Here is a 57,472-nt window from a genome sequence, read left to right on the forward strand (position 1 = left end):
GTGCCGGCGCCGACGTAGCCGACCTCCTTGAGGATGGCCTTCGAGGCCGAGTAGAGGGCGTCGATCTGTACCTGGCTGAGGAACGGTGCGGGCGCCTCCTCGACGAGCTTCTGGTGGCGGCGCTGCAGCGAGCAGTCGCGGGTCGAGACGACCACGACGTTGCCGTGCTGGTCGGCGAGGCACTGGGTCTCGACGTGGCGCGGCTTGTCGAGGTACTTCTCGACGAAGCACTCGCCGCGGCCGAAGGCGGCGACCGCCTCGCGGGTGGCCGAGTCGAAGAGCTCGGACACCTCTTCGCGGGTGCGGGCGACCTTGAGGCCGCGCCCGCCGCCGCCGAACGCCGCCTTGATGGCGACGGGCAGGCCGTGCTGGTCGACGAACTCGAGCACTTCCTCGGCGCCCGCGACCGGGTTCAGGGTGCCGGGGGCGAGCGGCGCGCCGACCTTCTCGGCCACGTGCCGCGCGGAGACCTTGTCGCCGAGGCGTTCGATGGCCTCGGGGGAGGGGCCGATCCAGACGAGGCCGGCGGCGATGACCGCGCGGGCGAAGTCGGGGTTCTCGGCGAGGAAGCCGTAGCCCGGGTGCACCGCGTCCGCACCGGAGCGGCGGGCCACGGAGAGCAGCTTGTCGATGACGAGGTAGGTGTCGGCGCTCGTGGCGCCGTCGAGGGCGTACGCCTCGTCGGCGAGCTTCACGTGGCGCGCGTCGCGGTCCTGGTCGGCGTAGACGGCGACCGAGCCGATTCCGGCGTCGCGAGCGGCCCGGATGACGCGGACGGCGATCTCGCCACGGTTGGCGATGAGGACCTTGGTGATGCGCGGCATAGTTCTCAACTCTATTGCTCGGGACCCCCTCGGCTTTGAAGGGCTCCCACAAAAAGACGCGGTTCCAGGCTGCGGCAGCTCACAACTGCGGCGTCAGTCCGCCGAAGTTGCCAATCGGATCGGCGATTTCGGGGTTCAGCGGATCCAGAGCCCGGTCCACGGCACGCCGAGCTCGCGCACCAGCTCGCGGAGCGTGGAGAGCGAGAGGCCCACCACGGTCGACGGGTCGCCCTCGACCGAGCGGATGAACGGACCGCCCAGGCTGTCGACGGTGAACGCCCCCGCCACGGCCAACGGCTCGCCCGTCGCGATGTACGCGTCGATCTCGGCTTCATCCAGGGTCGCGAAGCGCACGGTCGCGACATCCGCCCGCCCCACCGCCCGGTTCACCCGGCCGCCGCGGTGATCGATGAGCCAGTGCCCGGACCACAGCGCCCCGCTGCCGCCGTTCTGCGCGAGCCAGCGCTCCTTGGCGACCTCGGGCGTGTGCGGCTTGCCGTGGATGCGGCCGTCGACGAGGAACGCCGAGTCCCCACCGAAGATCAGCCCGTCGATCGGCTCGCCACCGGGGGTCGTGCCGAGCAGCGCCTCCGCCTTCGCCTGCGCGAGCAGCTGCACCATCCGCTCCACCGGCAGCGGTCCGTGCTGGCCCTCGTACGCCTCGACGACCGCGCGCTCGTCCACCCCCGGGGCGACCGCGATCGGCTCGATGCCCGCGGCCCGCAGCGTCTGCAGCCGGGCGGGGGAGGTGGAGGCGAGGTAGAGGCGCATGCGTCCATCTTGCCGCGCGGCGGCCGCCCTGCGCTGCTGTGGGATGCTCGATGCATGCTCGGATCCCTGCTCGACCTCCAGGTCGACCGCATCGCCCACGGCGGCGTCGCGGTCGCCCGCCACGACGGCCGCGTCGTCTTCGTCGCCGACGCCATCCCCGGCGAGCGGGTGCGGGCACGGGTGACGGATGCCTCGAAGGACCGCTTCTGGCGGGCCGACACCGTCGAGGTGCTCGACGCCTCGCCCGACCGCCGCGAGCACGTCTGGGCCGAGGCCTCCGTCGATCGCGACCCGGCCGAGCGCGCCGGCGGCGCCGAGTTCGGGCACATCCGCATCGAGCGCCAGCGCGCGCTGAAGGGCGAGGTCCTGGCCGATGCCCTCGCCCGCATGGGCGGCGTCGAGCTCGCCCCCGAGGTCGCGGCCGTGGCCGCAGTGCTCGCGCCGGGCGTCGACGCCGACGACGGCACCGGCTGGCGCACCCGGGTGCGCCTGCACGTCGACGCGGAGGGCCGGGTCGGGCCGTACGCCGCGCGCAGCCGCCGGGTCGTCCCGGTCGCCTCGCTCCCGCTCGCGGCCGCCGAGCTCACGGCCCTCGCCCCGCTCGACGCGCGGATGCCCGGTGTCGGGGCGATCGACCTCGTGCTGCCGAGCGCCGGCGAGGCCCAGCTCGTGACCGTCGAAGCCGACGCCGAGCCGCGCCAGCGCGGACCGCGCGCCCAGCGCGGCCGTCGCGGCGGGCCGCGCCGCTCGCAGGCCGCGCGCCCGGCCGTGCCCCGCGACACCGTCATCGTCGAGGAGCTCGTCGCCGGGCGCCGGTTCCAGGTCGACCGCGGGGGATTCTGGCAGGTGCACCGGGGCGCCGCCGCGACCCTGCACGCCGCCGTCCAGCGCGCGATCGACGCCGAGCGCTTCGACCCTCGCGCCGCGAACCTCGACCTCTATGGCGGCGTCGGCCTGCTCGCCGCCGCGGTCGGCGACCGCTTCGGCGACACGACCCGCATCACGACCGTCGAGGCCGATCCGCGCGCCACGCTGCACGCGGGGGAGAACCTCGCCGAGTGGGTCGGCGCGCAGGCCGTGACCGCCCGCGTCGACCGCTACCTCGCCGAGCTCGCGGCCGGTGCGGGCGCCGCCGAGCGCGCGGGCCTCGCGGGCGGCACCGTCGTGCTCGACCCGCCGCGCGCGGGCGCCGGCCGCGAGGTCGTCGACCGGATCGCCGGCCTCGGGCCCGCCCAGATCGTCTACGTCGCGTGCGATCCGGTGGCGCTCGCGCGCGACGTGGCCCTCTTCCGGGGGCACGGCTACGAGCTGGAGGCGGTCGAGGCCTTCGATCTGTTCCCGAACACGCACCACCTCGAAGCAGTGGCGCGTCTCGCCCGCTAGGGTGGCAGCTGAGGAAACGGGGGGTGCTGTGAGCGACGAGCGCGACAGCGACGCACGCCAGGCGACGGTCGCGATCGTCGACGATCACGAGGCGGTCCGGCTCGGGCTGCGCGCGGCCTGCCAGGACGCGGGCTACGACGTCATCGCCGACACGGCCGACGTGCCCCAGCTGCTCGCCGCGCTCGACGGCGGCAGCTGCGACGTCGTCGTGCTCGACCTCTCGCTCGGCGACGGCTCGAGCGTCACCGACAATGTGCGCCAGGTGCTCGCCACCGGCAGCCACGTGCTCGTGCACTCCATCGCCGACCGCGTCGCCGCGGTGCGCGAGGCGCTCGCCGCGGGTGCGGCGGGCGTCATCCCGAAGGCCTCGCCGATGGCCGCCGTGATCGGCGCCATCTCCACCGTCGCCCGCGGCGACGTGCTGAACAACGTCGAGTGGGCGAGCGCGATCGAGGCCGACCGCGACTTCGCCAGGGCTCAGCTCGGCCGCCGCGAGCGCGACGTGCTGCACCTCTACGCCTCCGGCCTGCCGCTGAAGCTCGTCGCCGCCCAGCTCGGCATCGCGCACTCGACCGCCCGCGAGTACCTCGACCGCATCCGCGCGAAGTACGTCGAGGTCGGCCGCCCCGCGCCGACCAAGGTCGACCTGCTGCGCCGCGCGGTCGAAGACGGCATCCTCCCGGGCCTCGACGGCGAAGCAGGCGATGCCCTCCGCTGAGTGGCGCGTCGCCCGACCCACCGCCCGGCGGAGGATGTCGGTCAGCCGGAGCCAGGTCGAGACAATCTCCGCTCGCGCCGTCGGGATCGCGGGCCTCGTCTTCGCCGCCCAGACGGTGCCCTCCGCCCTCGCCGAGGCCGCGGTCCTGCGCCCAGGCGCCGGAGCCGCGCTCATGGCCGTCGTGTACGGCGCGATCGTGGCGCTCGCCGTGGCCACGCTCTCGAAGGTCGCGATCCGCGCCGCGTGCCTCGCCTTCGCCATCCTCTACCTGCTCGCCCTGCTCTCGTGGCCCACCCTCGTCGAGGACTTCGGCGCGATGGCCGGGCAGGTGCCCTGGCTGTACTTCCTCTGCACCGTCGCGACGACCGCCGCGGTCGTCGCGCTGCCGAGCTGGTGGGCGGCGGCGTACACCGTCGTCGTGCCGATCGTCTACGGCATCGTCCGCGTCTCCCCGTCGGGCGGCTCGGCCGAGCCGCTGCTCGCCGTGCTCGACGCCACCTACGCGCTCATCCTTGGCATCGTGGTGCTCGTCATCATCACGATGCTCCGGCAGGCGGCGATCGGCGTCGACCAGGCCCAGGAGGCGGCCCTGCAGCGCTATGACCTCGCCGCCCGCCTGCACGCGAACGAGCTCGAGCGCGTCAAGGTCGACGCCCTCGTGCACGACAGCGTGCTGACGACGCTGCTCTCGGCCGCCGCGGCCACCCGGCCCGAGCAGCAGGCGCTCGCCGCACGCATGGCGAAGGACGCGATCGCGCGGCTCGACGAGGCCGGCGCGGCCGGCCCTCGCTCGCTCGACCGGGTGTCGCTCGGCGTGCTCGTGCGGCGGCTGCGCACCGCGATCGGCACGTTCAATGCGAGCTTCGCGGTGCGCGTCGTGAACGCGGGCGGCGTGGAGTTGCCCGTCGAAGCCGTCGAGGCGCTCTACTCGGCGGCGGTGCAGGCGATGGTGAACAGCCTCCAGCACGCCGACGAGCCGGGCCGGGTGACCCGGCGCGAGCTCCGCGTGCGCGGCGTGCGGGCCAACGGCTGCGTCATCGAGGTCGCCGACAACGGGGTGGGCTTCGACCCGATCACGGTGCCGCACGAGCGGCTCGGCGTACGCGTCTCCATCGAGGAGCGGATGACGAACGCGGGCGGCCTCGCGAAGATCGAGTCGCTCGCGGGGCACGGCACGACGGTCATCCTCGCCTGGCCTACCGGCGCGATCGGGGGCGACGCATGATCTCCGTCCCGCGGTGGCTGCTGCTCGTGCTCGCGGCGCTCTTCTCGACGTACCACGTCATCCTCGGCGTGTACTCGCTCGCCGTGCCCGCGAGCCCCTGGCCCGCGATCGTCGCCCTCGCCTGCTACGCCTTCGCGACGGTGCTGAGCCTCTGGCCCTCTTCCCGGGCGCGGATGCCCGACTGGCTCGCCGCCTTCGACCTCGCGGTCAGCATCGCGCTGCCGCTGCTCGCCACGAGCCAGCTCGACGCCTCGGGCGACAACGGCTACGCCACCTGGTACGTCGCGGCCGTGGGCACGCTGATGACGATCGCCGCGGCCCGCCGCCAGCTCGTCGTCGCCTGGCTCGGCGTGATCGCGCTCGCGGTGCAGACGATGGTGTGGGCGGGGCCGCTCGCACTCGGCTCGCTCGGCGTGATCGGCAGCGTCGTCTGGGTGGCCATCGCGCACGCGCTCACCTCCGCCCTCGCGAACTCGGCCCGGGAGACCCGGCGCTACGCGCAGGCGGAGCGCGAGGCGGCGGCGTGGCAGGCGGCGCAGGACGCGTACCTCTTCGAGGGGCGGATGCGCCTCGCGCACACGAACCGGGTCGCCGCACCCATGCTCCGCCGCATCATCGACCGCGAGGGCGTGCTCAGCGAGTCGCAGCGCGAGGAGTGCCGCCGGCTCGAGGCGGCCATCCGCGACGAGATCCGCGGCCGGATGCTGCTCACCGACGCCGTCCGCGTCGAGGTGCAGCGCGCCCGCGAACGCGGCATGACCGTGACGCTCCTCGACGAGGGCGGCATCGACGACCTCGACGAGGTGGCGCGGGACCGCGTGCTCTCGCAGCTCGCCGAGGCGATCGCGGGCTCGAACGCCGATCGCATCATCGCCAGGACCGCCGCGGAGGGCTCGGCCGCCGCCGTGACGGTCGTGGGCCTGCGCACCTCGGCGGTACCGGGCGACGACGGCGACGACGCCGAGGTGGAACTGTGGCTCGAGATCCCGCGAGCGCCGGAGGACGAGGCGGAGCGGGCCGCCGCGGCCGGCGAGACCGAGCCCGCCGAGGACTGAGCCGGGCGCACCGCGCCCGAGGAGCAGCTGCGCCGTCTGCGCTGCCTGACAGCACTGCCGGTGAAATGAGGAGGGGGCCGGTCGATGACCGGCCCCCTCACAGCCCGAGCCACGGCGACAACCCGAATATCGCCCTGGCTCGCCCCCAACAATCACCGGTTACCCGACCGGTGATGATGGCGACTCCTCTGGAGCCTGCACATCAATAGTGCAACAGGGGCAAGGTTCGCAATAGTCAGCATTTGTGAGGACAACGGGTCCTCATCGGGTCCCCCTAGCGGAGGGCCCGCTGCCAGCGCCCCTGACCGGTCTCGATCGGCCGGCGCAGCGCTGCGCCCGAGCGCACCCATTCGTCCCGTCCGGCGGGCGGAGCGGATGCCTCGGGGGTGTGCTCCTCGAGCACGGCGGTGACGACGGCGATGACGGCCGCCGTCTCGGCGGGCGTCATCGGCCAGCGGTCGACGAAGCGGAGGTCGACGACGGGCTGGGCGTCCTGATCGGTCACAGCGGCTCCTTACAGGGGGATGTTGCCGTGCTTCTTCGGCGGCAGGCTCGCGCGCTTCGTGCGCAGCGTGCGGAGCGCCTTGGCGATGGCGACCCGGGTGGCCGCGGGCTCGATGACGCCGTCGAGCTCGCCGCGCTCGGCGGCGAGGAACGGGGAGGCCACGTTGTAGGTGTACTCGTTCGCGAGCTGGGTGCGCACGGCGGCGACGTCCTCGCCGGCCTCCTCGGCGCGCTTGATCTCGGCGCGGTAGAGGATGTTGACGGCGCCCTGCCCGCCCATGACGGCGATCTCCGCGGTCGGCCAGGCGAGGTTGATGTCCGCGCCGAGCTGCTTCGAGCCCATCACGATGTACGCGCCGCCGTACGCCTTGCGCGTGATGACCGTGACGAGCGGCACCGTCGCCTCGGCGTAGGCGTAGAGCAGCTTCGCGCCGCGGCGGATGACGCCGGTCCACTCCTGGTCGGTGCCGGGCAGGTAGCCGGGCACGTCGACGAGGGTCAGGATCGGGATGGAGAAGGCGTCGCAGAAGCGCACGAAGCGGCTGGCCTTCTCGCCCGCGGCGATGTTCAGGGTGCCGGCCATCTGGCTCGGCTGGTTCGCGATGATGCCGACCGAGCGGCCCTCGATGCGCGCGAAGCCGATGACGATGTTCGGCGCGTAGAGCGGCTGCACCTCGAGGAAGTCCGCGTGGTCGACGAGCCCCTCGATGACCGTGCGCATGTCGTACGGCTGGTTGGGGGAGTCCGGGATGACGGAGTTCAGGCGCCGGTCCTCGTCGGTGATCTCGAGCTCGATCTCCGACTCGTAGACGACCGGGTCGGCCATGTTGTTGTCCGGCAGGAACGAGACGAGGGTGCGCGCGTAGTCGAGCGCGTCGTCCTCGTCGCTCGCGAGGTAGTGCGCCACGCCGGAGACGGTGTTGTGGGTGAGGGCGCCGCCGAGCTCCTCGAAGCCGACCTCCTCGCCCGTGACGGTCTTGATGACGTCGGGGCCCGTGACGAACATGTGGCTCGACTTGTCGACCATGATCACGAAGTCGGTGAGGGCGGGGGAGTAGACCGCGCCGCCCGCCGCCGGCCCCATGATGATGGAGATCTGCGGGATGACGCCCGAGGCCGCGGTGTTCCGGCGGAAGATCTCGCCGTACTTGCCGAGCGCGACGACGCCCTCCTGGATCCGCGCGCCGCCCGAGTCCAGGATGCCGATGATCGGCACGCCGATCTTCAGCGCGAGCTCCATCACCTTGATGATCTTCTCGCCGGCGACCTCGCCGAGCGAGCCGCCGAAGATCGTGAAGTCCTGCGAGTACACCGCGACCTGGCGGCCGTGGATGGTGCCGGTGCCGGTCACGACGGCGTCGCCGTAGGGGCGCTTGGACTCCATGCCGAAGGCGTGGGTGCGGTGCCGCACGAACTCGTCGAGCTCGACGAAGGAGCCCGGGTCGAGCAGGCCCTCGATGCGCTCGCGGGCGGTCATCTTGCCCTTGGCGTGCTGCTTCTCGATGGCGGCCTGCCCGGAGGCGGTCACCGCCTCGTGGTAGCGCGCCTTGAGGTCGGCGAGCTTGCCCGCGGTGGTCGAGAGGTCGGGGCCGTCGTTCGTCGCTTCGGTCACCGGATCACTCTACCGGTGAGCACTCCGGCCGGATCGTTGACGGAACCCTACAAATCTGGGGCGCTCCTTTCCCGCCTCCCGCCACCGCGGCGTCCCTCCGCCGCGACGGCCCTCGGTAGGGTGATGGCCATGGATTGGGAGCGCTCGCGGGCCGCCGTGCCCCGGTTCGAGTTCCTCGAACAGGCCGGATCGACGAACGACGAGCTGCGGATCGCGGCCACGGGGGCGGAGGCCTCGGCCTGGCCGCACGGCGCGGTCGTGGTCACGGACGAGCAGACCGCCGGGCGCGGCCGGCTCGGCCGGAGCTGGCTCGCCCCGAGCGGGAAGACGCTCGCGATCTCGATGCTGCTGCGCCCGGGCGACGGGCGCGGCCCCGCGCTCCCGCTCGAGGCCTACGGCTGGATCCCGCTCCTCGCGGGCGCCGCGATGACCGAGGCGGTGCGGCGGGAGCTCGAGCGCGCCCGGACCGCGCGCCTCGAGGACGCGCCGGACGGCGGCGACGCCGACGGCCCCGGGCTCCTGGACGTGGAGCTCAAGTGGCCGAACGACGTGCTCGTGTCGGGCTACAAGCTCTGCGGCATCCTCTCCGAACTGCTGCCGCCCGAACCCGGCGAGGCGGTGCCCGCCGGCGTCGTCGTGGGGGCCGGCTTGAACCTCACCCTCGACGAGCACGACCTGCCGACGCTCACCTCGACCTCGCTGCTGCTCGCGAGCGGGCGCCGCCCCGACGCCGACGCCGTGCTCGCCGACTACCTCGCGGGCTTCCTCGCGCTCTTCGACGCCTACCGGACGGCGGGCGGCGACGCGGTCGCGTCCGGCGTCGCCGAGCGCGTCGCGGCCCTCTGCGGGACGATCGGCGAGGAGGTGCGCGTCGAGCTGCCCGGCGGGCGGATGCTGCTCGGCACCGCCGAAGGTCTCGACCCCGACGGCCGCCTGCTGGTGCTCGACCGCGAGTCGGACGAATCGCAGGCGGTCGCCGCGGGCGATGTGACGCACCTGCGGTATGAATGACCGTATGAGGCCACCCGAGACCGAGCAGCGCCAGGCGACCCCCGAACGCGTGGTCGCGCGCCTCCGCCGGCACGGGAGACGGCTGATCCTGCCCGCGATCGTGCTGATCGGCGTCGCCGGCGGCGCGGCCTACGCGAGCGGCATCCTGCTCGAGGACTGGCAGCGCTGGGCGCTCCTCGGCGGCTCGGTCCTCCTCGTGCTGCTCGCCTGCCTGCTCCCGTTCCTGTCCTGGCTCGCCGGCCGGGTGACGATCACCGACCGCCGCGTCATCGTCACGAGCGGGGTGTTCGTCCGGGTCCGCCGCGAGCTCCCGCTGCGCCGCGGCTACGACGTCACCGTGCGGCGGACGCCCGGCCAGCGGATGGCCGGTTCGGGCGACGTGCGCATCGACGTCGGCCGCGAGCGGCCGTTCGTGCTGAAGGACCTCCCCGGACCCGAGCTCGCGCAGCAGGCGCTCCACGAGCTCATCGCGGGCGCGCCCTCGGTGACGCCGCTGCAGCCGAGCCAGTCGGACGCCGACACCGTCATGTGGGGCCAGCGCTGACGCAGCCCGCGACCTCGCCGCATCTGGCGACGGAGGCCTCCGCGCACGCGTAAAGTAGACGGGCGGTTCCCGCGCGCCCCCGGCGCGGGACGCAGAGGAAAGGTGCCTGTTGGCCGACGAATGCATCCACGGTTTCGACGACGGCCTCTGCGCCATCTGCTTCCCGCCGAAGGCCCCTGAGCCCGCGCCGCAGCCCGAACCGGCGGCTCGAGCGAGCCGGGTCCCCGGCCGGCGGCCGAGCGCCGCGTCGCTGCGCACGCCGGCCGCGAAGGCCCCCCGGGCGAAGGCCGGTGCCGGGGCGCTCAGCGCGCCGCCCATCGACGCCGGAGCGGTGCGCATCTACCACGTGACGCACCTCGACAACCTCGCGCGGATCCTCGGCGCCGGCGCCCTCGTGCCGGACGCGGCCGGGGCCGCGCCAGTGGTCGACCTGTCGGCCCCCGCGGTGCGCGAGTTCCGCCGGGCTCGGGCGGTCGAGGGCACCGATGCGGTCATCGCGGACTACGTGCCGTTCCTGCTCACCCCCGACGCGCTCGTCTGGAACGCGGTGCGCGAGGGCACCCCCGACCCGCGGCTCACCCCCGAGGCTGTCGAGCGCCCCGCGTCCGATCACGTCATGCTCGTGAGCTCGGTCGCCGCCGCGCGCGGCGCCGCCACGGCCGACGGCGCCGTCGTCGTGAGCGAGGTGGACACCGCCCTGCCCGGTGCGGAGCTCGCCGTCGCTTGGCCGGCGGTCGAGCGGATGCTCCGGCTGCTCGCGCACGAGCAGGAGACCGCGCGCCTGCGCACCGCCGAGTTCCTCGTGCGCGGGGAGGTGCCGCTCGAGCGGATCGCACTCATCGCCGTCGGCAACGAACGCGTCCGCGACCGCGTGCGCGCCGCGCTCTCCGCGGTGGGTGCGAAGACGCGGATCGCGGTCTACCCGCCCTGGTTCCTGCCCGCAGAGGACTGAGCCGGCTCCTCGAAGAGCGCGCGCTGGGCCTCCTCCGCGCGGGCGAGCTGCGACAGCCCGTCCGCGCGGTGATGCCCGTACACCCAGTAGCGGTAGAGCACGAAGCGGAACAGCGTGCCGAGGCCCAGACCGATCACGTTCGAGGCGAGGTTGTCGGCGACGAGGCTCGTGAGGCCGAGGGCGTGGTGGCTGATCCAGAGGCAGCCGAGCGCGATCGCCATCCCGCCGAGCGAGACGACGACGTACTCGGCGAACTCGCGCAGGTAGTTCTTCCTGCGGTGGCTGCGGAAGGTCCAGTAGCGGTTGCCCAGCCAGTTGAACACGATCGCGACGCTCGTCGAGATCGTCTTCGCGCCGAGGGCGGACTGCGCCCAGCCGTCCGCTCCGAACGCACCGAGCCGCAGCGCATTGAACAGTGCGACGTCGATCGCGAGGCCGATCAGGCCGACGACGCCGAACTTCAGCGCGTACGCCACCACGCCGCGCCACAGCCGGCGTGCGAGATCGCCGGCCCGGGAGCCGGTCGCCGCTCCCGTCGCGAGATCGCGCGTCGTCACCCGGCACATCTTAGCCACAGGCACCGCCCGTAGACTGGGGGAATCGGATCCGGCCGTTCGGCCGGGCGGCGACGTTCTCGGGCGTCGCGAGGCGGAGCAGAGGAAGAGGTCGGTCGGGTGCGGGTCGGAGTGATCGGTGGCGGGCAGCTCGCGAGGATGATGATCCCTGCGGCGATCGAGCTCGGCATCGAGCTCCGGGTGCTGGCCGAGGCCGAGGGGATGGCCGCCGAGCTCGCCGCGACCGCGGTGGGCGACTACCTCGACGCCGAGACCGTCCTGGCCTTCGCGCGCGACGTCGACGTCATCACTTTCGATCACGAGCACGTCCCGCAGGACGTGCTGCACGCCCTCGTCGACGCCGGCGTCCCCGTGCGCCCGGGGCCCGATGCGCTCCGCTTCGCTCAGGACAAGCTGCTCATGCGCGAGCGCCTCTCCGAGCTCGGCCTGCCGGTGCCCGACTGGGCGCGCGTCGAGACCGCCGAGGAGCTCGACCGCTTCATCGAGGCGCACGGCGGCGCGGCCGTCGTGAAGACCCCGCGCGGCGGCTACGACGGCAAGGGTGTCCGCGTCGTGCACGGCTCCGCGGAGGTCGCCGAGTGGTTCGCCGCGCTCGCCGAGGACGGCCGCCCCGGTGCCCTGCTCGTCGAGGAGCTCGTGGAGTTCCGCCGCGAGCTCGCGCAGCTCGTGGCCCGACGCCCCTCGGGGGAGCTCGCCGCGTGGCCGGTCGTCGAGACCGTCCAGGTCGGCGGCGTCTGCAGCGAGGTGATCGCGCCGGCCCCGCGCTCGGCGGGTCGCCTCGCCGACGTGGCGGCCGACGTGGCCATCGCGATCGCCGAGGGCCTCGGCGTGACGGGCGTGCTCGCGGTCGAGCTCTTCGAGACGCACGACGACCGGGTGCTCGTGAACGAGCTCGCCATGCGCCCGCACAACAGCGGCCACTGGTCGATGGACGGCGCCACGACCGGGCAGTTCGAGCAGCACCTCCGCGCCGTGCTCGACCTGCCGCTCGGTGGCACCGGCACGCACGACGACTGGTCCGTCATGGTGAATATCCTCGGCGGCCCTGCCGAGGGCTCGCTCGCCGACCGGTACCCCGAGGCGCTCGCCGGTCACCCCACGGTGAAGGTGCACAACTACGGCAAGGCCCCCAGGCCCGGGCGCAAGATCGGGCACGTGACCGCGGTGGGGGCCGATCTCGACGATGTGGTCTACCAGGCCCGAGCCGCCGCGGCGGTGTTCCAGGACTGATGTCCGGCGCGATGACCGCATCGCTGGATTCGACGGCGCTGTCGTCGGCCCGATCCGTCGCGCCCGCCGGCGGGGGAACCGCGACGGGGCGCGGCCGCTTCCTCGCGCTCGACGGGCTGCGGGGCCTCGCCGCGCTCGTCGTGCTCATCCACCACGCGCTGCTGCTGAACCCCTCGATCTCCTCCCTCTACGTCGAGGGCGGCTCCGCACCCGAACCCGGCACCGCCCTCTGGTGGCTGACGTACAGTCCCCTCAAGCTCACCAACGCCGGCCACGAGGCCGTGACCGTGTTCTTCGTGCTGAGCGGCTTCGTGCTCACGCTGCCGGTGCTGCGCGGCGGCTTCGACTGGGTCTCGTACTTCCCGCGGCGGGTCGTGCGCCTCGGGCTGCCCGTCGCGGGCGCCGTCGCCTTCTCCGCGTTCCTCATCGCCGTCGTCCCGCGGCCGTCGGTCGAGCGGTTCTCGCCGTGGGTCGAGGAGCGCACCGCGAAGGAGCTCGACTGGCACCTCGTGCTGAACGCGCTGAACCTCTTCAACGGCTCCTACGACCTGGACAACCCGCTGTGGTCGATCCAGTGGGAGATGATCTTCTCCGTCACGCTCCCGGTCTTCGTGGTGCTCGCGCTCGCGCTCGCGCTGCGGCGCTGGTGGCCGCTCGGGCTCCTCGCGGCTCTCGCGGGCGTCTGGATCGGCTCGGAGACCGGCACCGGCGCACTCGAGTACCTGCCGGTCTTCCTCGTCGGCGTGATCCTCGCGGCGAAGCTCGAGCTGCTCGAACGGGCGTCCGCGACGATCAATCGCTCCCGCTGGGCGCCGCTCGCCTGGACGGGCTTGTTCGTCCTCGGGCTCGTGCTCCTGGTGCTGCGATGGGAGCTCGGCGCCTTCGGCTCGATCGCGCCGATCGCGGCGCCGCTGAAGGTCGTCGTCGTGGTCGGCGCCGTCCTGCTCGTCTTCTGCTGCCTCGGCTCGCGCGGGGCGGCCCGACCGCTCGGCTCCCGCCCGGTGCAGTTCCTCGCCCGCATCTCGTTCAGCCTGTACCTCGTGCACGTCCCGGTGATCGTGGCGCTGCGCTTCGCGCTGCCGGAGCTGCCCGCGCACTGGATCATGGCGCTCGGCATCCCGCTCTCGTTGCTCGTCGGCACGGTCTTCTACCGGATCGTGGAGGCGCCGTCGCATCGGGCGTCCGGCTGGGTGGGCCGTCGCGCCTCGGCGCTGACCGCGAGCCTCGGCTCGCGTACCCGGGGCTGACGCGCGGCGTCGTTGCGGGCATCTCCCAGCCCTCGCCCCTACACTCGTTCGAGTGACTGAGACCTCCCCTGCTCCGCTCGTCGGCGTCGTCATGGGTTCCGACTCCGATTGGAACGTCATGCGCGAGGCGTCGGAGCTGCTCGACGAGTTCGGCATCCCGCACGAGGTCGAGGTCGTCTCGGCCCATCGCACGCCCGAGAAGATGATCGCCTACGGCAAGCAGGCCGCGGGCCGCGGGCTCAAGGTCATCATCGCCGGGGCCGGGGGAGCGGCGCATCTGCCCGGCATGCTCGCCTCCGTCACGACGCTGCCCGTCGTCGGCGTCCCGGTGCCCCTGTCCCGCCTCGACGGGCTCGACTCGCTGCTCTCCATCGTCCAGATGCCGGCCGGCGTGCCGGTCGCCACGGTCTCGATCGGCGGGGCGAAGAACGCCGGGCTCATCGCGGCCAAGATCCTCGCGACCGCCGACCCGACGCTGAGCGAGGCGCTCGGCGCCTACGCGACGGCGCTCGCCGAGCTCGTCGAGGAGAAGAACGAGCGGCTGAAGCAGTCCCGATGAGCCTCGCCGCCAGCCCGATCCGCTACCCGGACGTCGCGTCGCGCCCGTTGATGACGAAGCGCGGCTGGTGGCTCGTCGCGCTCAACTTCCTGATCCCCGGCTCGCCGCAGGTACTCGCCGGCAATCGGCGGCTCGGCCGCTTCGGGCTCGGCGCCACGCTCGTGCTGTGGCTGCTGCTGCTCGCGGCGATCGTGTCGTGGTTCCTCTGGCCGACCGCCGTCTTCAGCGCGGTCTCGATGTCGTGGTCGCTCTGGAGCATCGCGGCGGTGCTCGTCTTCTACGCGGTGCTCTGGGTCATCCTGACCTTCGACACGCTGCGCATCGTCCGGCTCGTGAAGACCGCGCCCTCGGCCCGCGCCTGGATCGCCGGCCTCACCACCGTGCTGATGGTCGTGCTCTCCGGCGGCGCCTCGTACGGCGCGTACCTCGCCTTCACCGCGAGCGGGTTCCTGAACTCCGTGTTCATCGCGGGCCCCACCGAGCCGCCGGACGAGAACGGCCGCTACAACATCCTGCTGCTCGGCGGCGACTCCGGCCCCGACCGCGAGGGCCTGCGCCCCGACAGCATGTCGGTCGTGTCGGTCGACGCCGACACCGGCCAGGCCGTGATCATCGGCCTGCCCCGAGATCTCGAGGACGTGCCCTTCCCAGAGGACTCGCCGCTCGCCCAGGTGTACCCCGACGGGTACGGGGCGATCGACGGCTGCGAGGTCGACGTCTGCCTGCTGAACTCGATCTACACCGAGGTCGAGCTGAAGAGCCCCGAGATGTACCCCGACGCGGTCTCGCGCGGCAGCGAGCCCGGCATCGAGGGCATGCGTGACGCGGCCGAGGGCGTGACGGGCCTCGACATCCAGTACTACGTGCTCATCGACATGCAGGGCTTCGAGCAGCTCATCAACGCGCTCGGCGGGGTCGACATCAACGTCGAGACCCGCATCCCCATCGGCGGCGACGAGGACAACGACGGCGTCGACGGCTGGATCGAGCCGGGCCAGCAGCACCTCGACGGGTATCACGCGCTCTGGTACGGGCGCGCGCGCTACGGCGTGGCCGGCGGCGACTACGAGCGGATGGCCCGGCAGCGCGTGCTGCAGGAGGCGATCCTGCACCAGTTCACCCCGGGCAACGTGCTCGCGAAGTTCCAGGACGTCGCCTCCGCCGGGGCCGACACGGTGAAGACCGACATCCCGCAGTCCATGCTCGGCTACTTCGCGAACCTCGCGATGAAGACGAAGGAGCTGCCGATCGGCCAGCTCGAACTGGTGCCGGACAACGGCGTCGACCCCATGGACCCCGACTTCGAGCAGATCCGCGCCATGATCGACGAGGCGCTGTTCCCGCCGAGCCCGGACCCGACGGCGGAACCGGCGGAGTAGCACCGCCCGCATCGCGGTCGTGGCGGTGGCGCCGGCGGGCCCGCGAGGGAGGCGTGCTCGTGCGGCCGGCTCAGAGGTCCGCGTGCAGCTGCCAGACCCGCTCGCCGGCGTCCTGCCAGCTGAACGCCCGCGCGCGGTCGGCCGCCGTGATGGCGAGGCGTGCGGCGAGTTCGCGGTCCTCGGCGACGCGCGTGATCGCCGCGGCGAGCCGATCGGCGAAGCCCTCCGAGCCGCCGACGCCGACGGCGACGGACAGTCCCGCCCCCGCGGCGATCTCCTGGTGCGCCGGGGCGTCGGAGTGGATGACCGGGACGCCGAGGCTGAACGCCTCGATCAGCCAGGTGCCGCTCGCCTCGTCGTGTGCGGGGGCGACGACGGCCGTGGCCCGGGCGATGACCACCGCGAGGTCGGCGGCTTCGAGCTCGTCGAGGCGGTGCAGTCGCCCGGCCGCGAGGCCGTGCTCCTCCGCGACGGTCACGAGGTGCTGGTCGCCCCAGCTCTCCGGCCCGAGCACGACGAGTGGGAGCTCGGGGACCCCGGTGCGGCCGAGCGCGGCGAGCACGTCGACGAGGCCCTTGCGGGGCTCGAGGGTGCCCTGTACGAGCAGGTACTCCGCGGGCAGCCCGAGCCGCTCGGCGCGCGCGTCGGCGTCGGGCCCCAGTACCAGGCCGGTGCGCGGCGCGGTGCCGATGACGCGCAGCCGATCGCCGAAGTCGACGATCATCGACAGCCGCTCGGCGAGCGCGTGCGTCGGCACGACGACCGCGTCGGCGTGCTTGCGCGCCCGCTTCAGCATGCCCTTCTGCCAGGCGACCGCGGTCGAGCTGAGCGCTTCGGGGTTCGTCCAGGCGAGCACGTCGTGGACGGTGACGACCGTCTGATCGCCCGTGCCGCGCTCGTGCTTGCGGAGCGGCGCGAACAGCCCGGGGGCGTGGATCATGCCGCCGCCCGGCGACGTCGTCAGTCCGAGCTGCCACGCGGCCGCGAGCTCGCGCCTCGCGAGGCTGGTCTTGTAGAGGTCCGCGAGCCCGGGCAGCGTCTCGAGCACGCGCGCGTAGTCGTCTTCTGGAGAGGAGGAGACGATGCCCTCCACTGCGCAGCCCTCCGGCGCGGTGCGGATGATCGCCCGGCTCAGCTCCTCCGTGTACCGCCCGAGCGCGCCCGGCACGGGAGCGACGAGCTGATCGACGACGACACGCAGCGTGATCGGCATCCGGCTTCCTCCTCGCGGCGCCCCCCTGGCGCTCGTACGAATCTACCGGTCCCAGACTGCGAATCCGGCGTGCGTCCGCCGGGGCGGGCGCGGCCCGTCGCGGGACGTCGGGCAGAATAGACAGGACCGAGAGCGAGACCCCGACACATGACCGTATCCAGTGCGCCGCCGCGCGTCGTCGCCGTCGTCGTCGCCTACAACCGCCGCGACCTGCTCGTCGAGGTGCTCGAGGCGCTGTCGGCCCAGGAGACCCCGCTCGCGAAGGTCGTCGTCGTCGACAACGCCTCCACCGACGACTCCGCGGCCGTGGCACTGGCGCACGGCGAGCTCGTCGATCTCGTGCGGCTCGAGCGCAACACCGGCGGCGCCGGCGGCTTCGCCGCGGGCATGGCCGTGGCGCTCGACGAGCACGCGCCCGACTGGCTCTGGCTCATGGACGACGACACGGTCCCGACGCCGAGCGCGCTCCGGGAGCTGCTCGGCGCGGTCGACGGCTCGGAGTACGTCGTCGCGGGCTCGCGCGTCGTCTGGACGGACGGCACCGACCACCCGATGAACACGCCGCGGCAGAACCCCTTCGCCGGCGGCGCCGAGCGCCGCGCCGCGGCGGAGCACGGCGGCCTCGCCATCCGCAGCACCTCCTTCGTCTCGATGCTCGTCCGCGCCGACGTCGTGCGGGCGATCGGTCTGCCCATCGCGGACTACTTCATCTGGAACGACGATTTCGAGTACTCGACGCGCGCCCTCCGCGGGCGGCGCGGCCTGCACGTGCCGGCCTCGGTGGTCGTGCACAAGACCAAGGTGCTCGGCGCCTCGGACGCCGATCCGGGCCCCCGCTTCTACTACGAGGTGCGCAACAAGCTGTGGATGCTGCGCCGCTCGGCCAGCCTCTCCCCGGTCGAGAAGGCCGTCTACGGGGCGTCGAGCGTGCGGCGGTGGCTCCGTACCTTCCTGCGCTCGGGCGACCGCGCCGTCCTCCGCGACGGCTGGCGGCGCGGCTACCGCGACGGCACGCGCACCCGGCCGCGCCCGAACCGCATGTCCCTCGCCGGGCTCGGCCGGGCGAGCGCGGCGATCGAGCGCCTGGAGCCGGACTCGTGAGCTCGCCCTTCTCGCTGCTGCTTCCGGTGTACCGGGGCGACGACGCCGCCCACTTCCTGAAGGCCGTCGCGTCGAGCACCGCCGAGCAGACCGTTCGCCCGGCGCAGCTCGTGCTGGTGCAGGACGGCCCGGTGGGCGAGGAGCTCGCCGCGGCGATCGAGCGGGCGGCGGCGCAGAGCCCGGTGCCCGTCACCAGGCACGTCTTCGACGAGAACGTCGGGCTCGCCACGGCCCTCGAGCACGGGCTCACCCTCTGTGCCCACGACATCGTGGCGCGGATGGACGCCGACGACATCTCCCTGCCCGAGCGCTTCGCCAAGCAGCTGCCCGTCATCGAGGCCGGGGCCGACCTCGTCGGCACCGGCATGTTCGAGTTCCTCGACGACGACGGCTCGATCGTCGCCCGGCGCACCCCGCGCACCGGGCACGAGGAGATCTCCCGCTACGCCCGGTTCCACGATCCGTTCAGCCACCCGACGGTGATGTACCGGCGCTCCGCGGTCGCGCGGGCGGGCGGCTACCGGCCGCTCGGGCTGATGGAGGACTACTGGCTGTTCGCGCGGATGATCCACGCGGGAGCCCGGGTGGAGAACCTCGTCGACCCCCTCGTCATGTACCGCGTCGGCGCCGGGGCGTACGCCCGGCGCGGCGGACGCGCGCAGTGGCGCAGCGAGCTCGCCCTGCAGCGCGCGCTCCGGTCGATCGGGTTCACGACGCGCTGGGAGTACCTGCGCAACGTCGCCGTGCGCGGCGCGTACCGCTTCGTCCCCGAGCCGGTGCGGAAGATCGCCTACCGGCGGCTCATCGCGAACGGGGGAGCGGCGGGCGCGTCGACGGGCTGACGGGATTCCTGCCTCCGCCTCGCGCCACACCGATGCGAAAGCATCGGTGACCCCCGTCCTTCCGTAGCATGAGGGGGCCGCGGTCCCCCCTACCCGCGGCGTTCGGGGGTTTTACCGTGAGACGACGACTTCGCCAGCTGACCGTGGGCCTGCTGGCCGCGATCATCGTGGCGTCGGGGCTGACGATCGCGCCGGCGACCGTCGCCCCCGATACCAGCGCGAGCGCCGCCGACGGTTCGAAGTTCGACCCCGGCATGATCATCAGCGACGCGGTCTTCTACGACAGCAAGACCATGACGGCCGCGCAGATCCAGAGCTTCCTGAACGCTCGGGTGCCGAATTGCCGCAGCGGCTACGTCTGCCTCAAGGACTACCGGCAGAACACGACGAACCAGCCGGCCCGCTCCGAGGGCTGCGCCGCCTACGCGGGCAGAGCGAACGAGACGGCGGCGCAGATCATCTCGAAGGTGGCCACCGCCTGCGGCATCAACCCGCGCGCGCTCATCGTGCTGCTCGAGAAGGAGCAGGGCCTCGTGAGCGACGAATGGCCCACCACCCGGCAGTACCGCTCGGCGACGGGCTACGGCTGCCCGGACACGGCGGACTGCGACGCGAACTACTACGGCTTCTTCAACCAGGTCTACCACGCCTCATGGCAGTTCAAGAAGTACCGGGCGAACCCCGGCATCCGGCAGTACCAGGCCGGGCGGAACAACACGATCCAATGGCACCCGAACGCGTCCTGCGGCTCCTCGACCGTCTACATCAAGAACCAGGCCACGGCCGGGCTGTACATCTACACCCCCTACCGCCCGAACGCCGCCGCGCTGCGGAACGTCTACGGCACCGGCGACGCCTGCTCGAGCTACGGCAACCGGAACTTCTGGCGGATGTTCACCGACTGGTTCGGCTCCACGAGCACGCCGGCCGAGGTCGACGTCGAGACGAACGAGATCCCGCTCGTCTACGGAGTCGATGCCGCGGGTGATCTGTGGATGTACCCGGGTTCGGGGGCCGGCGGCTGGCGGCAGAACACCAAGATCGGCAAGGGGTGGTCCTCCTTCAAGCACGTCATCGGCGCCGGGGACCTGAACGGCGACGGCAACCGTGACGTGCTCGCCGTGGACGCCGCCGGCACGCTCTGGATCTACCCGATGAACGGCAAGGGCAAGTTCCTGGATCGCATCAAGGTGGGCGACGGCTACGGCGACGTCACCGCGATCGTCGACGCCGGGGACTTCAACTCCGACGGCACGCCCGACTTCTTCAGCCGGCTGCCGAACGGCGAGCTGCGCTTGCATGCCGGGAACGGCCTCGGTCAGTTCGCCCCGCCGAAGCGCGTGGGAACCGGCTGGACCGGCATGACCGCGTTGATCGGCGGGATCGACTTCGACGGCGACGGCCGCACCGATCTCCTCGCGCGGACCGCCGGCGGAGAACTGCGGATCTACCCGGGCAACGGCCGCAGCGGCTGGGGCGCCCAGCGCGTGATCGGGCGCGGCTGGACCGGCATGACCGCGATGCTCACCCCAGGGGACTTCGACGGTGACGGGAACGCGGATGTGCTGGCCCGGGACGGGGGTGGCGCCCTGTGGCTCTATCCCGGGAACGGCGCCGGAGGCTGGAAAGCCGCCAAGAAGGTCGGCTCCGGCTGGAACGCGATGAAGATCATCGCCGGTCCCGGTGGTGAGGCGAGCGCGCGCTTCGTGCCGTTCGGCGGTATGGGCGACCTCTCGGGGGACGGTCCGGCCGACATCCTGGCGCGGCGGGCGAGCGACGGTCAGACGTTCGTCTACGGCGGGAACGGGCGAGGCGGATTCGTCACGAGTGCCGCCCTGCCCGTGAAGTGGGGCCGCGTCACCGCGCTCGTCGGTGCCGGGGATCTCGATCGAGACGGTCTTCGTGACTTGCTGCTCCGAGACGAGAACGGAGTGCTCTGGCGGTATCCGGCGAACGGCTCGGGCGGGTTCCGGGACCGCATCCAGATCGGCAGCGGCTGGAACGGCTTCACGGCGATCGTCGGCGGCTCCGACTTCTCCGGCGACGGCTACCTCGATCTCGTCGCACGGAACGCCGCCGGCGAGCTCTGGATCTACCGGGGCGACGGTCGCGGCAACTTCCCGTCGAAGGCGATGATCGGCAGCGGGTGGGGATCGATGTCCTGGATCATGGCGCCCGGCGATTTCGACGGCGATGGCAAACCCGACCTCCTGGCGGTCCTGCCGAGCGGTGAGCTGCGGCTCTACCGCGGCAATGGCGCCGGCGGGTTCTCGAGCGTGGCGGTCATCGGCAGCGGGTGGCAGTCGATGACCTGGGTCGCGACCCCGGGCGACTTCGACGGCGACGGCATCCCGGATGTCGTCGCGCGCAACGCCGCCGGCGAGCTGATCCTCTACCCGGGGAACGGGCGGGGCGGTTGGAAGTCCTCGAGCAAGATCGGTTCCGGCTGGAACGGGATGGATCTGATCGGATGACCACGTCTCGCGGGAGCCGCTCAGAAGGGGCGAAGTAAGCTGTCAGCCGTGTCCACCCTCATCACCGGCGGCGCCGGCTACATCGGCGCGCATGTGCTTCGACTTCTTCAGGAACGCGGCGACCGCGTGGTCGTCGTCGACGACCTCTCCAGCGGTGACGAATCCCGCGCGTCGGGAGCGACCGTCGTGCGCATCGATCTCGCCTCGGACGGCGCCCGGGGAGCCCTGTCCCGGGTGATGGCGGAGCACGGTGTGGACCGCATCGTGCATTTCGCCGCGCGGAAGCAGGTCGGTGAATCCGTGGCGCACCCCGAGGTGTACTACCGCGACAACATCGCGAGCCTGGCTGCGGTGCTCGGCGCTTCGGCGGACGTCGGCGTCCACCGGTTCGTCTTCTCCTCCTCCGCCGCGGTGTACGGCACGCCGGCCTCGTCACCGGTCTCGGAAGACGCCGCCACGAACCCCATCAACCCATATGGGGAGACGAAGCTCGCGGGTGAGTGGCTCGTGCGCGGCGCGGCAGCCGCACACGGCCTGGACGCCGTGAGCCTCAGGTACTTCAACGTGGCCGGCGCCGGGTGGGACGATCTCGGCGACCCGTCGCCGCTCAACCTGGTCACCATCGCGATCGACCGGATCCGGCGCGGGCTGCCGCCCATCATCCTGGGCGACGACTACGACACGGTCGACGGCACCGGCGTCCGCGACTACATCCACGTGCTCGACCTGGCCGAGGCGCACCTGGCCGCGCTCGACGGCCTCGGCACGAACCCCGGCAGGGCCCGCGTGTACAACGTCGGGACCGGCCGCGGAGCGAGCGTCCGCGAGGTCCTCGATCGGCTCGAACTCGCCGCCGGCAGCGGTCTGACTCCGCTCGTGGAGCCGCGCCGCGCGGGAGACCCGGCCGAGGTCGTGGCGAATCCGGCGCTGATCGAGGCTGAGCTGGGATGGCGAGCGTCTCGCGGCCTCGATGAAATGGTCGATTCGGCCTGGCGCGCGAGCGAGCATCGCGCCGCAGCCGCCCGATGAGCTGGGCGCAGTTCCTGCTGCCGTTGGCAGTCGCCGCGGCCGTCCTCTTCGTGCCGGGCCTGTTGGTCGCGGCGGCGGCGGGCGCGAGGCGGCTGCTGCTCTGGGCGATCGCACCGGCCATCTCGGTGGCGATGCTCTCGGTCATCGCCATCGTCTACGGGCGGGCGGGCATCCGTTGGAGCCCGCTCGCGGTCGCTGGGGGCGTCATTGCCGTCGCGGTGGTGGTCGGCGTCGCGCGGCTCCTCGCTCGTCGTCGATTCCCCCTTCGGGCCGAACAGCGGACGGGCACCACGTCCTGGTGGACGATCGGCGGACTCGCCATCGCCGCCGCGATCATCGGTACGCAGCTCGTCATCGGCATCCAAGCCCCCGACCGCATCTCGCAGACGTTCGACGCGTTCTTCCATCTGAACGGCATCCGGTACATCCTGGAGACCGGGAGCGCCTCCTCCTTCGATCTGCAGGGCCTCGTGCTTCCTGCTGGGCAGCACGCCTTCTACCCGGCCGGATGGCATGCCGCAGCCTCGCTCGTCGCCGCGGCGGGTGTAGACATCCCGGTCGCCGTGAACGCCGTGAGCTTCGTCATCGCGGCGCTCGTGTGGCCGGCCGGCGTGCTGTATCTCGTCCGTTCGCTGATGCCCGCGCGCCGCGGCGCGGCGCTCGTCGCCGGGGTGCTCGCCGCGGCCTTCCCCGCCTTCCCCTTGCTGATGCTGACCTTCGGCGTGCTCTACCCGTACTGTCTCGCACTCGCGATGCTGCCAGCGGCGCTGGGGCTCGGCTTCACCCTGGGGCAGGCGCCGGCGTGGCGGGGGAACGCCTTGGTGCTTCGGAGCGCGCTGCTCGCGCTCGCGCTCCTGGGCATCGCCTTCGCGCAGTCCTCGGTCGCGTTCGCGTGGGCCGCGCTCGTACTGCCGCTCGCGCTCTGGCGTGCGGTGCCGTTCGCGCGGCGACTCAGCGGCGCACGGCGTGCGCTCGCCTGGGCGGGCCTCGTCGTCGTGGTGCTCGCGTTCGGCGCGGCGTGGATCTGGTTCGGCCGCATCGGTGCGACGACGCCGTGGGTCGCCTACACGAACCTGCTGGGGGCGCTCGGCGAGGCGCTGTTCCACGGCTTCAAGTTCACGTTCCCCTCCATCGTCGCCACCGTGCTCGCGCTCATCGGCGTCATCGACCTCATCCGTCGACGCGAGAAGCTGTGGTTCGTCGTCTCCTGGGCGGTCACGATCGTGCTGTTCACGGTCGCCGCGGGCGGCCCCTCGTGGCGGCTCCGCGCGTGGTTCGCCGGGCTCTTCTACCGGGACCCGCCGCGCCTCAGCGCCCTCCTCGTCATGATCGCCGTGCCGATGGCGGTCTTCGGCGCGATGGCACTGTGGCGCCTCGTGCGACGGTTCCTCGACTCCCGGTCGGCCGCGCCGCGCCGCGCCGCGGTCGTCCTCGCAGCTGCGGCGCTCGCGGTGCTGACGGCGGCGACCCAGCTGAGTCCCGCGATGTGGTCGCAGCTCGCACTCACGGAGCGTGCGTACACCAACGCCGAGGACGCGCCGATCCTCTCCCAGAGCGAGCGCACCCTCATCGAACGGATGCCCGAGCATGTGCCCGCTGACGCGGTCGTCGCGGGCAACCCGTGGACCGGGGCGCCGTTCGCCTACGCGCTCACCGGCATCCACATGCTGAACCCGCACTTCAACTCCTACGTCTCCCCGCAGGCCCCGCTGATCAACGAGCACTTGAACGAGGCACTCGACGACCCGGCGGTCTGCGAGGCCGTTCGGGAGGCGGGCGTCTCATACGTGCTCGACTTCGGCGGCTACTTCAAGGACGCGGGCGAGACCGGTCTCGAGATCGACGGGACCACGCCGTTCCGGGGGCTGCGGGACCTCGCGGAGGCCGGCGTCGCCGAGGAGGTCGACCGGGAGGGCGACTCCGTGCTGTACCGGATCACGGCCTGCGGCTGATCATCGGGCCGCCCGCCGCGGTGCGGCGCGTGCGGCGTCCGGGTAGGCGGTGCGGCCCTAGAAGATGCGCCGCAGCAGCGGGACCTTCAGCGCGCCGATCGTGATCGCGAATGACGCCACGGTCACGATGACGAACAGCAGCACCGTCTGCCCGAGCGACGTGCCGCTCGTGAACGCCGGGAAGAGCGCGCGGAGGATCGCGAGCACGAGCAGGTGTACCAAGAAGACGCCGAATGCGGCGTTCGACAGCACGACGATGGCCCGGCGCGCCCGGTCGCCGAATCGCACGCGGTCGAGCGTTCCGATGACGAAGACGAAGACCGCGAGGCTCATGGCGGTCACGATCGGCGCGTAGTAGCTGACCGGTGAGAGCGCGTTGAGGACGCCGAACGACGCCGGCGAGGCGTACTGGAGCACCGTGTACGCGATGCTCCCGAGCGCGAGCACACCGGCGACCGCCACGAGCCAAGCGGGCAGCCGCCGCAGACTGAGCGCGTAGCCTGCGGCGAAGTAGCCGAGGTACGGCACCCAGAAGGTCAGCAGGGTCACGGCGAACGGCCGAGGCATCCCGGCGGCCGCCGTCAGCGGTGGGACCGCGAAGACGAGCACGCACCACGCGACGGCGATCGTCGCGAACACCGCCGGGCGGTGCGGTGAGCCTTGGTTGACGAAGCCGCTGATGATCGGGGCGACGAGGTACAGCCCGAGGATGATCCAGAAGAAGTAGAGCTGCGTGTAGACCTTGCCGTCGATGACGAGGAGCGCGAACTCTCGCAGGGACGGCCGCTCCGACTGGAGCCACAGTCGGACGACGAGGAAGTAGATCAGGTGCCAGGCGATCAGAGCCGGGACCAGCCGCAGCGCCCGTTTGCGGTAGAACGCGCCGAGGCCGTCGGCGAGCGCCGAGGGCAGGAGTACGAGGGCCCCCGACAGCATGACGAACACCGGCACCGCCCAGACGAAGCCGAGGTCGAGGACGATGGCCACGAACCGTTGCCAGGTGCCCGCGTTCTCGGGATTCGTCACCACCAGGCTGAACGTGTGGATGGCCACCACCCCGACGATCGAGACGACACGGAGCACGTCGAGGCTGAGCCTCCGGCCGGCGGTGGGGGCCGGGGGAGGCGGTGCTGCTGACTCAGCCGTCACTCGCCGGAGCCCGGCTGGGGGCCGGGGGCCTCGGCGTCCGCCTCGATGGCGTCCACGGCGTCCTCGGCCACGCTGCGGGCCCCCTCGGCTTCGCTGCGGGCATCCTCGGCCTCGGCGCGGGCGAGGGCGATCTGCCGGGCGAGCAGCGTGATCCGTCGGTTCATCTGCACGTTTCGCCGGTAGGTGGTCGCGACGAAGACGAGGAAGGCGAGGATGAGCGCGTACAGCATCAGATCGGCGCCGCGGCCGACGCCGATCAGATTCGCGATCCAGCTCAGCCACTGCGGGAACAGGATCGAGAGGATCGCCACGAGCACGAAGGCGGCCATGAAGAGTCGGCGGAGGGCGAGGTGGTTGTCACCGCCCGTGGGCCGGGCGAGGAAGAGGCCGATGAGGATGACCCCGACGACGAGGAGGATCTGGATCCACATGCCGCTCACCTCACCAGCAGATCGACGAGGATGTTGACCGAGTTCAAGAGGGACTGCCCCTTCGCCTTCGAGTAGTCCGTGTACAGCACCTCGACGGGGAACTCGCGCCACGGCAGCTTCGTGCGGCCGAGCTTCAGCACGATCTCGGAGGCGTGCGCCATCCGATCCTGTTCGAGGTGGATCTGCGCGGCGGCGTCGGTGCGGATGACGCGCAAGCCGTTGTGCGCGTCCGTGAGCTGGAGGCCCGTCGTTTTGTTCGTGACCCAGACCGCGGTCTTCAGCACGATGCGCTTCAGCACGCCGGGGTTGGTGCGGTCGTCGAGGAAGCGTGAGCCGAAGACGATCGCCACGTCGTCGTGCTTCGCGAGGTCGAGCATGAGCATCGCGTCCTCGATGCGGTGCTGCCCGTCGGCGTCGAAGGTCACGATGTAGCGTGCCCCCGGCTGATTCACGGCATATTCGAAGCCGGTCTGCAACGCGGCCCCCTGGCCGAGGTTCACGGGGTGCCGGATGATGCGGGCGCCGGCCGCCGAGGCCGCGGCGATCGAGGCATCCGTGCTGCCGTCGTCGACGCAGACGACGTGCTCGAAGTGGGCACGGAGTTCGTCGACGACCCGGCCGATGACGGTCTCCTCGTTGTAGAGGGGGATCACGATCCACGTGTCGTCGGAATGCCGCCGGGGGTCATCCAGGGCGGAACTGTCCATCAGGCCATTGTTGCAGAAGGCGCTAGGCTATCCGCGCAGCCGAGGCTGCTTCGATCGGCACGAGGAGCCCAGCATTGTCCACACCTTCGAGCGTCCGCATCGTCGACTCCGCAGACGTCTCGCCCGACGCCGCCATCGGTGACGGCAGCTCGGTCTGGCACCTCGCGCAGGTGCGCGAGCAGGCGGTGCTCGGCGAGAACTGCGTGATCGGCCGCGGCGCCTACATCGGCACCGGTGTCCGCCTCGGCGACAACTGCAAGGTGCAGAACTACGCGCTCGTCTACGAGCCCGCCGTTCTCGCGGACGGGGTCTTCATCGGGCCCGCGGTGGTGCTGACGAACGACACCTACCCGCGCGCGGTGAACCCCGACGGCTCGCTGAAGAGCGCCCACGATTGGGAGCCGGTCGGGGTGACCATCCGCGAGGGTGCGGCCGTCGGCGCCCGGGCGGTGTGCGTCGCTCCGGTTACCATCGGTGCATGGTCCACGATCGCCGCCGGCGCGGTCGTGACGAAGGACGTCCCCGACTTCGCGCTGATGGCGGGCGTGCCCGCTCGGCGCATCGGCTGGGTCGGCCGTGCCGGACACCGGCTCGTCGCGGATGGCGACGGCTGGCGCTGCCCGGAGACCGGCACCCGATACATCGAGACCGACGGAGTCTTGAGAGAGATGAGTGAGAACGTATGACTGAGTCGTTCATCCCGCCCGCGAAGCCGATCATCGGCGACGAGGAGCGTGCGGCCGTCGACCGCGTCCTGCAGTCCGGCATGGTCGCGCAGGGTCCCGAGGTCGCCGCCTTCGAGCGGGAGTTCGCCGAGGTGCTCGTCGACGGCCGCGAATCGGTCGCGGTGAACTCCGGCACCTCCGGCCTCCACCTCGGGCTGCTCGCCGCCGGGATCGGTCCGGGCGACGAGGTGATCGTCCCGTCGTTCACCTTCGCGGCGACCGCCAACTCGGTGGCGCTCACCGGGGCGACTCCCGTCTTCGCCGACATCGAGCCCGAGCAGTTCACCCTCGACCCGGCTTCGGTCGAGGCCGCAGTGACCGAGCGCACCGCGGCGATCATGCCCGTGCACCTCTACGGCCACCCGGCGCACATGACCGAGCTGCAGGCCGTGGCCGACCGGCACGGGCTCGCGCTCTTCGAAGACGCCGCACAGGCGCACGGCGCCTCGCTCGGCGGGCGCAAGGTCGGCACCTTCGGCCGCTTCGCCATGTTCAGCCTCTACCCGACGAAGAACATGACGAGCGGCGAGGGCGGGATGGTCACGTGTGAGACCGCCGAGCTCGTGCGCAACGTGAAGCTCCTGCGCAACCAGGGCATGGAGGCGCAGTACCAGAACGAGGTCGTCGGCTTCAACGCGCGCATGACGGACATCCACGCCGCCATCGGCCGGGTGCAGCTCACGAAGGTCGGCGCATGGACCGAGGCCCGACAGGCGAACGCGGCCATCCTCGACCGCGAGCTGCGCGGCGTGGTCGTCCCCCCGGTCGCCGACGGCGCGGTGCACGTCTACCACCAGTACACGGTGCGCGTGCCCGAGGACCGCGACGGCTTCGTCGCGGCCCTGAAGAACGAGCACCAGGTGGGCAGCGGCGTCTACTACCCCGTGCCGAATCACCGGCTGGCCTCCCTCACGAAGTACGCGCCCGGCCTGCACCTGGAGCAGACCGAGCGCGCCGCCGCCGAGGTCGTCTCGCTGCCCGTGCACCCCTCGCTCAGCGCCCGCGACCTCGAGCGCATCATCGAGGCCGTGAACGCCGTCGCCGGAGCCGGCGCCTGATGGCCGGCACCCTGCGGGCCGGCCTCATCGGCGTGGGCATGATGGGGCGCCACCACGCCCGAGTGCTCCGCGAGCTCCCCGGCGTCGAGCTCGTCGCCATCGCCGACCCCGGCGGCGACCCGCACGGCGTCGCGGGCGAGCTCGAAGTGCTGCCCGACGTGGAGTCGATGATCGCCGTCGGGCTCGACCTCGCCGTCGTCGCCATTCCGACCCGCTTCCACTACGACGCCGCCATGAAGCTCGCGGAAGCCGGCGTGCACACGCTCGTCGAGAAGCCGATCGCGCAGACCGTCGAGCAGGGCCGGGAGATGACCGCGGCCTTCGCCGAGCGCGGCCTCGTCGGCGCCGTCGGCCACATCGAGCGCTTCAACCCCGCCCTGCAGGAGATGCGCAAGCGCATCGCCGCCGGCGACCTCGGCGAGGTCTACCAGGTGGCCACCCGTCGCCAGGGCCCCTTCCCGGCGCGGATCGCGGACGTCGGCGTGGTGAAGGACCTCGGCTCGCACGACATCGATCTCACCGCCTGGGTGGCGCAGAGCGAGTACGCCTCCATCTCCGGCCGCACGCTGCACAAGAGCGGCCGCGAGTATGAGGACATGGTGCTGGCCACGGGCATGCTCCGCAGCGGTGTCCTCGTGAACCACATCGTAAACTGGCTGAGCCCCATGAAGGAGCGGGTCACCATCGTCACCGGCGAGCTCGGCGCCCTCGTCGCCGACACTTCGACCGGCGATCTCACCCTGTTCCGGAACGGCACCGTGCCCACCGAGTGGGAAGCGGTCTCCGCCTTCCGCGGGGTGAGCGAGGGCGACATGATCCGCTTCGCGTTCCCCAAGCGGGAGCCGCTGCGCGTCGAGCACGAGGCGTTCCGCGACGCAGTGCTCGGCGAGCGCCAGGAGGTCGTCACGATGGAAGAGGGCCTGCGCACGCTCGAAGTCGTCGAGGGCGTCATCGCCTCGGCCGCGACGGGCGCGGTCGTCGAGTTCTGAGTCCGGCGGTCCGCTGATGCGCGTCACGATCACCAGTCGGATCTTCGCCCCGGAACCGGCGGCGGCGGCGTATCGCCTCTCCGCCTTGGCGACCGCGCTCGCCGATGCCGGGCACGAGGTGACGGTGCTGACGACGCGGACGCCCGCGGCCCTCGGGCGAGCCGAGGCCGCCCGGGTGCGTGGATCCGGTCGCGTGCGCGTCCGCCGGGCGCCGGTGCTGCGCGACGCGGCAGGGCAGGTGCGCGGGTACGTGCCGTACCTCTCCTTCGATGTGCCCCTCTTCTTCCGGTTGCTGTTTGCCCCGCGGGCGGACCGGATCGTGACCGAGCCGCCGCCCACCACGGGCTTCGTCGTCCGGCTCGCCGCAGCGCTTCGGCGCACGCCGTACGTGTACTACGCGGCCGACGTCTGGTCGGACGCCGCGGAGTCGACCGGCGCGCCTCGACCCGTCGTGCGCTTCGTCCGCTGGCTCGAGCGTCGCGCCCTGCGAGGCGCAGCGGAGGTCATCGCCGTGACCGACGGGGTCGCGGAGCGGGTGCGCGAGCTGGGCGGGCACGACCGGGTGGCGCTCGTGCCGAACGGCGTCGACACCGAGATCTTCACCCCGGACGGGCCCCGGCTCTCCGGCCCGCCCACGGCGGTGTACGCCGGCACCACCTCCGAATGGCAGGGCGCCGATGTGTTCGTCCGGGCGATGCCGGCGGTGCTCGCCGCAATTCCGGACGCCCGACTCGTCTTCGTCGGGCAGGGCAGCGCGCGGGCCGAGCTCGAGCGGCTCGCGTCCGGCCTCGCTCGTGAGGCGATCGAGTTCCGCGACCCCGTGCCGGCGGCCGAGGCCGCGACCGCGCTGCGCTCGGCCCGGGTCGGGCTCGTCAGCCTGCAGCCGGGCATCGGCTACGACTTCGCCGTGCCGACGAAGCTCTTCGCGGCCGCCGCATGCGGGACGCCCGTGCTGTTCGCCGGGACGGGAGCCTCGGTGGCGGTCATCGAGTCGGGCGGGATCGGGCGCGCGGTCGACCACGACGTCGCCGACGTCGCGGGCGCGCTCATGGCGGCGCTCGCGAGCGAGCCCTCGCCGCTCGAGCGCCGGCGCACCGCGGAGTGGGTCCGCCAGCACGCTTCCATCGCCGCGACCGGCGCGAAGGCGGCGCTGATCGTCGAGCGCGCGCAATGATCGGCTCGCTCCGCGCGGCCGCGAACCGTCTGGCCGGCCGGCTGCCTCCGCTCGTCGCGGACCGGGTGCTGCCCGGGCGTCGCCGGCGCATCAAAGCCGAGGGGACGACGCAGGTCGCTCGAGCTCGTCACCGCCTGTTCATCGGCCCGGTCAACTCGGCGGGACAGGGCTACGCCTGGGCGCGCGCCGCCGAGCGTCTCCCGGACGTCGCGGCGGCCGACTTCATGTATCGCAATGCGCACGATCCCTTCGCATTCCCGGCCGACCACGCCGTCCCGACGACGTTCTTCGTCGCGAGCGCGGGGTGGCAGCGCGATCAGCGCCGCGCCGTGGCACGGCGCTTCAGCCACGTGCTGCTGGAGTCCGGACGTCATCTCTTCGGCACTGAGGGCGGCGTGCTCGAGCAGATCGAGTGGCTTCAGGACCGCGGGGTCCGCGTCGCGCTGCTCTGGCACGGCAGCGACATCCGGCTGCCGAGCGGGCACGCCCGTCTGGAGCCCGATTCGCCCTTCCACGGTGGCGCCTACCACGAGACCGAGCGACTGGAAGAGATCGCGACCAGGAACCGCCGGCTGGTCGCCGAGAGCGGGGTGCCCAGTTTCGTCTCCACGCCGGATCTGCTGGAGTTCGTCCCGGACGCCACGTGGCTGCCGGTCGTCGTCGAACTCGACCGGTGGCGTGCTGCCGCACCGGATGCGCCGCTCGCGCGGCGCCGTCCCGTCGTCGTCCACGCGCCGAGCAACGCCGGACTGAAGGGCAGCGAGCTCATCGCACCGACGCTCGCGCGCCTGCACGAGGAAGGCGTGGTGGACTACCGTCCCGTGTCCGGTGTGCCGTCCGCCGAGATGCCCGCGATCTTCGGGGCCGCCGACATCGTGCTCGATCAGTTCTCGCTCGGCATCTCCGGTGTCGCGACGTGCGAGGCGCTCGCCGCCGGGCGCGTGGTCGTGAGCCATGTGGGGGACGGCGCCCGCGCGCACATCCGTCGCGCGAGCGGACTCGAGCTGCCGGTCGTCGAAGCGAGGGCGCACGAGCTCGAGGCGACGCTGCGCGAGATCGTGCGGGAGCGCGAGCGGTTCGCGTCCATCGCGGCCGACGGGCCCGTCTTCGTCGAGGCGCTCCACGACGGCCGCCGCTCGGCGGCGGCCCTCGCCCCGTTCCTCGGCGTGAGCCCGTCGCCGGTCCGTTGAGCCGACCGCCAGCATCCGCATGGGAGACTACTGATCATGCCGATTGACCGTCCGAGTGGAGCATCCGACGCATGAAACTCGTGTGGCGCACGTTCCGTGATCTCCTGCCCTGGCTCCCGGGCAACGCCCAGTCCTACCTGTGGCGCTACGTCGTCATCTCCTGCCTGCTGGCCGTGCTCGACATCGCGGCGATCATGCTGCTCGCGCTGAGCCTCGCCCCGATGCTCTCCGGCGCGTCGATGACCTTCCCCGTGATCGGGACGATCGGTCCGGACCAGTACATCTGGATCGTGAGCGCGGTCGCCGGGCTGATCCTCGCCAAATCGATCCTCGCCATGGTGCAGCAGTGGTTCGCCACCCGCCGCTTCGCAGGCTTCGAGCTGGAGATCGGGCGACGGCTCTTCGACGCCTACATCAAGGCTCCGTGGACGCACCGGATCGCCCGCAACACCGCGGAGATCGTGCGCATCGCCGACGTCGGCATCGCGAACGCGACGAGCGGCTTCCTGCTGCCGATCATCCAGCTGCCTGCGCTCGTCGTGAGCTTCGTCACGATCCTGCTCATCATCGTCGTCGCCCAGCCGCTCATGGCGCTCATCACCGTGGTGTACCTCGGCGGCATCATGGCGCTCCTGTACTGGGTGGTCTCGGGCAAGTCGGTGCAGGCGGGACGCGTCTCCCGCGACTACTCGTTCCGCGTCGCCACCCTGATGACCGAGATGATGCAGGCGCTGAAGGAGATCACCCTCCGCGACAAGACGGGGGAGGTCGCCGACGTCGTGCAGCGCAACCGGGTCCACAGCACCCGCGCCCGGGCCAACATGAACTTCCTCAGCTCGCTCCCCGTGTTCGTGCTGAACGCGGCGCTCGTCGGCGGGTTCATCCTCGTCGGCGGCATCGGCTTCGCCACCGGCGGCCTGGAGGCGGCGCTCGCCTCGGTCGCGCTCTTCGCCGTCGCCGGCTTCCGTCTGATCCCGTCGCTGACCGGGTTCCAGGGCATCGTCACGACCACGACGGCGAACGTCCCCCACGTGCAGGCCGTCATCTTCGACATCAAGACCTCGCAGCTCTACATCGACGTCGCCGAGAAACTCGGCCGCGAGCCGATCGAGGGCACCCCGCGAATGCTCCGGCTCCAGGGGGTGAGCTACGGATACCCCGGGCACGAGGACACCCCGGCGGTGCACGACATCGACCTCGAGGTCCCGATGGGCAGCTCGCTCGCACTCGTCGGGACCTCCGGGGCGGGCAAGTCGACGATGATCGACATCCTGCTCGGTCTGCTCGTGCCGCAGGTCGGCTCGATCACACTCGACGGCGTCGAGCTCGAACGCGTCCTCGCCGCCTGGCGTTCACGTGTGGGCTACGTGCCGCAGGACGTCGCGCTGTTCGACGGCACGGTCGCGCAGAACGTCGCGCTCGCGTGGGACGATGACGAGATCGACTTCGACAAGGTGCGCGAATCGCTCGAGCGGGCGCAGCTCTGGCAGACGATTGAGGCGCGCACCGGCGGAATGCGTGGCAAGATCGGCGAGCGCGGCATGTCGCTCTCGGGCGGTCAGCGCCAGCGGCTCGGAATCGCCCGCGCGTTGTACAGCGATCCTCTCGTGCTCGTCCTCGACGAAGCGACGAGCGCCCTCGACACGAAGACCGAGTCGCTCGTCACTGCCGCGATCCGGGGGCTCAAGGGCGAAGTCACCATCGTCTCGGTCGCCCACCGCCTGTCGACCATCCGGGACAGCGATGTGATCTGCTTCATGCAGGACGGCACGATCGCCGCCCGCGGCACTTTCGAAGAACTCGTGGCGACGGTGCCGAACTTCGCCGAGCAGGCGCAGCTGTCGGGACTCGCATGAGCGGTCCGCTCGTCGAGCTGGTCATCGCCTGCCACGATGCGCGGCGACCGATCGAACGCGCCGTCGCCTCCGTGTTCCAGGACGCGGACGTCCGCGAGCTGGTGCGGGTCACCGTCGTCGCGCACGGCCTCGAAGCAGAACTGCTCACCGACCGACTCGCCGGGGTCGTCGGGGACTGGCGCGTCGTCCCGTTCGTCGACGGTGTCCGCAGCGCGGCCGGTCCGTACAATCACGGCCTCGCGCAGGTGACTGCCGATTACTGCGGCGTGATGGGCTCGGACGACTTCCTCGAACCCGGGGCGATGCGTTCCTGGATCGCGCACGTTCGCGAAGCGCGTCCGGCGGCCGCGATCGCGAGAATCCGGCTGCAGGGGCAGGGCGTCATGCCGAACCCGCTGGTGCGGCTCGGCCGCCGCGACCGGCTCGATGCGGCGAAGGACCGCCTGTTCTACCGCACGGCGCCGCTCGGTCTCGTCGAGACGGCGGAGATGCGCCGCCTCGGCCTGCACATGACCGAGGGGCTCCGCGTGGGCGAGGACTTCGAGTTCGGCATCCGACTGTGGGCCCTCGGGCGCCGCGTCGACTTCCTCGGCGGCTCGCCCTGCTACGTCATCGGCACGGATGCCGCCGAGCGCACCACCTACGGTGCGATGTCGCTGCGGGAGTGGATGGCTCCGGTGACGGGGTTGCTCGAGCGCGGTGTGCCCGCCGAACTCACCCCGGCGCACCGTCGCTCGCTCGCGATCAAACTCGTGCGGATCAGCGTGCTCGGCGGGGCGCAGGCGCGTCGGACGCCGGCCGATTGGCTGGAGGGTGACGACGACGTGCGCTTCCTCGCCGAGGTGCTGCGGGATCTTCTCGCGCTCGCCCCGCGAGTGCGCTCACCCTTCGACCGGCGGGATCGCCGGATCCTCGACGGCCTGCTGGCGGAGCCGACCACCGCACGGGTCACGGCGGATGTCGCGGCGTCGGCCGGGGCCGGCCGACGTGAGCGCTGGCTCACGAAGAACCCGCTGCTGAGCCTCGGTCGCGAAACCACCCTTCGGCGCTACCTGCTCTATTACCTCAAGCGCGAACGAAAGGCCCCGATCACATGACCGGCCGACCGACGATGCTCATCCTGTCCTACTCGCCGATCGCTCGCGACGCGCGGGTGCTGAAGCAGGTGGCTCGCTTCACCCAGGACTTCGACGTCACCACGTGCGGCTACGGCCCCGCTCCCGCCGGGGTCGTGGAGCACATCTCGATCCCCGACGATCAGCGCTACAACGACCTCGACGGCAAACTGATCACGCTGAAGCGCTACCGCAAGGCGTATTGGCGGTTGTCCGCCGTGCGCTGGTCACGCGAACACCTCCGCGGTCGCAGGTTCGACGTCGCGATCGCGAACGACGTCGAGGCGGTGCCGGTCGCGGTCAAGCTGAAGCCCAGGCACGGAGTGCTCGCGGACCTCCACGAGTACAGCCCTCGACTGCACGACGACCACCAGAAGTGGTTCGAACGAATCACCCCGTGGTTCGAGTGGGTCGTGCGCCGCTACGTCACCAAGGCGACCTCGTGGTCCACCGTCAGCCGCGGGATCGTCGAGGAGTACGAGCGCCAGTTCGGCTTCCACGCCGAACTCGTCACCAACGCCGCGCCGTACCACGAGCTCCAGCCCACCCCGGTCGGGCGACCCATCCGACTCGTCCACAGCGGCGCATGCCTTCGGAATCGCCAGCTGCATCTCATGGCGGAAGCCGTCGCCACCGCCCAGAACGACGTCACGCTCGATTTCTACCTGACGGCGAATCACCCGGACTACCTCGAGCAGTTGAAGGAGTTCGCAGCGACCACCGACCGCGTCCGGGTGCTCGATCCTGTGCCGTACTCGGAGCTCATCCGCACCCTCAACGACTACGACGTCGGCGTGTTCGTGCTGCCCCCGATCACCTTCAACTACCGCTACGCCCTGCCCAACAAGCTCTTCGATTTCATCCAGGCCAGGCTCGGCCTCGTCATCGGTCCGTCGGCGGAGATGCAGTACTACGTCGATCACTACGGGCTCGGGCTCGTCGCTGAGGACTTCACCGTCGAGGCCATGCGCGGGGCGATCGAACAACTGACCGTCGAGTCCGTCACGGCGTACAAGGCGAACGCGCACGCGCGCGCCGCGGAAGTCGACGGCGACCTCGAGGTGGACAAATGGGCGCGCCTGATCGACGAGCAGATGCGGGGCATCCGGCGGTGACGCGGGAACGGGTGCTGCTGATCTCCTTCTCGCCGATCGCCGCTGATGCGCGCGTGCTGAAGCAGGTGCGCCGGTTCGCCGACGAGTATGAGCTCTTCACCCTCGGCTACGGCCCGGCGCCCGACGGCGTGGCGGGGCACTTCCAGGTGCCCGACGAGTTCCCGGTCTGGCGTTACGACCGCCGGGCGGTCGCGCTCCGGCGGTACGAGCGCGCCTACTGGTCGAACGCAGCCATCGCCTGGTCGGTGCGGGCGCTGCAGGGCAGCCGGTGGGACGCGGTGCTCGCGAACGACGTCGACGCCGTCGGGCTCGCGCTCTCGCTCGACGTCCGCGCAGGCGTCCACGCGGACCTGCACGAGTACGCGCCGCGGCAGAAGGAGGATCTCCTGCGTTGGCGGCTCTTCGTCGGCCCCTTCATCAGCTGGATGTGCCGACGGTTCGTCACCCGGGCGGCCTCGGTCACGACGGTCGGGCAGGGAATCGCCGAGGAGTATGCGGCCAAGTACGGCATCACGGCGCGAGTCGTCACGAACGCCGCGCCCTACTCAGCACTCGTTCCCGGCGAGGTGCAGCGCCCGATCCGGCTGGTGCACTCCGGGGCCGCGCTGCGCGACCGCAACATCTCGGCGATCCTCGACGCCGTCGAGGCGACGAGCGCGCCGGTCGAGCTCGCGCTCTACCTCACCCCGAACGATCCCGGCTTCCTCGCGGAGCTCCGGTCGCGAGCGGAGCGCAGCGGCCGGATCACCCTGCACGACCCCGTCCCGTACGACGAGCTCTCCCGCACGCTGAACGCGCACGACGTCGGCATCCACATCCTGCCGCCGGTGAACTTCAACAATCGCTGGGCGCTGCCGAACAAGTTCTTCGACTACGTGCAGGCGCGCCTCGGGGTGATCATCGGGCCGTCTCCGGAGATGGCGCGAGTGCTCGAACAGCACGGCTTCGGCGCGGTCGCCGCAGGCTTCTCCGCCGGGGACCTGGCCGGCGTGCTCGATCGGCTGGATCCGGCGACCGTGACCGGATGGAAGCGCGCCGCCGACGCGGCGGCACCCGCGCTCTCGAGCGAGGCGCAGGTCGAGATCTGGGCGGACGCATTGTCGAGCCTGCTGGATGCGCCGCGATGAGCCGGCTGCTGCTCTTCACGAACGACTTCCCCTATCGCACGGGAGACGCGGTGTTCGTCGGCAAGGAGATCGACGCGCTCGCCGCAGCCTTCGACGACGTCGTGGTCTTCTGCCACGCCAGGGACACCTCGGCCGGGCTCGTCGAGCTCCCGGCGAACGTCCGGCTCGGCGGGAACCTGTTCGACCCGGCTCCCGAGGATCGACCACGTGCGCTGCTCAGCCCGCGGAACCTCGCCGATCTCGCGTCGGCGGCCTGGCGCGAACTCATGGCCGGCCGCCTCGTCCGGCACCTGCGTCTGTTCCTCATGGGTGCGCGCGTCGGGCTCACGCAGGCGAACCGGCGCGCGGTGCGTGAAGCCGTCTCGGGCGACCCCGACACCGTCGCCTACGCGTTCTGGGGCATGGGCGGCGGGCTCGGGCTCGCCTGGCTCCGCGGCGTGCGCGCCCGCGCGGTGCGGCTGCACCGCTACGACCTCTACGAGGAGCTCGCGCCGGGCGGCTATCTGCCGTTCCGACCGTGGCTGTTCCGTCGCGCCGACCGGGTGCTCGCGATCTCCGACGACGCCGCCGACTACCTGCACCGCCGGTACCGGAGCGGCCGGCTCGACGCGAAGACCGTCGTCAGCCGGCTCGGTGTGTTCGGCCCGGAGACGTTGGAGCGGCCGGCGCCAGGTCGGGAGCGGTTGCTCGTCTCCTGCTCCTCGGTCACGCCCGTGAAGCGGGTCGACCTGCTGCTCGAGGCGGTGCGCTCGCTCCCCGGCGTCAGCGAGGAGACCCCGCTGCGGTGGGTGCATTTCGGGGACGGCCCGCTCATGCCCGAGCTCCGAGCGGCGGCTGCGGCCTCCCGGCCGGGGCTGTCGATCGAGCTGCGCGGGCAGACGGCCAACGAGGAGCTCCTCGCGTTCTATCGGACGAACCGCGTCGACGCCTTCGTGAACGTGAGTTCGAGTGAGGGCATCCCGGTGAGCATCATGGAGGCCATCGCGCACGATATCCCGGTGGTCGCGACGGCGGTCGGCGGAACTCCGGAGATCGTCGGCAGTGCGCTCGGCACGGGCGAGCTGGTGGACGCGGATGCCTCGCCGGTGCGCATCGCCGAGGCGATCGAGACGGTCGTCGGCGCGCCCGCGGGCCGGTACGCGCCCCGAGCGCGGTGGCGCCGGGACTACGACGCCACGATCACCGGGGCGCGCGCCGCCGAACTCGTCCGGTCACTGCTCGACTGAGCCGCCAGCACGTCAGCGGCGCGCCGACTTCGCGAGTTCCGCGATGACGCGTTCCGCCGCGCGTCCGTCGCCGTAGGGCGCCGCGTCGGTGGCCTGGGGCGCCGGGCGCTGCACCGCGGCGGCGATCTCCTCGGCGGTGTTCGCGAGCACGTTCCAGCCGAGCTCCACCGTCTCCACCCACTCCGTCTCGGGGCGGACGGTGGTGCAGGGGACACCGAGCAGGAAGGCCTCCTTCTGCAGCCCGCCCGAATCGGTGACCACGCCGCGGCTCGCGAGCACGGCGGCGATCAGCTCAGGGTAGGCGAGGGGAGCGTGGGCGATCAGAGAACCCTGCGTGAGCTCGATCCCGTGCGCCGCCGCCTTCGCGACCACGCGGGGGTGCGCCAGCAGCACGACCGGGGCGTCGAGCGAGCCGAGCGCGCTCGCGATCTCCGCGAGGCGCGCGGGGTCGTCGGTGTTCTCCGCGCGGTGGATGGTGGCGACGAAGAAGCCACCCGGCTCGAGCCCGAGTTCCTCCGTGAGGCTCGAGGCCGATCCGGCCACGGCGTCCCGGACCTGGAACAGCACGTCGGTCATGACGTCGCCGACGAGCACCGAGCGCTCCGCGAGCCCCTCGTTCGCGAGGTGCCCCATGGCGACCTCGGTGGGCGCCAGGCAGAGGTCGGCGGCGTGATCGGTGAGGACGCGGTTGTGCTCCTCCGGCATCCGCCGGTTGAAGGAGCGCAGGCCCGCCTCGAGATGGGCGAGGGGATAGTGGAGCTTCACCGCGCTGACCGCGGCGGCGAGGGTCGAGTTCGTGTCGCCGTAGACGAGGACCCAGTCGGGGTCGTGCTCGTCGAACACGGCGTCCATCGCGCCCAGCATGGCCCCCGTCTGCACCCCGTGGCTGCCGGAGCCGACGCCGAGATGCACGTCAGGGGCGGGGATGCCGAGGTCCTCGAAGAAGACGTCCGAGAGCATCGGGTCGTAGTGCTGACCGGTGTGCACGATGACGTGCTCGACGCCGGCGGCGGCCGCGGCCTTCGCGATCGGCGCGAGCTTGACGAACTGCGGGCGCGCGCCCACGACGCTGATGACCTTCACGGGGCACGAGTCTAGGCGACGCGGCTGGGCCGCCGCGTGCGCGGCTGCTAGCGTCGAACGCGTGAGAGTGCTCGTGGTCACGACGTGGCTGCCGACGGAGTCGGCCCCCGAGAGCGGCATCTTCGTCCGTCGCGACATCGAGTTACTGGCGCGCGACCACGAGGTCGAGGTGGTGCACCTGTCCTCGACCGGGGGGACCCTGGCCTTCGACGGGCCCGTCGCCATCTCGACCGTCTCGATGAGCCCGTCCGATCCGAGGAGTGTCGCCGCCGCGCGTCGCGCGGTCGGCGAGCGGCTCGCCCACGTCGAGCTGGTGCACAGCATGGCCGCTTCCGCGCTGCTCCCGTTCCGAGGTCTCACGGTCCCGGCGCCGTGGGTGCACACCGAGCACTGGTCCGGCCTGGTCGCACCCCGCACCGTGCCTCTCGCCGCACGGCTCGTCCTGCCGCTCATCGATCGGCTCCTGGCCCGGCCCGACCTCGTCGTCGCGGTGGGCTCGCGGCTCGCCGCCCGCGTCCGGCGGGTGCGGCGCGGCCCGATCGTCGTGATCCCGAACGCCGTCACCATGGCCGCCGTGCCGCCGCCCCGTCGTCAGGGACGGGGCGTGCGACTGCTCGGCGTCGGCGGACTCCTCGGTGCGAAGGGGCCGGATCTCGCGGTCGGCGCCGTCGCCGAACTGCATGCGCGCGGCCACGACGTCAGGCTGGACTGGCTCGGCGAAGGGCCGATGCGGGCGGAGCTCGAGCGTCGGGCCACGCAACTCGGGGTCGCCGATCGCGTCGTGCTGCACGGTCGGGTCGAGCCCGAGCAGGTCGGTGCGGCACTCGCCGACGCCGATGTGTTCGTCCTCCCGACTCGGAGCGAGACCTTCGGCGTCGCGATCGCCGAGGCGCTCGCGGCCGGTCGCCCCGTCGTGGTCGGGGCCGAGGGGGAGCAGTCGAGTTTCGTCGCGCCGCCGGACGGCGTCCTCGTCGTCGAGCGCGATCCGGTCGCGTACGCGGACGGCGTGGAGGCCGTTCTCCTGGCCAACCGCGAGCGGAGTGCGGCGGAGATCGCCGCCGCCGCCCGCCGCCGGTTCACGGAGGATTCCCGCCGGGCCTCGTACGCGGATGCCTATTCCGAGGCGTCGGAGGCCCATCGTGCCGCTCGCTGAAGTCGATCTCGTCATCGCCGTCCACGACCCGCGCCGCGACATCCGGCGCGCCGTGGGCTCCGTGCTCAGCTCCCGCCGGGCGGTTCGCGCCGTCGTCGTCTGCCACAACACACCGGCCGAGGGCATCGCCGAGCGGCTCGGCGACCTCGCCGACGATCCTCGGGTGCGCCTGGAGCAGCTCGACGACGGCATCCCGAGTCCGGCCGGCCCGTTCAATCGCGGGCTCGACGAGGTGCGCGCACCGTACTTCGGCATCATGGGATCCGATGACGAGCTGGCTCCGGGGGCGATCGACCGCTGGCTCGAGCTCGCCGAACGCACGGGGGCCGATGTCGTGCTGCCCGTGCTGCGCTATGCGGGCGGCCGCCGGGTTCCGACGCCGCCGACTCGGCCGGGGCGCGCTGTCGGCCTCGATCCCGTGCGGGACCGTCTCGCCTACCGCACCGCTCCGCTCGGCCTCGTCTCGAGCGCGCGCTTCGGCGCCCTCCGCTTCACCGAGGGCCTCCCCACCGGGGAGGATCTGCGGTTCTCCAGCGAGCTCTGGTTTTCCGGGGCGAAGATCGCGCAGATGCGCCGCGGCGCCGAGTACCTCGTCCACGACGACGCGGTGCGGATCACCTTCGCCAAGCGAGCCGTCGCGGACGACCTCGCAGCGGTATCGCTGCTGACGCGGGACGCGTGGGCCCTCGGGCTCGACGAAGGGCAGCGCATCGCGCTCACGGCGAAGCTCTGGCGTCTCCCGGTGTTCGGCGCGGTCCATTACCGCACGGGCGCGTGGAGCGCCGCAGACCGCCTCGCCCTCCGTGACGTCGGCGTGCTCGTCGACGGCTTCGCGCCGGCGGCGCGCGGCATGCTGTCGCGCGCCGACGACGCGCTCATCGACGCCATCCTCGATCCCGCCGTGCCGGATGCGGAGCTCGACGCCAGGTCGCAGGCGCGGCGCAGATTCGCCACGCCCGCCGCACTGCTTCCGCGCCGGCTGCGTGCGATCGCGGCCCGCGAGGCACCGATCCGCTTCGCTGCGGCGAGCTGGTTCGCCGGTCGAGGCTGAGTCGGTCCGGCGTCCAGGATCCCCACGATAAACTCGACCCCATGCGTATCGCCGTCGTGGCCCTCGGAAAGATCGGCCTCCCTCTCGCTGTGCAGTTCGCCGACCAAGGCCACGAGGTCGTCGGCGTCGACGTGAACCAGGCGGTGGTCGACCTCGTCAACGCGGGCACCGAGCCGTTCCCCGGTGAGGCGCAGCTGCAGGAGAAGCTCTCCGAGCTCGTGCCGGCGGGCCGCCTCCGCGCCACGACCGACTACGCCGAGGCGATCCCCGGCGCCGACGCGGTCGTGCTCGTCGTCCCGCTCTTCGTGAACGACGAGAGCTGGGAGCCGGACTTCGGCTGGATGGATGCCGCGACGCGCTCGCTCGCCGAGCACCTCACCCCCGGCACCCTCGTCTCCTACGAGACGACGCTCCCCGTCGGCACGACGCGCGGCCGCTGGAAGCCGATGCTCGAAGAAGTCTCCGGCCTCACCGAGGGCACCGACTTCCACCTCGTCTTCTCGCCCGAGCGAGTGCTCACCGGTCGCGTCTTCGCCGACCTCAAGAAGTACCCCAAGCTCGTCGGTGCGATGAGCCCGGAGGGCACCCGGCGCGCGATCGAGTTCTACGAGGCGGTGCTCACCTTCGACGAGCGCCCCGACCTCGCCCGGCCCAACGGCGTGTGGGACATGGGCTCACCCGAGGCATCCGAGATGGCCAAGCTCGCCGAGACGACCTACCGCGACGTGAACATCGGCCTCGCGAACCAGTTCGCGCTGTACGCCGACGAGATCGGCGTCGACGTCTACCAGGTGATCGAGGCGTGCAACTCGCAGCCGTTCAGCCACATCCACCGGCCCGGCATCGCGGTCGGCGGCCACTGCATCCCCGTCTACCCGCGCCTGTACCTCTCGACCGACCGCGACGCGGAGATCGTGCGCACCGCGCGACTGCTGAACGCCTCGATGCCGGAGCGGCTCGTGGAGCAGGCCGCTGGCGTGCTCGGCGACCTCAGCGGCCTGACGGCGGTCGTGCTCGGGGCGGCCTATCGTGGCGGAGTGAAGGAGACGGCGTTCTCCGGCGTGTTCGCGACGGTCGACGCGCTTCGCGCCCGCGGCGCCGAGGTGCGCGTGCACGACCCGCTCTACGACGACGAGGAGCTCCGCCGCTACGGCTGGGAGCCGTACCACCTGGGCGAGCCGGCCGACCTCGTCGTCGTGCAGGCCGATCACGCCGACTACCGTTCGATCGGCGCGAGCGACCTCCCCGGCGTGCGCCTGCTCGTCGACGGCCGTAACGTCACCGCGGCCGAGCAGTGGGTCGGCACGCCCCGGCTCGTCATCGGCGCAGGGGGTGCGCGATGACCGACCTCGTCGTCGTCGGCTCGGGCTTCTTCGGGCTCACCATCGCCGAGCGCGCGGCCACGGAGCTCGGCCTCCGCGTCCAGGTCATCGACCGGCGCGACCACATCGGCGGCAACGCGTACAGCGAGGCCGACCCGGCCACCGGCATCGAGGTGCACCGCTACGGCGCGCACCTCTTCCACACCTCCAACGAGAAGGTGTGGGAGTACGTCAACCGGTTCACGGCCTTCACGAGCTACGTGCACAAGGTGTACACGAACCACCACGGCGTCGTGTACCCCCTGCCGGTGAACCTCGGCACCATCAACCAGTTCTTCGGGGCCGCCTACTCGCCGGCCGAGGCACGGGCGCTCATCTCCTCGCAGGCGGAGGAGTTCGACACGAAGTCCGCCGCGAACCTCGAGGAGAAGGCGATCTCGCTCATCGGACGCCCGCTCTACGAGGCGTTCATCCGCGACTACACCGCCAAGCAGTGGCAGACCGACCCCACGGAGCTCCCCGCCGAGGTGATCAGCCGTCTGCCGGTGCGGTACACCTACGACAACCGCTACTTCAACGACACCCACGAGGGGCTCCCGGTCGACGGGTACACAGCGTGGATCGAGCGGATGGCCGACCACCCGAACATCGACGTCAAGCTCAGCACCGACTTCTTCGATGCGAGCCAGCCGATCAACAAGGCCGCCGTGGTCGGCAACGTCCCGGTCGTGTACACGGGGCCGGTCGACCGCTACTTCGACTCCTCGGCCGGGCACCTGTCCTGGCGCACGCTCGACTTCGAGCGGGAGGTGCTGCCGGTCGGCGATTTCCAAGGCACCTCGGTGATGAACTACGCCGATGCCGACGTGCCCTACACGCGCATCCACGAGTTCCGCCACTTCCACCCCGAGCGCGAGTACCCGGGCGACCGCACGATCATCATGCGCGAGTTCTCCCGCTTCGCCGAGCAGGGCGACGAGCCGTACTACCCGGTGAACACCCCGGAGGACCGCGCCGCCCTGCTCGCGTACCGCGAGCTGCAGGACGGCGAGCCCGACGTCTACTTCGGCGGCCGCCTCGGCACCTACCAGTACCTCGACATGCACATGGCGATCGGCTCCGCGCTCAGCATGTACCAGAACCGGCTGCGCGAGCGCTTCGGCGCCGGCGACTGAGCGCCTTCGCATCCGAAACAGCGAACGGCCCGGCTCCGCGAGGAGCCGGGCCGTTGCGCGTCGTCGGTTACTCGCCGTCGAAGGTCTTCCGCCAGGCGGCGGGCGACGTGATCTCGGGCAGCGCGTCGCGGTACTGCTTGGACAGCTCGGGCCAGCGGCGGCGGAGTTCGCGGTGCAGCCGGCGGCTCTCGCGGATCATCCGGCGAAAGCGCGCCGGATCGCGGGTGTATCGCACCTTGCCGGTGCCGTCGGCCGTCGAGACGAGCGCGCTGTCGTAGTAGGGCAGCCGGAACCACGATCCGTCGCGCTTCGCGAGCTCCACCTGCGGCGCGGCGACGTTCCGCGCGGCCGGCTTCGTGAGTGCTTGTCGCAGCGACATGCGCGCCGTGAAGATCGCCAGCCGGATGCCGCGGGGGCCCTTCGCCGGCTTGCCGTCGAGCGGGAGCGGGAAGACCTTCTTGCCCTCGACGGTCGCCGGGATGTCCCCGTCGTGCAGGACCGTCTTCTCCGGGAACTCCTTCGCCATGGCGCGAAGCGAGCCGAGGATGGTCGGCAGCTCCTGCTGCAGGTGCGCCGGCCCGCGCAGGATGTCGCGGAGCGCCCGGTGCCGGAGCGTGATGGGGTAGTACTGCATCGCGAGGAGGTGGCGGACGTCCCAGCGGAAGCTGTCGTCGGTGATGCGCCCGCCGTCGGGGAACGGGGAGTGCAGCAGGGCGGCGACGAAGCGGTTGCGGGCGTGGAAGTAGGCCTGCCAGTCGATCGAGTCGTCCTTGTCGAGCCAGGACACGTGCCAGAGCGCCGCCCCGGGCAGGGTGACCGTGGGGAAGCCGTGCGCGCCGGCACGGAGGCAGTACTCGGCGTCGTCCCACTTGATGAAGGCCGGCAGGGAGAGTCCGACCTCGCGGATCGCCGCGACGGGGATGAGGCAGAACCACCAGCCGTTGTAGTCGGCGTCCATCCTGGCGTGCATCCACTTGGTCTGCCGCAGATTGCCGAAGCGGAAGTCGTGCGGCACCTCGTCGTGCGGCTGCGCGTGCCACATGAAGGGGGAGAGGTCGACGGTCTCCGCGAAGGCGTGCATCACCGGTCGGTTCAACAGGTCGAACATGTGCCCGCCCACGAGGACCGGCTTCTTGGCGAAGCGGGAGAAGCGGATGCTCCGGGCGATGCTCTCGGGCTCGATCGTCACGTCGTCGTCGAGCAGGATGAGGTACTCGGCGTCGCCGGCTTCGAGGGTCTCGTACATCGAGCGCGCGAAGCCGCCCGAGCCGCCGAGGTTCGCCTGCTGGATGAGCTGCAGGCGTTCGCCGAGACGAGCGGACACCTCGGGGTACTCGGGCTCGTCGGCGACGAGGCTCGTGCCCTGATCGACGACGTAGACGCGGCTGACGAGGTCATCGAGGTCCGCGTCGTCGGCGATGGCCTCGAGCGTGCGCGTGCAGTAGTCGGGCTTGTTCATCGTCGTGATGCCGATCGAGGCCGTGCCACGACTCACGGGTGCGACATCCGTCTCCCAGACCGCGTCCGACACGACGATGTCGTCGCGGCCGGCGACGACGTCGAACCAGTACCAGCCGCCGTCGCCGAAGGTGGTGACGGGCAGCTCGACCGTGGCCTCGGCTCCGGTCTCGAGCGCTTCAGTCGTCACCCGCTGCTGCACGCCCTGGGCGGTGGAGCGGTAGACGAGCAGCGTGCCGCTGCCGGTCGCCGACACCCGGAGCCGAATGCGGTCGACGACCGTCCAGTGCTGCCAGTACGAGGCGGGGAACGCGTTGAAGTACGCGGCGAACGAGGCGCGCTCGCCGGCGGCCACCCGGAAGGACCGGCGGCCGAGCACATCGTCGATGTGGGCCCGGTCGCTGACGCGCACCTCACGGCCGCCGAAGCGCGCCCACACGTCGGTGTCGACGTAGAGGGGCAGCACGTCGGGGTCGCCGTCCTGCGGGAAGACGACGCGCTGGAGTTCGGTCCATTCAGTTGCCACGGTGGTTCTCTCCGAGTGGTCGGTGCTCCCCGGGGTCGGCCGGGGCGCCTACGAGCCTAACCTGCGGAGCTGCGAAGCCGCGGTGCGAGCCGGAGGAGCTGGAGACCGAGCACGCAGAGCTCGGCGGCGGCGAGCCCCCAGGCGACCCCCGGAACGCCGAGGAGCAGCATGAGCGGGATCATGCACACGGTGCCGACGATGGCGCCGGCGACCGTGCTGCTCGCCAGCACGCGCTCGAGACCGAGCGCCGTGAGGCACGCGAAGCCGGTCAGCTGGGAGGCCAGGATGGCGAAGAGGTTGATGGCCATCGGGATGGCGAGGGCGCTCGTGATCTCGAGCGAGCCCCCCGAGAGCACGCTGCCGATCCACGGCCCCGCGAGGGCGTAGCAGAGACCGCCGAGCGCGCCGAGCGCGAGGGCGACGAGGGTCACCGTGCGGGCGCGCTGCGCCGTCCGCACCGGATCCCCGGTCGGCACCCAGCCCTGCGCGACCTGCACGATGGGCCGCGTCGCGTACAGGGCGAGTCGGACGATGCGCTCCGCGAGGGCGTAGACCGCCGTCGCCTGGGGGATGAAGAGCTCCACCAGCACGATCGGCACGTTCAGGTAGACCGAGGAGGTCGCCGACATGGTCACGGGCGCGGCCTGGCCGGCGAGGTTGCGGACGGCCCGAGCCGGCGAGAGGGTGAACGGCCCGGCGGGATAGCGCCGCATGATGTTCCAGCTGCTCGCGATCGCCGCGATGACGACGCCGACGAGCTGGAGGCCGGCGAACCAGATGGCGTTGCCGGTGAAGCCGAGCACGACCGCCCCGGCGATGGTGCCGAGCAGCCGCGGCATCGTGTCGAGGAGGAGGAAGCGGAGCGGGCTCGCCTCGCCGACGAAGAACCACCCCGCGCCGAGCCCGACGAGCGTGCCCGCGGCGACCGTCAGCGCCGCCAGGAGCTGAGCGTCGGGAACGAGGACCACGGCGATCACCACCGCGGCCGGCACGATCACCGCTGCGAGCCACAGCCGGCTCAGCAGGGAGTCGGCGAAGTACGTGCCGCGACCCGCCCGGTCGAGTTCGGCGACCCTGGTCGGCCCGACCACGCCCCAGCCGTACACCGCGAACACCGCGGCGAAGCCGGCGACGGCCTGCGCGACCGCGATCGCCGCCCACGCGGCGTCGCCGGCCGCGATGATGACGGTCGGGATCACCGCCAGGCTCACGATCCCGCTCAGCACGACGGACAGGCCGTAGCCCCCGGCGAACCGCGCTGCGGTGCTCTTCTTCATCCGGCGGGGGCTCCTCGGGCAGGGTCGCTGCCCGGGGGGAGGGGCAGTCGATCCATTCTGCCCCACCGGGGAGCCCGCATCCGGGAGGCGGCGCGAATGCTTGTGCATAGACTGGGGGTGCGGGAGACGGCGAACGGCCGACGGGGGCATGGAGGTGCGATGTCTACTCAGCCGATGCCCCGCGCGCTCCCGCGCCCGCTGACTGCGAGGCGTCGCTGGATCGAGTGGCCCGCTGAGGCCGGGGAGCGCGAGCTCGACGTCGACGTCGAGATCGGCGGCATCCGGCTCTGGTCGGGCAAGACCGAGCGGCCCGGGCCACGCACGCATCGGATCCCGTGGCCGCGCGCCCTGCACCCCTATCTGAGCGGCAGCGGTGTCGTCGCGGTGCGCTCGGCCCAGGGGGCGGTGCTCGCCACCGGGCGCTACTCGCTCGGCGAGCCGCGACTCGGTCGCGATCTCCGCTCGCTGGGGCAGGCGGGGCTCGTCGTCGACAAGTGGGGCAAACTCGCGAGCGCGCCGAGCCGGGACCTGCACGCGCTGCTCATCGACGGCCTCGAACAGGTCGTCGAGGTGCTGGAGCGCGGCGGGTACACGGTCAGCATCACCGGCGGGACCCTGCTCGGCGCCATCCGCTCAGGTGAGATCATCGAGCGCGACGACGACGTCGACGTCTTCGTCTATCTCGGCGAGCTCGGGCCGACCGACGTGTCGCTCGCCTCCTACCGCATCCAGCGCACACTCGAGTCCGCGTCGCACCGGGTCGTGCGCCACAGCGATGCGCACCTGCAGGTGATCATCACGGGGGAGCGGGGCACCGCCCACGTCGACGTGTTCCTCGGCTTTCACCACGACGGCACGTACCATCAGCCGATCGCCGTGCGCGGCGAGCTGCCGGTCGAGGCGATCCTCCCGCTCGGCACCGTCCGGCTCGCCGGGCGGGAGTTCCCGGCCGTCGCCGATCCCGAACGCTGGCTCGCCCTCTGCTACGGGCCCGGCTGGCGCACTCCCGACCCCTCGTTCCGATTCCGCACGCCGTCGTCGACGCGGCGCCGCTTCGAGAACTGGTTCGGCGTCTACGACCTCAATCGTCACTTCTGGGAGGACTGGATCGGCCGGGCCGCGGCCGGCTGGTACGCCGATGCGGAGCAGCTCGACCGGCTGGTGCCCCGGGGTGCCCGGATCATCGACCTCGGCAGCGGGATCGGCGAGAACTCCCGGCTGCTCGCCGAGCGCGGGCACCGGGTGCTGGCCGCCGACTACGCGCTCGGCGCCGTGACGGCCGCCGAACAGCTCTCCGGCGGTCGCTTCGAAGTCCGTCGGGTGAACGCCGCCGACCGGCGCGAGCTCCTCGCGCTGGCTGCCGAGGAGCTCGAGTCGGGGGCGGCGCCGAACGTGCTGCTGAGCGACGTCCTCGCCTACCTCACCCGCCAGACGCGGGCGAACGTATTCCGGTTCCTGCAGCTCGTGCTGGGCGCATCGGGGCGTGCCGTGGCGTCCTTCCCGGTGAACCCCTCGCTGCACTACGAGCACGTGCGGCCCGACACCTGGCATCTGCCCCTGGAGTGGCTCGCCCAGGAGATCGCCCCGTTCGGACTGTCGTTCCGCGTCCTCGGTACGGGGTATCGTCGGACGAGCGCCGGCATGCGGCGGTTCACCACGGTCGAGCTCGGAGCGGCAGCTTCGTCGAGCGAGGGCACGAGGCCCCGGAAGGAAGTGCGATGAGCAGGATCCGTCGAGCGATGTCCAGGCTCGCAGGGCGACCGCGTCAGACCCGGCCGACGTCGTCGCCCGAGGTCGCGCGACTCGAGGGCGAGATCGCCGAGCTGCGGCGCGAACTCGACGAACTCCGCTCGGAGGCGCGGCGGGCGGCCGAGCTGTACGACCTCGTGTTCGAGGGGCTTCGGCGGGAGGACGCCGCGCGCTGAGCCGCGCTCGGCGCTCACTCCGTCAGCGCTTGGACGCCTTGAGCGTCTCGATCGCCGTGGCGATCTCGCCGTCGAAGACCATCCGGCCCCGCCGCAGCACGATGCCCCGGCTGCACAGGTCGGAGACCATGCCGAGATCGTGGCTCACGATGAAGAGCGTCTTCTCGGCCGCGACGAGCTCGCGGATCTTCGCCTTGCACTTCTCTCGGAACGGCGCATCGCCGACCGCGAGCACCTCGTCGACGAGCAGGATGTCGAGCGAGGTGTGGATGGCCACCGAGAAGGCGAGCCGCACGAACATGCCCGAGGAGTAGTGCTTCACCTCGGTGTCGATGAACTCCCCGATCTCGGAGAACTCGACGATCTCGTCGAACTTCGCGTCGATCTCGTCCTTCGACATGCCGAGGATCGCCGCGTTCAGGTAGACGTTCTCACGCCCGCTGAGGTCGGGGTGGAAGCCGGCGCCGACCTCGATGAGCCCGGCGACGCGACCCCGGGTGAGAACACGGCCGGCATCGGGCCGCAGCACGCCAGAGACGAGCTTCAGGAGCGTGGACTTGCCGGAGCCGTTGTAGCCGAGCAGCGCGATGGATTCGCCCTCGCCGACCGTGATGTCGATCTCGTCGAGCGCCTCGAAGCTCGTCGAGATCCGCTTGCGCTGAATCCAGGCGACGAAGGTCTCCTTGAAGGACTGCGTGTGCTGCAGGCGGTACGTCTTGCGCACGCCCTCGATGATGATGCGGGGCCGGGGGTCAGAGGTCCTGGGCAAAACGCCCCTCCAGCTTCCGGAACGTGAGCTGCCCGAGGAGCAGCAGCACCAGGGCGATGACGACCGCGGTGCCGGCGAAGAGCCACAGGTGCTCTGGCCGCTCGGCGAGCTCGGAGGTCGTCGGGTACCAGAACGCCGAGTGGAACAGCTCGACCGCGGCGGTCAGCGGGTTGGCCATGTAGAGGTCGAACAGCCAGCCGGGCGCCTTGTCGCGCACCATGGTGAACGAGTAGAGCACGGGCGAGGTCCAGGTCGCGAAGAGCAGGATGAGCTCGACGAGGTTCTGGGCGTCGCGGTACGAGACGTTGACGGCGCCGAAGATCATGCCGAGCCCGGTCGCGAGCAGCAGCACGATGAGGATCGCGAGCAGCGCTCCGGCGAGCTGGACGACCGTCGGCACCCAGCCCGCGAAGAGGCAGACGACGAGAAGGATGCTCAGCTGCGGCAGGAAGTGCACGAAGGCGATGAAGACGTCGGCGATCGGGAAGAGCTCACGCGGGAGGTAGATCTTCTTCACGAGCGCCTTGTTGTTCACGACCGACTTCGTCGCGTTGCCGAACGCCTCGTTGAAGAGGTTCACGACCACGATGCCCGAGAACAGGTAGATGGGGAACGCCTCGATGCCCCGGTTGAGGTTGAGGAAGACGCCCATGACGACGTAGTAAATGAAGAACTGGGCGGTCGGCTTCACGTACGACCAGGCCCAACCGAGGACCGAGCCGTGGTAGCGCGTCAGCACGCCCTTGCGGACCAGGAGCCGCAGCAGATAGCGGTAGCGGAACACGTCCGCGATGCCGCGACTGGTGCCGGGGACGACGAAGCCCGACAGGTCGGCGGGGGACTGCGGTGCGGACATCCCGATGATTCTAGTCCGCTGCGCTCAACGTGCGCTCACGGCGAGCGCGTCCCGCCAGCTCATGTCCCTGGCGGCCTTCACCGCGCAGACGACGAGCAGCATCCAGCCGCCCTCGAGCAGTGCGAAGCTCTCGGCGAAGCTCGTGACCGCGATCACCACGAGCATCATGGCGGGCCAGGCGTAGACGACGCTGCGGCGGTTCGAGGCGAGCAGCCAGGCGCGCACCAGGGCGACGCCGACGAGCGCGACGAGCAGCAGCGCGCCGATGACGCCCACCTGGAAGTAGGCGTCCATATACGCGTTCAGGGCGGACTCGTGCGGGCGGCCGGTGGCCACCTCGATCCACGTGTACGGGATGCGGTCGGGCCACGGCCCGACGAACCCCCAGCCCTGCAACGGGTTCGTGTTGAGGTACCGGGAGAGCTCTCGCCAGACGTCGAGCCGTACGTCGAACTCTCCGCGGGCGTCGAGTGCCTCGATGATCTGCACCCGGAACGCCCAGCCGAGCACCACGGCGACGATGCCGGTGCTGATCAGGGCGAGCTGCCAGTTCCGGCGCGTCGCCGGCCGGGCCCGGCGCAGGCCGTAGAGCGCGAGGGTCGCGACGAGCGCTGCGCCGAGGGCGATCCAGGTGGTGGGGGAGCCGGAGAGGACGAGGCATCCGGCCGCCAGGACGAACGAGGCGATCGCGCGACCGCGCAGCACGCTCTTGGTGCGCCACTCGATGACGAAGGTCAGCAGCGCGATGAGGGCCACGAAGCCGAGCAGATTGCGGGAGCCGAAGAGCCCCTGGATGGGGCCGAGGGAGGCGAGGTCGCCCTTGATGCCGAGGAAGACGATCGGCAGGTCGAGCAGCAGACCGGACAGCACCTCGAGCACCAGCGAGACCGACAGCAGCAGCCGCAGCACGTCGCCGAAGGCCCGGACGATCTGGATCGTGTCGCGCATGAGCGCGACGTAGACGCCGAGCACGGTGAAGGCGACGAGGTACGCCACCCCCGCGGCGCTCCGTGCGGGGGTGGCGCTCCAGATGACCGAGGCCGCGCACCAGCCGACGAAGACGAGGATGGTGAGCGGGAGGATGCCGTACCACTCGACCGCGCGCCACCTGGCGACGAGTGAGACGCCGCAGAGGGCGATGAGGGCCGTCAGCGCGGCGAGCAGTCCCGGCCAGCCGATGAGGCTCCGGATCGCGTGCGTCGAGAACGCGAGCCCGATCGCGATCAGCGTGAGGGCCTGGGCGAAGCGCGCGGACCCGGCGAACTCGCGCAGGGCCGCGACGGCCGTGCGTTCGGTCATCGGCGAACGCTCCGGATCATGCGTCCGCCTGCGGCGGCAGCCGGTGGGCTGGGACGGGCGGCGCCTCTGCGGGCATCGGCTCCGGCTGCCACTGGCCGCGCTTCGTCGACCAGGCGATGACGACGAGGAGCGCGAGGCCGCCCTCGACGAGCAGCCGGCTCTCGGCGAAGCTCTGGCCGATCAAGGCGACGAGCAGCAGGAGCGGCGCGAGCGAGGCGGCGGTGTGCCGGAGCCGGCCGCCCATCGCATCCATCGGCGGGTCGACCGCGAGGAACCAGCTGCGCCAGAGCGCGCCGATCACGATGGCGGCGAAGGCGAGCAGGCCGAGCACGCCAAGCTGCATCCACACATCGAGCCAGGCGTCGTGCGCCTGCAGATAGGTGACCCCCTTCCGCACGGCGAGATCCTCGAACTCGGGCACCCAGGGGGCCCAGTAGCCGATCCAGCCCCAGCCGGACCACGGCCGCTCGAGCGCCATGCCGAGGACGGCGTTCCAGATGTCGAGGCGCCCGGTGAGGTCCTCGCCCTTGCCGAAGAGGCGCAGCAGGACGTCCCAGCCGGCGATCAGGGCGGTCGCGCCGGCGACGAGCGCCGCGAGCGCCGTCGCGTAGACTCGTCGGCGCCGCTCCGGCCCGACCCGGCGGGCCCACAGCGCGAAGCCGAGGGCGACGGCGACGAGGGCGCCCGCGAGGATCACCGTCGCCGAGCGGGTCAGCGCGAGGGTGAGCAGGGCGACGACGAGCCAGGCGATGCCGGGGCCGCGGCGCACGCTGCCGGCCGCGAGCATCGTGGCGAACAGGATGACGGCGAGCAGCGCGACCATCGCGAGCAGGTTGCGGCTCGCGACGATGCCCTCGATCGGGCCGCCGCCGAGCAGGAGCCCACGCGACCAATAGAACGCCATCGGCAGCTTCTCGCCCGTCACCTCGAAATCGGGGAAGTTCGGCAGCAGCGGCGCTCGCACGAAGACCGCCACCCACAGCTCGAAGAGGAGGGAGAGGGCGAGGATCCACTTCAGGGCGCCGGCGAGGGCGCGAGCGAGGCGGTTCCAGCTCAGCGAGACGGCGAGGGCCACGCCGACGAAGATCGTGACGAGGGCGAGCGCGACCCCGAGTACCGAGGAGGCCGGGTAGGCCGACCAGGCGATCGACGCCGTCGCGATGAGCGCGAAGACCAGGGTCGACTTCGGCACGCGCCGCCAGCTCCAGGCGGGGCGCACCGTGAGGACGAGCCACACACCGCCGGCGATCACGAGGAGCGCGACGGCCCCGAAGCCCCACCAGCCGAGCAGATTCCGCCAGAACTGGCCGGCGAACAGCGTGAAGAAGGCGAAGGTCGCGTACGCGCCCACGAGCGTGTCGCGCCGGGCCGGGGTCATGCGGTCAAGCGTAGCGCGGCGGCTCAGCTCCCCGTGGTGCGGCGCACGGGCGGCGTGGCCGGCTGCACGCGCACGTCGACCACCTGACCGGTGAGCCCGGAGTCGAGCACGGCCAGCGAGACCCGGGCCACCTCGTCGGGGTCGAGCAGGGTCGCGGGCGGCTCCTCCCCGAACGCCTGCACCCGCATCGGGGTGCGGGTGCGCTGCGGATTGATGCAATTGACCGCGACCCCGGCATCGGCCCACTCGTCGGCGAGGGCCTGCGTGAGGTTGACCACGCCGGCCTTGGTCGCCGAGTACATGCTGTAGCCGGCGCGGCCCCGCGTGTAGGAGCTGGACGTGAAGAGCAGCAGCTGCCCGCCGGAGGCCTCGAGGTAGGGGTAGGCCTCTTGGGCGACCTTGGCCGGCCCGACGAGGTTGGTCTCCACCGTCCGCCGCAGGCGCTTCTTCGACGTGCGGGTGAGCTCGGACATCGTGAGCACGCCCGCCGTGACGACGACGTAGTCGATCGGGCCCGACTCGGCGGCTGCGGCGAGCGCCCGCCGCACGGCCTTGCGCGAGCTGATGTCGGTGCCCGTGATGCTGCGGCTGAAGGCGTGCACGGTCGCCCCGGCGGTGCGGGCCTGCTCGGCGATCGCGGCGCCGATGCCGTAGCTGCCGCCGAACACGACGACGGAGCGCCCCTCGAGGCTCGGCAGCTCGGCGTCGCTCGCCTGCGCGGCGAAGGAGGCGGACTGCAGCTGGAAGATCTTGTCCGCGATGTGCAGGTCGAGCGGCTCGGTGACCTTCATGTTCTCGGCCGTGCCCTCGATCACCTTGATGCGCACCTCGGGCAGATACGTGAACACGACACCGCAGTCGTCGGTCGCCGCGAAGGCGGGATCGTCGGCCGCGAGCTCGTAGGCGCGGCGGATGACCGGGAGGCGGAAGCCCTGCGGCGTCTGTCCCCGACGCAGGGCCGCCCGCTTCGGGATGCCGGCGATCACGGAGTGCTCGTCGACCTCGATGATCGTGTCGGCGGAGGGGATCGCGGTGTCGACCGCGTCGTACTCGTCGAGCGCGGCGACGCAGTCGTCGATGATGCGGTCGTCGAGGAACGGCCGGACCGCGTCGTGGAAGAGCACCTTGCCCTCGGCGGGGAGCACGGCGAGGGCGGCCTTCGTGCTGTCGTTGCGGGTCTCGCCGCCGGGGATGATGTCGACGAGCTTCGTGAACCGCGCGTCGTCGCGCAGATGGTCGAGCTCGTGGATCGCGCTGGCGTTCATCACGACGAGCACCGCGTCGATGGCCGGGTTCGCATCGAGCCGCTCCAGCGTGTGCTCGACGATCGCCTTGCCGGCGATGCGGATCAGCTGTTTCGGCATGCCGAGGCCGACACGGGTGCCGACCCCTCCGGCCAGGACGACGGCGGTCGTTTTCAGTGGGACTCACTCCTTCGGGCATGCGGCGTCAGGCGCGGGTTTCGGCCTGCATGAACACACGTGCGGGTTGGCGCAGCGCATGCTCCTTCGATGGTAGCGGGCATCGATGGTGGAGCCTAATCTCCGAATGTGATTTGGGATACTAGGATCTGTTTCCGGCCGCAGTGCGGCTCGTCCGGCGGGATGCGCCCGGGCGGTGGGGCACGCGGCGGGTCGCTGCGGTGAGTGGAAGGCGCGGAATCGCGTGGGAGATGCGGTACGGGACAGGCAAATCTGGCTCTTCAATGCGGCGGACTTCTCGGGGAACCCGAAGTGGCTGTTCCACTTCGTGAGCCGCTTCCGCGATGACCTCGACGCGTACTGGATCGCCGATTCGCCCGCGGTCGTCCGCCGCATCCGGTCGCTGGGCTACCAGGCGATCCCGTTCACCGGTGCCGGGAGCCTCCGGATCCAGCGCGCGGCCGGGGTCTTCGTCGTCAATCAGGTGAAGGAGCGGATCCCCGCGGCCATGCGCGGGATCGTGCTGCTGAACCTCTGGCACGGCGTCGGCGTCAAGCGCGTCGAGCGGGCGATGACGACCGGCATGCTTCTGCCGCGGATCGCGGCGAAGTACATCCGCAACAACAAGGCCTACCGCGATACGCAGCTGTTCCTCGTGACCTCGCCGATGATGGAGACGCACTTCCGCGAGCAGATCGGCTTCGACGAGTCGCAGGTGATCCGCGCCGGGTATCCGCAGAACACCCTGCCTCGGACCCGCATCCCGATGACGACGTTCGAGCACGAACTCCGAACGGGCAGGGGGCTGTCAGCGCAGACGAACGTGGTGCTGTACGCGCCGACCTATCGCTTGAGCGGCAACGCCGGCTTCCTGACCCGAGCGCTGCCCGATTTCGACGCGCTCGTCCGGGTGCTCGAGGAGAACGATCAGCTCCTGATCCTGAAGATGCACCCGCAACTCGTTGGCGACCGCGCGTATCGCGAGCTCGAGCGGCGCTACGGGCAGCACCCGCGGCTGCTGTTCTGGGACAACGCCCACGACGTCTACGAGGTGTTCGACCAGATCGACACGGCGATCGTCGACTACTCCTCGATCCACTACGACCTCATCGCCGCCGGGGTGACCTCGTTCATCCGCTACGTGTACGACCTCGACGCACCGACGGCGCTGGAGCCGGGTCTCGACTACCTCGAGCTCTCCCGCGGCACCATCGCGACGGATTTCCCGGCGCTCCTGACCGCGCTGAGCGGCGACAACCGCGTGGCCGAGCCGGAGCTCGACGAGTTGCGCGAACGATTCTGGTCCTATGACGACGACGCCTCCATCGAGCGCATCATCGAGCATGCGCTGCAGTACGTGGTGCGCGATGTCGAACTGCCGACGCTGTACAGCTTCGACGTCTTCGACACGGTCATGCACCGCCGCGCCGTGCGGCCGGTCTCGATCTTCCTCGCGGTCCGTCGCGAGATCGCCCGAGCCGGCGACGAGTTCCCCCAGTTCCTCGCGCAGCGGTTCGTCGAGGTGCGCCAGCAGAGCGAGGCCGCCGTCCGCGAAGGACTGCGGAAGGACCCGCGCCGCGCAGCCGGGGCCGAGTTCGAGATCACTTTCGACTCGATCTACGAGCGGATCGGGCGGCTCTTCGATCTCGATCGGACCCAGCTCGACCGGATCAAGGCGTGGGAGGTCGAGTACGAACTCCGCGACGTGGTGCCGGATGCCGAGATCGTCGCCAGGGTGCGTGAACTGCACGAGGCGGGGGAGCGGGTCATCCTGATCAGCGACATGTACCTCCCTCGTCCGGTCATCGCGCGCATGCTGGAGCGCGCCGATCCGCTGCTCGCGGAGCTGCCGCTCTACCTGTCGAGCGAGCTCGGCGTGCAGAAGTCGACGAAGCAGCTCTACCTCCGGGCGTTCGTGGACGTCGGCTACGACTTCGAGCGATGGGTGCACACGGGCGACAACGCGCACGCCGACATCCGGATGGCCGCAGAACTCGGCATCACGACCGTGAAGCTCGCGACGCCGGTGTTCGACGCCTACGAGCAGGCGATGGCGAACACCATCGGCTCGTACGACGGGTACCTGCTCGCGGGCATGCTCCGCGAGCAGCGCTTCGGCGAGCTGTCGCAGGAGGAGCTCTTCGCCTACCGCACTGCCGCGCTCTACCTCGTCCCCTACGTGCTCTGGGCGGTCCAGGACGCCGTCGGCCGCGGATACGAGACGCTCTACTTCATCTCCCGAGACGGACACCTGCTCCATCGCATCGCGGAGCGCTGCATCGAGGAGCTGGGACTTCCGCTGAAGACCCGCTACATCTACGGATCGAGGCGGGCGTGGCGGCTGGCGTCGCAGCTCGACGGGATCGACGACGACACCTTCGCCCCGCACGGGAGCTTCGGCGGCATCCGCAGCTTCGCCGGCCTCGTCGAGGCCTCCCGGCTCGACGAGCGCGAACTGCTCGCGCTCTTCCCCGAGTTCGCGAAGTTCCGCGCCGCGGGCAGCTTCAACGCGCACGAGGCCGCCGGCATCGTCGAGACGATGCGGGCCTCGCACGCGTACCGCGGCCGGCTCGCCGAGATCGCGAACGCCGATCGAGCGCTGACGACGGCCTACCTGGCTCAGGAGATCGACTTCGGCGAGCGGTTCGCCTTCGTCGAGTACTGGGGCCGCGGTTACACCCAGGACTGCCTGGTCCGGCTCTTCGAGTCGATGGGGA

At 71.5% G+C, this 57,472-nt stretch carries 50 protein-coding genes (2 of these 50 running past the window's edge); 33 read left to right on the forward strand and 17 right to left on the reverse strand.

The window, feature by feature from the left end; translation table 11 throughout:
• Together ACFWE1_RS09325 and ACFWE1_RS09330 are read right to left on the reverse strand one after the other, a co-directional pair.
• Positions 1-824 carry the beginning of an acetyl/propionyl/methylcrotonyl-CoA carboxylase subunit alpha gene (locus ACFWE1_RS09325; protein ID WP_376933198.1) on the reverse strand. Its footprint begins 955 nt before the window's first position, so only the first 824 of its 1,779 coding nucleotides appear in the window; its start codon is at positions 822-824; the stop codon falls past the left edge of the window.
• Positions 825-959: 135 nt separating this feature from the next.
• The gene (locus ACFWE1_RS09330) at positions 960-1,595 is read right to left on the reverse strand and encodes a Maf family protein (protein ID WP_376933199.1); all 636 of its coding nucleotides are present in this window, start codon (positions 1,593-1,595) and stop codon (positions 960-962) included.
• Positions 1,596-1,649: 54 nt separating this feature from the next.
• Between ACFWE1_RS09330 and ACFWE1_RS09335 the strand changes: the two genes are divergently transcribed.
• Genes ACFWE1_RS09335 through ACFWE1_RS09350 form a run of 4 tightly spaced genes read left to right on the forward strand, consistent with a single transcriptional unit; the run spans position 1,650 to position 5,976 of the window.
• Complete coding sequence (locus ACFWE1_RS09335; protein ID WP_376933200.1) at positions 1,650-2,978, forward strand: class I SAM-dependent RNA methyltransferase; 1,329 nt, start codon at positions 1,650-1,652, stop codon at positions 2,976-2,978.
• A gap of 28 nt (positions 2,979-3,006) precedes the next feature.
• A complete protein-coding gene (locus ACFWE1_RS09340) occupies positions 3,007-3,696 on the forward strand; it encodes a response regulator (protein ID WP_376933201.1) in 690 nt (229 codons plus the stop codon).
• A complete protein-coding gene (locus tag ACFWE1_RS09345; protein ID WP_376933202.1) occupies positions 3,683-4,921 on the forward strand; it encodes a sensor histidine kinase in 1,239 nt (412 codons plus the stop codon). The genes ACFWE1_RS09340 and ACFWE1_RS09345 overlap by 14 nt, the downstream gene beginning before the upstream one ends.
• A complete protein-coding gene (locus tag ACFWE1_RS09350) occupies positions 4,918-5,976 on the forward strand; it encodes a hypothetical protein (RefSeq protein WP_376933203.1) in 1,059 nt (352 codons plus the stop codon). Before ACFWE1_RS09345 ends, ACFWE1_RS09350 begins: the two co-directional genes overlap by 4 nt.
• 274 nt (positions 5,977-6,250) lie before the next feature.
• Here the strand turns inward: ACFWE1_RS09350 and ACFWE1_RS09355 are convergent, their stop codons facing one another.
• On the reverse strand, positions 6,251-6,481 hold the full coding sequence (locus ACFWE1_RS09355; RefSeq protein WP_376933204.1) for an acyl-CoA carboxylase epsilon subunit: 231 nt from the start codon (positions 6,479-6,481) through the stop codon (positions 6,251-6,253).
• 9 nt (positions 6,482-6,490) lie between these two features.
• Positions 6,491-8,092: an acyl-CoA carboxylase subunit beta gene (locus ACFWE1_RS09360; RefSeq protein ID WP_243568897.1), complete on the reverse strand. Its 1,602-nt coding sequence runs from the start codon at positions 8,090-8,092 to the stop codon at positions 6,491-6,493.
• Between the two features lie 129 nt (positions 8,093-8,221).
• Between ACFWE1_RS09360 and ACFWE1_RS09365 the strand changes: the two genes are divergently transcribed.
• The 3 genes from ACFWE1_RS09365 to ACFWE1_RS09375 all read left to right on the forward strand — a co-directional run bounded on the left by ACFWE1_RS09365 (position 8,222) and on the right by ACFWE1_RS09375 (position 10,599).
• On the forward strand, positions 8,222-9,103 hold the full coding sequence (locus tag ACFWE1_RS09365; RefSeq protein ID WP_376933205.1) for a biotin--[acetyl-CoA-carboxylase] ligase: 882 nt from the start codon (positions 8,222-8,224) through the stop codon (positions 9,101-9,103).
• A 4-nt stretch (positions 9,104-9,107) separates the two neighbouring features.
• The gene (locus ACFWE1_RS09370) at positions 9,108-9,647 is read left to right on the forward strand and encodes a PH domain-containing protein (RefSeq protein ID WP_376933206.1); all 540 of its coding nucleotides are present in this window, start codon (positions 9,108-9,110) and stop codon (positions 9,645-9,647) included.
• Between the two features lie 109 nt (positions 9,648-9,756).
• Positions 9,757-10,599 carry a DarT ssDNA thymidine ADP-ribosyltransferase family protein gene (locus ACFWE1_RS09375; protein ID WP_376933207.1) on the forward strand — a complete coding sequence of 281 codons (843 nt, stop codon included), beginning with the start codon at positions 9,757-9,759 and terminating at the stop codon, positions 10,597-10,599.
• Here the strand turns inward: ACFWE1_RS09375 and ACFWE1_RS09380 are convergent.
• Positions 10,566-11,156: a GtrA family protein gene (locus tag ACFWE1_RS09380; protein WP_376933208.1), complete on the reverse strand. Its 591-nt coding sequence runs from the start codon at positions 11,154-11,156 to the stop codon at positions 10,566-10,568. The two genes, ACFWE1_RS09375 and ACFWE1_RS09380, sit on opposite strands and share 34 nt — an antisense overlap.
• 42 nt (positions 11,157-11,198) lie before the next feature.
• On the opposite strand from ACFWE1_RS09380, the gene ACFWE1_RS09385 reads away from it, so the two are divergent.
• The 4 genes from ACFWE1_RS09385 (at position 11,199) to ACFWE1_RS09400 (ending at position 15,589) form a co-directional block, all read left to right on the forward strand.
• A complete protein-coding gene (locus ACFWE1_RS09385) occupies positions 11,199-12,404 on the forward strand; it encodes a 5-(carboxyamino)imidazole ribonucleotide synthase (protein WP_376933497.1) in 1,206 nt (401 codons plus the stop codon).
• Between the two features lie 11 nt (positions 12,405-12,415).
• Complete coding sequence (locus tag ACFWE1_RS09390) at positions 12,416-13,651, forward strand: acyltransferase family protein (protein ID WP_376933209.1); 1,236 nt, start codon at positions 12,416-12,418, stop codon at positions 13,649-13,651.
• 91 nt (positions 13,652-13,742) lie between these two features.
• Positions 13,743-14,210, forward strand: a complete 468-nt coding sequence (gene purE / locus ACFWE1_RS09395) for a 5-(carboxyamino)imidazole ribonucleotide mutase (RefSeq protein ID WP_376933498.1) — start codon at positions 13,743-13,745, stop codon at positions 14,208-14,210.
• Positions 14,207-15,589, forward strand: coding sequence for an LCP family protein (locus ACFWE1_RS09400; protein ID WP_376933210.1), 1,383 nt, complete (start codon positions 14,207-14,209; stop codon positions 15,587-15,589). The genes purE and ACFWE1_RS09400 overlap by 4 nt, the downstream gene beginning before the upstream one ends.
• 70 nt (positions 15,590-15,659) lie before the next feature.
• Here the strand turns inward: ACFWE1_RS09400 and ACFWE1_RS09405 are convergent, their stop codons facing one another.
• Entirely contained in the window at positions 15,660-16,802 is a 1,143-nt protein-coding gene (locus ACFWE1_RS09405) for a glycosyltransferase (RefSeq protein ID WP_376933211.1), read from the reverse strand.
• A gap of 147 nt (positions 16,803-16,949) precedes the next feature.
• Between ACFWE1_RS09405 and ACFWE1_RS09410 the strand changes: the two genes are divergently transcribed.
• From ACFWE1_RS09410 to ACFWE1_RS09430, 5 genes are all read left to right on the forward strand, one after another.
• Positions 16,950-17,903 carry a glycosyltransferase gene (locus ACFWE1_RS09410; RefSeq protein ID WP_376933212.1) on the forward strand — a complete coding sequence of 318 codons (954 nt, stop codon included), beginning with the start codon at positions 16,950-16,952 and terminating at the stop codon, positions 17,901-17,903.
• A complete protein-coding gene (locus ACFWE1_RS09415) occupies positions 17,900-18,745 on the forward strand; it encodes a glycosyltransferase (RefSeq protein ID WP_376933213.1) in 846 nt (281 codons plus the stop codon). The genes ACFWE1_RS09410 and ACFWE1_RS09415 overlap by 4 nt, the downstream gene beginning before the upstream one ends.
• A 116-nt stretch (positions 18,746-18,861) precedes the next feature.
• Entirely contained in the window at positions 18,862-21,219 is a 2,358-nt protein-coding gene (locus tag ACFWE1_RS09420; protein ID WP_376933214.1) for an FG-GAP repeat domain-containing protein, read from the forward strand.
• A gap of 48 nt (positions 21,220-21,267) precedes the next feature.
• Complete coding sequence (gene galE / locus ACFWE1_RS09425) at positions 21,268-22,248, forward strand: UDP-glucose 4-epimerase GalE (RefSeq protein ID WP_376933215.1); 981 nt, start codon at positions 21,268-21,270, stop codon at positions 22,246-22,248.
• Positions 22,245-24,200: a DUF6541 family protein gene (locus tag ACFWE1_RS09430; protein WP_376933216.1), complete on the forward strand. Its 1,956-nt coding sequence runs from the start codon at positions 22,245-22,247 to the stop codon at positions 24,198-24,200. Before galE ends, ACFWE1_RS09430 begins: the two co-directional genes overlap by 4 nt.
• A 57-nt stretch (positions 24,201-24,257) precedes the next feature.
• Here the strand turns inward: ACFWE1_RS09430 and ACFWE1_RS09435 are convergent, their stop codons facing one another.
• The 3 genes from ACFWE1_RS09435 to ACFWE1_RS09445 form a co-directional block, all read right to left on the reverse strand.
• Positions 24,258-25,283 carry an acyltransferase gene (locus ACFWE1_RS09435; protein ID WP_376933217.1) on the reverse strand — a complete coding sequence of 342 codons (1,026 nt, stop codon included), beginning with the start codon at positions 25,281-25,283 and terminating at the stop codon, positions 24,258-24,260.
• A gap of 62 nt (positions 25,284-25,345) precedes the next feature.
• Positions 25,346-25,780 carry a DUF2304 domain-containing protein gene (locus tag ACFWE1_RS09440; protein ID WP_376933499.1) on the reverse strand — a complete coding sequence of 145 codons (435 nt, stop codon included), beginning with the start codon at positions 25,778-25,780 and terminating at the stop codon, positions 25,346-25,348.
• Between the two features lie 5 nt (positions 25,781-25,785).
• On the reverse strand, positions 25,786-26,487 hold the full coding sequence (locus ACFWE1_RS09445; RefSeq protein WP_376933218.1) for a glycosyltransferase family 2 protein: 702 nt from the start codon (positions 26,485-26,487) through the stop codon (positions 25,786-25,788).
• Between the two features lie 74 nt (positions 26,488-26,561).
• Here ACFWE1_RS09445 and ACFWE1_RS09450 point away from each other — a divergent pair, with 74 nt between their 5' ends.
• The 10 genes from ACFWE1_RS09450 (at position 26,562) to ACFWE1_RS09495 (ending at position 38,062) form a co-directional block, all read left to right on the forward strand.
• Complete coding sequence (locus tag ACFWE1_RS09450; RefSeq protein ID WP_376933219.1) at positions 26,562-27,173, forward strand: acyltransferase; 612 nt, start codon at positions 26,562-26,564, stop codon at positions 27,171-27,173.
• Positions 27,170-28,270, forward strand: coding sequence for a DegT/DnrJ/EryC1/StrS family aminotransferase (locus ACFWE1_RS09455; protein WP_376933220.1), 1,101 nt, complete (start codon positions 27,170-27,172; stop codon positions 28,268-28,270). The genes ACFWE1_RS09450 and ACFWE1_RS09455 overlap by 4 nt, the downstream gene beginning before the upstream one ends.
• Positions 28,270-29,259: a Gfo/Idh/MocA family oxidoreductase gene (locus ACFWE1_RS09460; RefSeq protein WP_376933221.1), complete on the forward strand. Its 990-nt coding sequence runs from the start codon at positions 28,270-28,272 to the stop codon at positions 29,257-29,259. The genes ACFWE1_RS09455 and ACFWE1_RS09460 overlap by 1 nt, the downstream gene beginning before the upstream one ends.
• 16 nt (positions 29,260-29,275) lie before the next feature.
• Positions 29,276-30,433 carry a glycosyltransferase family 4 protein gene (locus ACFWE1_RS09465; protein WP_376933222.1) on the forward strand — a complete coding sequence of 386 codons (1,158 nt, stop codon included), beginning with the start codon at positions 29,276-29,278 and terminating at the stop codon, positions 30,431-30,433.
• Entirely contained in the window at positions 30,430-31,623 is a 1,194-nt protein-coding gene (locus ACFWE1_RS09470; RefSeq protein ID WP_376933223.1) for a hypothetical protein, read from the forward strand. Before ACFWE1_RS09465 ends, ACFWE1_RS09470 begins: the two co-directional genes overlap by 4 nt.
• A 71-nt stretch (positions 31,624-31,694) precedes the next feature.
• Positions 31,695-33,479: an ABC transporter ATP-binding protein gene (locus ACFWE1_RS09475; RefSeq protein WP_376933224.1), complete on the forward strand. Its 1,785-nt coding sequence runs from the start codon at positions 31,695-31,697 to the stop codon at positions 33,477-33,479.
• A complete protein-coding gene (locus ACFWE1_RS09480; RefSeq protein WP_376933225.1) occupies positions 33,476-34,576 on the forward strand; it encodes a hypothetical protein in 1,101 nt (366 codons plus the stop codon). The genes ACFWE1_RS09475 and ACFWE1_RS09480 overlap by 4 nt, the downstream gene beginning before the upstream one ends.
• A complete protein-coding gene (locus tag ACFWE1_RS09485; RefSeq protein WP_376933226.1) occupies positions 34,573-35,709 on the forward strand; it encodes a glycosyltransferase family 1 protein in 1,137 nt (378 codons plus the stop codon). Before ACFWE1_RS09480 ends, ACFWE1_RS09485 begins: the two co-directional genes overlap by 4 nt.
• Entirely contained in the window at positions 35,706-36,836 is a 1,131-nt protein-coding gene (locus ACFWE1_RS09490) for a glycosyltransferase family 1 protein (RefSeq protein ID WP_376933227.1), read from the forward strand. Before ACFWE1_RS09485 ends, ACFWE1_RS09490 begins: the two co-directional genes overlap by 4 nt.
• Complete coding sequence (locus tag ACFWE1_RS09495) at positions 36,833-38,062, forward strand: glycosyltransferase (RefSeq protein WP_376933228.1); 1,230 nt, start codon at positions 36,833-36,835, stop codon at positions 38,060-38,062. The genes ACFWE1_RS09490 and ACFWE1_RS09495 overlap by 4 nt, the downstream gene beginning before the upstream one ends.
• Before the next feature lie 12 nt (positions 38,063-38,074).
• Here ACFWE1_RS09495 and wecB read toward each other — a convergent pair whose 3' ends face one another.
• Positions 38,075-39,145, reverse strand: coding sequence for a non-hydrolyzing UDP-N-acetylglucosamine 2-epimerase (wecB, locus tag ACFWE1_RS09500; protein ID WP_376933229.1), 1,071 nt, complete (start codon positions 39,143-39,145; stop codon positions 38,075-38,077).
• A 61-nt stretch (positions 39,146-39,206) separates the two neighbouring features.
• Between wecB and ACFWE1_RS09505 the strand changes: the two genes are divergently transcribed.
• From ACFWE1_RS09505 to glf, 4 genes are read left to right on the forward strand one after another with little or no spacing between them, the layout of a single operon-like run.
• Positions 39,207-40,298, forward strand: a complete 1,092-nt coding sequence (locus tag ACFWE1_RS09505; protein ID WP_376933230.1) for a glycosyltransferase family 4 protein — start codon at positions 39,207-39,209, stop codon at positions 40,296-40,298.
• The gene (locus tag ACFWE1_RS09510; RefSeq protein WP_376933231.1) at positions 40,285-41,349 is read left to right on the forward strand and encodes a glycosyltransferase; all 1,065 of its coding nucleotides are present in this window, start codon (positions 40,285-40,287) and stop codon (positions 41,347-41,349) included. Before ACFWE1_RS09505 ends, ACFWE1_RS09510 begins: the two co-directional genes overlap by 14 nt.
• Positions 41,350-41,390: 41 nt before the next feature.
• Positions 41,391-42,692, forward strand: a complete 1,302-nt coding sequence (locus ACFWE1_RS09515) for a nucleotide sugar dehydrogenase (protein ID WP_376933232.1) — start codon at positions 41,391-41,393, stop codon at positions 42,690-42,692.
• Positions 42,689-43,846: a UDP-galactopyranose mutase gene (gene glf / locus ACFWE1_RS09520; RefSeq protein ID WP_376933233.1), complete on the forward strand. Its 1,158-nt coding sequence runs from the start codon at positions 42,689-42,691 to the stop codon at positions 43,844-43,846. The genes ACFWE1_RS09515 and glf overlap by 4 nt, the downstream gene beginning before the upstream one ends.
• Before the next feature lie 67 nt (positions 43,847-43,913).
• Here glf and ACFWE1_RS09525 read toward each other — a convergent pair whose 3' ends face one another.
• Together ACFWE1_RS09525 and ACFWE1_RS09530 are read right to left on the reverse strand one after the other, a co-directional pair.
• Positions 43,914-45,830 (reverse strand): glycosyltransferase, encoded by a 1,917-nt coding sequence (locus tag ACFWE1_RS09525; protein ID WP_376933234.1) that lies wholly within the window; start codon positions 45,828-45,830, stop codon positions 43,914-43,916.
• Between the two features lie 56 nt (positions 45,831-45,886).
• The gene (locus tag ACFWE1_RS09530) at positions 45,887-47,107 is read right to left on the reverse strand and encodes a hypothetical protein (RefSeq protein WP_376933235.1); all 1,221 of its coding nucleotides are present in this window, start codon (positions 47,105-47,107) and stop codon (positions 45,887-45,889) included.
• Positions 47,108-47,281: 174 nt separating this feature from the next.
• Between ACFWE1_RS09530 and ACFWE1_RS09535 the strand changes: the two genes are divergently transcribed.
• Together ACFWE1_RS09535 and ACFWE1_RS09540 are read left to right on the forward strand one after the other, a co-directional pair.
• On the forward strand, positions 47,282-48,829 hold the full coding sequence (locus ACFWE1_RS09535; RefSeq protein WP_376933236.1) for a hypothetical protein: 1,548 nt from the start codon (positions 47,282-47,284) through the stop codon (positions 48,827-48,829).
• 17 nt (positions 48,830-48,846) lie between these two features.
• Entirely contained in the window at positions 48,847-49,032 is a 186-nt protein-coding gene (locus ACFWE1_RS09540; protein WP_376933237.1) for a hypothetical protein, read from the forward strand.
• Positions 49,033-49,054: 22 nt separating this feature from the next.
• On the opposite strand, the gene ACFWE1_RS09545 is transcribed toward ACFWE1_RS09540, so the two are convergent.
• The 5 genes from ACFWE1_RS09545 to ACFWE1_RS09565 are packed head-to-tail and all read right to left on the reverse strand — an operon-like array spanning position 49,055 to position 54,755.
• Positions 49,055-49,801: an ABC transporter ATP-binding protein gene (locus tag ACFWE1_RS09545; protein WP_376933238.1), complete on the reverse strand. Its 747-nt coding sequence runs from the start codon at positions 49,799-49,801 to the stop codon at positions 49,055-49,057.
• Positions 49,785-50,657, reverse strand: coding sequence for an ABC transporter permease (locus tag ACFWE1_RS09550; protein ID WP_376933239.1), 873 nt, complete (start codon positions 50,655-50,657; stop codon positions 49,785-49,787). Before ACFWE1_RS09550 ends, ACFWE1_RS09545 begins: the two co-directional genes overlap by 17 nt.
• Positions 50,658-50,681: 24 nt before the next feature.
• The gene (locus ACFWE1_RS09555; RefSeq protein WP_376933240.1) at positions 50,682-51,956 is read right to left on the reverse strand and encodes an O-antigen ligase family protein; all 1,275 of its coding nucleotides are present in this window, start codon (positions 51,954-51,956) and stop codon (positions 50,682-50,684) included.
• A 16-nt stretch (positions 51,957-51,972) separates the two neighbouring features.
• Positions 51,973-53,334 carry an O-antigen ligase family protein gene (locus tag ACFWE1_RS09560; protein WP_376933241.1) on the reverse strand — a complete coding sequence of 454 codons (1,362 nt, stop codon included), beginning with the start codon at positions 53,332-53,334 and terminating at the stop codon, positions 51,973-51,975.
• A gap of 23 nt (positions 53,335-53,357) precedes the next feature.
• Positions 53,358-54,755, reverse strand: a complete 1,398-nt coding sequence (locus ACFWE1_RS09565) for an SDR family NAD(P)-dependent oxidoreductase (RefSeq protein WP_376933500.1) — start codon at positions 54,753-54,755, stop codon at positions 53,358-53,360.
• 244 nt (positions 54,756-54,999) lie between these two features.
• Between ACFWE1_RS09565 and ACFWE1_RS09570 the strand changes: the two genes are divergently transcribed.
• Positions 55,000-57,472: the 5' portion of a CDP-glycerol glycerophosphotransferase family protein gene (locus ACFWE1_RS09570; protein WP_376933242.1), read on the forward strand. 677 nt of this gene lie beyond the right edge of the window; only the first 2,473 of its 3,150 coding nucleotides appear in the window; it begins with the start codon at positions 55,000-55,002; its stop codon lies beyond the right edge, outside the window.

It is taken from the genome of Agromyces sp. NPDC060279 (assembly GCF_042726785.1).
Classification (GTDB): domain Bacteria; phylum Actinomycetota; class Actinomycetes; order Actinomycetales; family Microbacteriaceae; genus Agromyces.

Bases quoted from the DNA above. Each gene is read 5' to 3' on its own strand.
- ACFWE1_RS09330 (WP_376933199.1), bottom strand. From the start codon at position 1,595: ATGCGCCTCTACCTCGCCTCCACCTCCCCCGCCCGGCTGCAGACGCTG.
- ACFWE1_RS09335 (WP_376933200.1), top strand. From the start codon at position 1,650: ATGCTCGGATCCCTGCTCGACCTCCAGGTCGACCGCATCGCCCACGGC.
- ACFWE1_RS09345 (WP_376933202.1), top strand. From the start codon at position 3,683: ATGCCCTCCGCTGAGTGGCGCGTCGCCCGACCCACCGCCCGGCGGAGG.
- ACFWE1_RS09350 (WP_376933203.1), top strand. From the start codon at position 4,918: ATGATCTCCGTCCCGCGGTGGCTGCTGCTCGTGCTCGCGGCGCTCTTC.
- ACFWE1_RS09365 (WP_376933205.1), top strand. From the start codon at position 8,222: ATGGATTGGGAGCGCTCGCGGGCCGCCGTGCCCCGGTTCGAGTTCCTC.
- ACFWE1_RS09370 (WP_376933206.1), top strand. From the start codon at position 9,108: ATGAGGCCACCCGAGACCGAGCAGCGCCAGGCGACCCCCGAACGCGTG.
- ACFWE1_RS09390 (WP_376933209.1), top strand. From the start codon at position 12,416: ATGACCGCATCGCTGGATTCGACGGCGCTGTCGTCGGCCCGATCCGTC.
- purE (WP_376933498.1), top strand. From the start codon at position 13,743: ATGGGTTCCGACTCCGATTGGAACGTCATGCGCGAGGCGTCGGAGCTG.
- ACFWE1_RS09400 (WP_376933210.1), top strand. From the start codon at position 14,207: ATGAGCCTCGCCGCCAGCCCGATCCGCTACCCGGACGTCGCGTCGCGC.
- ACFWE1_RS09405 (WP_376933211.1), bottom strand. From the start codon at position 16,802: ATGCCGATCACGCTGCGTGTCGTCGTCGATCAGCTCGTCGCTCCCGTG.
- ACFWE1_RS09410 (WP_376933212.1), top strand. From the start codon at position 16,950: ATGACCGTATCCAGTGCGCCGCCGCGCGTCGTCGCCGTCGTCGTCGCC.
- ACFWE1_RS09430 (WP_376933216.1), top strand. From the start codon at position 22,245: ATGAGCTGGGCGCAGTTCCTGCTGCCGTTGGCAGTCGCCGCGGCCGTC.
- ACFWE1_RS09440 (WP_376933499.1), bottom strand. From the start codon at position 25,780: ATGTGGATCCAGATCCTCCTCGTCGTCGGGGTCATCCTCATCGGCCTC.
- ACFWE1_RS09445 (WP_376933218.1), bottom strand. From the start codon at position 26,487: ATGGACAGTTCCGCCCTGGATGACCCCCGGCGGCATTCCGACGACACG.
- ACFWE1_RS09455 (WP_376933220.1), top strand. From the start codon at position 27,170: ATGACTGAGTCGTTCATCCCGCCCGCGAAGCCGATCATCGGCGACGAG.
- ACFWE1_RS09460 (WP_376933221.1), top strand. From the start codon at position 28,270: ATGGCCGGCACCCTGCGGGCCGGCCTCATCGGCGTGGGCATGATGGGG.
- ACFWE1_RS09465 (WP_376933222.1), top strand. From the start codon at position 29,276: ATGCGCGTCACGATCACCAGTCGGATCTTCGCCCCGGAACCGGCGGCG.
- ACFWE1_RS09470 (WP_376933223.1), top strand. From the start codon at position 30,430: ATGATCGGCTCGCTCCGCGCGGCCGCGAACCGTCTGGCCGGCCGGCTG.
- ACFWE1_RS09475 (WP_376933224.1), top strand. From the start codon at position 31,695: ATGAAACTCGTGTGGCGCACGTTCCGTGATCTCCTGCCCTGGCTCCCG.
- ACFWE1_RS09480 (WP_376933225.1), top strand. From the start codon at position 33,476: ATGAGCGGTCCGCTCGTCGAGCTGGTCATCGCCTGCCACGATGCGCGG.
- ACFWE1_RS09485 (WP_376933226.1), top strand. From the start codon at position 34,573: ATGACCGGCCGACCGACGATGCTCATCCTGTCCTACTCGCCGATCGCT.
- ACFWE1_RS09495 (WP_376933228.1), top strand. From the start codon at position 36,833: ATGAGCCGGCTGCTGCTCTTCACGAACGACTTCCCCTATCGCACGGGA.
- ACFWE1_RS09515 (WP_376933232.1), top strand. From the start codon at position 41,391: ATGCGTATCGCCGTCGTGGCCCTCGGAAAGATCGGCCTCCCTCTCGCT.
- glf (WP_376933233.1), top strand. From the start codon at position 42,689: ATGACCGACCTCGTCGTCGTCGGCTCGGGCTTCTTCGGGCTCACCATC.
- ACFWE1_RS09530 (WP_376933235.1), bottom strand. From the start codon at position 47,107: ATGAAGAAGAGCACCGCAGCGCGGTTCGCCGGGGGCTACGGCCTGTCC.
- ACFWE1_RS09535 (WP_376933236.1), top strand. From the start codon at position 47,282: ATGCCCCGCGCGCTCCCGCGCCCGCTGACTGCGAGGCGTCGCTGGATC.
- ACFWE1_RS09540 (WP_376933237.1), top strand. From the start codon at position 48,847: ATGTCCAGGCTCGCAGGGCGACCGCGTCAGACCCGGCCGACGTCGTCG.
- ACFWE1_RS09550 (WP_376933239.1), bottom strand. From the start codon at position 50,657: ATGTCCGCACCGCAGTCCCCCGCCGACCTGTCGGGCTTCGTCGTCCCC.
- ACFWE1_RS09555 (WP_376933240.1), bottom strand. From the start codon at position 51,956: ATGACCGAACGCACGGCCGTCGCGGCCCTGCGCGAGTTCGCCGGGTCC.
- ACFWE1_RS09560 (WP_376933241.1), bottom strand. From the start codon at position 53,334: ATGACCCCGGCCCGGCGCGACACGCTCGTGGGCGCGTACGCGACCTTC.